Source organism: Paucisalibacillus globulus, from assembly GCF_900184735.1.
Classification (GTDB): domain Bacteria; phylum Bacillota; class Bacilli; order Bacillales; family Amphibacillaceae; genus Ornithinibacillus; species Ornithinibacillus globulus_B.
In genome coordinates, this window is sequence record NZ_LT855389.1 from 1 (window position 1) to 41,561 (window position 41,561).

General features: G+C 36.7%; 39 protein-coding genes, 1 rRNA gene, 2 riboswitches and 1 other annotated feature. Of the genes, 16 read left to right on the forward strand and 24 right to left on the reverse strand.

Annotated features, from left to right (window positions below):
* Nucleotides 1-1,473: ribosomal RNA gene (locus tag BN999_RS08595) — 16S ribosomal RNA — on the reverse strand; the annotation flags it as partial.
* Nucleotides 1,474-2,000: 527 nt separating this feature from the next.
* On the opposite strand from BN999_RS08595, the gene BN999_RS08600 reads away from it, so the two are divergent.
* Entirely contained in the window at nt 2,001-2,759 is a 759-nt protein-coding gene (locus BN999_RS08600) for a hypothetical protein (protein ID WP_255247425.1), read from the forward strand.
* A 40-nt stretch (nt 2,760-2,799) separates the two neighbouring features.
* Here the strand turns inward: BN999_RS08600 and leuS are convergent, their stop codons facing one another.
* Complete coding sequence (gene leuS / locus BN999_RS08605) at nt 2,800-5,211, reverse strand: leucine--tRNA ligase (RefSeq protein ID WP_096270978.1); 2,412 nt, start codon at nt 5,209-5,211, stop codon at nt 2,800-2,802.
* A gap of 53 nt (nt 5,212-5,264) precedes the next feature.
* Nucleotides 5,265-5,478: a binding site (T-box leader), on the reverse strand.
* Nucleotides 5,479-5,643: 165 nt separating this feature from the next.
* On the opposite strand from leuS, the gene BN999_RS08610 reads away from it, so the two are divergent.
* Nucleotides 5,644-6,207 carry a class I SAM-dependent methyltransferase gene (locus BN999_RS08610; protein WP_096270979.1) on the forward strand — a complete coding sequence of 188 codons (564 nt, stop codon included), beginning with the start codon at nt 5,644-5,646 and terminating at the stop codon, nt 6,205-6,207.
* A 14-nt stretch (nt 6,208-6,221) separates the two neighbouring features.
* Nucleotides 6,222-6,749 (forward strand): gamma carbonic anhydrase, encoded by a 528-nt coding sequence (locus tag BN999_RS08615; protein WP_096270980.1) that lies wholly within the window; start codon nt 6,222-6,224, stop codon nt 6,747-6,749.
* Nucleotides 6,750-6,815: 66 nt separating this feature from the next.
* Here BN999_RS08615 and metK read toward each other — a convergent pair whose 3' ends face one another.
* Nucleotides 6,816-8,012, reverse strand: coding sequence for a methionine adenosyltransferase (gene metK / locus BN999_RS08620; protein ID WP_096270981.1), 1,197 nt, complete (start codon nt 8,010-8,012; stop codon nt 6,816-6,818).
* A gap of 120 nt (nt 8,013-8,132) precedes the next feature.
* A riboswitch (SAM riboswitch) is annotated at nt 8,133-8,240 on the reverse strand.
* Between the two features lie 214 nt (nt 8,241-8,454).
* Between metK and pckA the strand changes: the two genes are divergently transcribed.
* The 4 genes from pckA to BN999_RS08640 all read left to right on the forward strand — a co-directional run bounded on the left by pckA (nt 8,455) and on the right by BN999_RS08640 (nt 13,103).
* Nucleotides 8,455-10,041 carry a phosphoenolpyruvate carboxykinase (ATP) gene (gene pckA / locus BN999_RS08625; protein WP_096270982.1) on the forward strand — a complete coding sequence of 529 codons (1,587 nt, stop codon included), beginning with the start codon at nt 8,455-8,457 and terminating at the stop codon, nt 10,039-10,041.
* 444 nt (nt 10,042-10,485) lie between these two features.
* Nucleotides 10,486-11,481, forward strand: coding sequence for an ABC transporter substrate-binding protein (locus tag BN999_RS08630; RefSeq protein ID WP_096270983.1), 996 nt, complete (start codon nt 10,486-10,488; stop codon nt 11,479-11,481).
* Between the two features lie 11 nt (nt 11,482-11,492).
* Nucleotides 11,493-12,269, forward strand: a complete 777-nt coding sequence (locus tag BN999_RS08635; RefSeq protein WP_096270984.1) for an ABC transporter ATP-binding protein — start codon at nt 11,493-11,495, stop codon at nt 12,267-12,269.
* A 27-nt stretch (nt 12,270-12,296) separates the two neighbouring features.
* Complete coding sequence (locus BN999_RS08640) at nt 12,297-13,103, forward strand: ABC transporter permease (RefSeq protein ID WP_096270985.1); 807 nt, start codon at nt 12,297-12,299, stop codon at nt 13,101-13,103.
* 70 nt (nt 13,104-13,173) lie between these two features.
* Here BN999_RS08640 and BN999_RS08645 read toward each other — a convergent pair whose 3' ends face one another.
* The 12 genes from BN999_RS08645 to BN999_RS08700 form a co-directional block, all read right to left on the reverse strand.
* Nucleotides 13,174-13,926, reverse strand: a complete 753-nt coding sequence (locus BN999_RS08645; protein ID WP_096270986.1) for a phosphotransferase family protein — start codon at nt 13,924-13,926, stop codon at nt 13,174-13,176.
* A 30-nt stretch (nt 13,927-13,956) separates the two neighbouring features.
* The gene (gene dnaN, locus BN999_RS08650) at nt 13,957-15,072 is read right to left on the reverse strand and encodes a DNA polymerase III subunit beta (RefSeq protein WP_096270987.1); all 1,116 of its coding nucleotides are present in this window, start codon (nt 15,070-15,072) and stop codon (nt 13,957-13,959) included.
* Nucleotides 15,073-15,089: 17 nt separating this feature from the next.
* Entirely contained in the window at nt 15,090-15,569 is a 480-nt protein-coding gene (locus BN999_RS08655) for a hypothetical protein (protein WP_255247426.1), read from the reverse strand.
* A 13-nt stretch (nt 15,570-15,582) separates the two neighbouring features.
* Nucleotides 15,583-16,137 (reverse strand): DinB family protein, encoded by a 555-nt coding sequence (locus BN999_RS08660; protein ID WP_096270988.1) that lies wholly within the window; start codon nt 16,135-16,137, stop codon nt 15,583-15,585.
* A gap of 683 nt (nt 16,138-16,820) precedes the next feature.
* Complete coding sequence (gene ytkD / locus BN999_RS08665) at nt 16,821-17,291, reverse strand: RNA deprotection pyrophosphohydrolase (protein ID WP_096270989.1); 471 nt, start codon at nt 17,289-17,291, stop codon at nt 16,821-16,823.
* Nucleotides 17,292-17,308: 17 nt separating this feature from the next.
* Nucleotides 17,309-17,815, reverse strand: coding sequence for a hypothetical protein (locus BN999_RS08670; RefSeq protein WP_096270990.1), 507 nt, complete (start codon nt 17,813-17,815; stop codon nt 17,309-17,311).
* A 98-nt stretch (nt 17,816-17,913) separates the two neighbouring features.
* Nucleotides 17,914-18,234, reverse strand: coding sequence for a hydrolase (locus BN999_RS08675; protein ID WP_096270991.1), 321 nt, complete (start codon nt 18,232-18,234; stop codon nt 17,914-17,916).
* Between the two features lie 62 nt (nt 18,235-18,296).
* Nucleotides 18,297-19,748, reverse strand: coding sequence for an o-succinylbenzoate--CoA ligase (locus BN999_RS08680; protein ID WP_096270992.1), 1,452 nt, complete (start codon nt 19,746-19,748; stop codon nt 18,297-18,299).
* A gap of 72 nt (nt 19,749-19,820) precedes the next feature.
* Nucleotides 19,821-20,639 carry a 1,4-dihydroxy-2-naphthoyl-CoA synthase gene (gene menB / locus BN999_RS08685; protein ID WP_042143031.1) on the reverse strand — a complete coding sequence of 273 codons (819 nt, stop codon included), beginning with the start codon at nt 20,637-20,639 and terminating at the stop codon, nt 19,821-19,823.
* A 101-nt stretch (nt 20,640-20,740) separates the two neighbouring features.
* Complete coding sequence (gene menH, locus BN999_RS08690; protein ID WP_096270993.1) at nt 20,741-21,544, reverse strand: 2-succinyl-6-hydroxy-2,4-cyclohexadiene-1-carboxylate synthase; 804 nt, start codon at nt 21,542-21,544, stop codon at nt 20,741-20,743.
* Entirely contained in the window at nt 21,541-23,286 is a 1,746-nt protein-coding gene (menD, locus tag BN999_RS08695) for a 2-succinyl-5-enolpyruvyl-6-hydroxy-3-cyclohexene-1-carboxylic-acid synthase (RefSeq protein ID WP_096270994.1), read from the reverse strand. Before menD ends, menH begins: the two co-directional genes overlap by 4 nt.
* Nucleotides 23,287-23,289: 3 nt before the next feature.
* On the reverse strand, nt 23,290-24,669 hold the full coding sequence (locus tag BN999_RS08700) for an isochorismate synthase (RefSeq protein ID WP_096270995.1): 1,380 nt from the start codon (nt 24,667-24,669) through the stop codon (nt 23,290-23,292).
* A gap of 180 nt (nt 24,670-24,849) precedes the next feature.
* Here BN999_RS08700 and BN999_RS08705 point away from each other — a divergent pair, with 180 nt between their 5' ends.
* Nucleotides 24,850-25,788 (forward strand): 1,4-dihydroxy-2-naphthoate polyprenyltransferase, encoded by a 939-nt coding sequence (locus BN999_RS08705; RefSeq protein WP_096270996.1) that lies wholly within the window; start codon nt 24,850-24,852, stop codon nt 25,786-25,788.
* A gap of 35 nt (nt 25,789-25,823) precedes the next feature.
* Entirely contained in the window at nt 25,824-26,210 is a 387-nt protein-coding gene (locus BN999_RS08710) for a hotdog fold thioesterase (protein ID WP_096270997.1), read from the forward strand.
* A 35-nt stretch (nt 26,211-26,245) separates the two neighbouring features.
* Here the strand turns inward: BN999_RS08710 and BN999_RS08715 are convergent, their stop codons facing one another.
* The 3 genes from BN999_RS08715 to BN999_RS08725 all read right to left on the reverse strand — a co-directional run bounded on the left by BN999_RS08715 (nt 26,246) and on the right by BN999_RS08725 (nt 28,572).
* The gene (locus BN999_RS08715) at nt 26,246-26,830 is read right to left on the reverse strand and encodes an ECF transporter S component (protein ID WP_096270998.1); all 585 of its coding nucleotides are present in this window, start codon (nt 26,828-26,830) and stop codon (nt 26,246-26,248) included.
* A 162-nt stretch (nt 26,831-26,992) separates the two neighbouring features.
* Nucleotides 26,993-27,137: riboswitch (FMN riboswitch) on the reverse strand.
* 24 nt (nt 27,138-27,161) lie between these two features.
* Nucleotides 27,162-27,314: a hypothetical protein gene (locus tag BN999_RS20855; protein WP_217988468.1), complete on the reverse strand. Its 153-nt coding sequence runs from the start codon at nt 27,312-27,314 to the stop codon at nt 27,162-27,164.
* 202 nt (nt 27,315-27,516) lie between these two features.
* Nucleotides 27,517-28,572 (reverse strand): M20/M25/M40 family metallo-hydrolase, encoded by a 1,056-nt coding sequence (locus tag BN999_RS08725; protein WP_096271000.1) that lies wholly within the window; start codon nt 28,570-28,572, stop codon nt 27,517-27,519.
* 132 nt (nt 28,573-28,704) lie between these two features.
* Between BN999_RS08725 and BN999_RS08730 the strand changes: the two genes are divergently transcribed.
* The 4 genes from BN999_RS08730 to BN999_RS08745 all read left to right on the forward strand — a co-directional run bounded on the left by BN999_RS08730 (nt 28,705) and on the right by BN999_RS08745 (nt 32,329).
* A complete protein-coding gene (locus BN999_RS08730; protein WP_096271001.1) occupies nt 28,705-29,259 on the forward strand; it encodes a thioredoxin family protein in 555 nt (184 codons plus the stop codon).
* Nucleotides 29,260-29,387: 128 nt separating this feature from the next.
* The gene (locus tag BN999_RS08735; RefSeq protein WP_096271002.1) at nt 29,388-30,389 is read left to right on the forward strand and encodes a potassium channel family protein; all 1,002 of its coding nucleotides are present in this window, start codon (nt 29,388-29,390) and stop codon (nt 30,387-30,389) included.
* Nucleotides 30,390-30,468: 79 nt separating this feature from the next.
* Nucleotides 30,469-30,837 (forward strand): S1 domain-containing post-transcriptional regulator GSP13, encoded by a 369-nt coding sequence (gene yugI / locus BN999_RS08740; protein ID WP_096271003.1) that lies wholly within the window; start codon nt 30,469-30,471, stop codon nt 30,835-30,837.
* A gap of 142 nt (nt 30,838-30,979) precedes the next feature.
* Nucleotides 30,980-32,329, forward strand: a complete 1,350-nt coding sequence (locus BN999_RS08745) for a glucose-6-phosphate isomerase (protein ID WP_096271004.1) — start codon at nt 30,980-30,982, stop codon at nt 32,327-32,329.
* A 39-nt stretch (nt 32,330-32,368) separates the two neighbouring features.
* Here the strand turns inward: BN999_RS08745 and BN999_RS08750 are convergent, their stop codons facing one another.
* Together BN999_RS08750 and BN999_RS08755 are read right to left on the reverse strand one after the other, a co-directional pair.
* Nucleotides 32,369-34,477, reverse strand: a complete 2,109-nt coding sequence (locus BN999_RS08750) for an RNA polymerase sigma factor (RefSeq protein WP_096271005.1) — start codon at nt 34,475-34,477, stop codon at nt 32,369-32,371.
* Between the two features lie 179 nt (nt 34,478-34,656).
* Nucleotides 34,657-36,810, reverse strand: a complete 2,154-nt coding sequence (locus BN999_RS08755; protein ID WP_217988469.1) for an RNA polymerase sigma factor — start codon at nt 36,808-36,810, stop codon at nt 34,657-34,659.
* 227 nt (nt 36,811-37,037) lie between these two features.
* Here BN999_RS08755 and BN999_RS08760 point away from each other — a divergent pair, with 227 nt between their 5' ends.
* Nucleotides 37,038-38,204, forward strand: coding sequence for a MalY/PatB family protein (locus BN999_RS08760; protein ID WP_096271007.1), 1,167 nt, complete (start codon nt 37,038-37,040; stop codon nt 38,202-38,204).
* Nucleotides 38,205-38,238: 34 nt separating this feature from the next.
* Here BN999_RS08760 and BN999_RS08765 read toward each other — a convergent pair whose 3' ends face one another.
* Together BN999_RS08765 and BN999_RS08770 are read right to left on the reverse strand one after the other, a co-directional pair.
* Nucleotides 38,239-38,817, reverse strand: a complete 579-nt coding sequence (locus BN999_RS08765) for a superoxide dismutase family protein (protein ID WP_096271008.1) — start codon at nt 38,815-38,817, stop codon at nt 38,239-38,241.
* A gap of 126 nt (nt 38,818-38,943) precedes the next feature.
* On the reverse strand, nt 38,944-39,129 hold the full coding sequence (locus BN999_RS08770; RefSeq protein ID WP_096271009.1) for a hypothetical protein: 186 nt from the start codon (nt 39,127-39,129) through the stop codon (nt 38,944-38,946).
* 140 nt (nt 39,130-39,269) lie between these two features.
* On the opposite strand from BN999_RS08770, the gene kapB reads away from it, so the two are divergent.
* Nucleotides 39,270-39,662, forward strand: coding sequence for a sporulation phosphorelay system protein KapB (gene kapB / locus BN999_RS08775; protein ID WP_096271010.1), 393 nt, complete (start codon nt 39,270-39,272; stop codon nt 39,660-39,662).
* Between the two features lie 40 nt (nt 39,663-39,702).
* On the opposite strand, the gene BN999_RS08780 is transcribed toward kapB, so the two are convergent.
* Nucleotides 39,703-39,966, reverse strand: coding sequence for a phosphocarrier protein HPr (locus BN999_RS08780; RefSeq protein WP_096271102.1), 264 nt, complete (start codon nt 39,964-39,966; stop codon nt 39,703-39,705).
* Nucleotides 39,967-40,180: 214 nt separating this feature from the next.
* On the opposite strand from BN999_RS08780, the gene deoD reads away from it, so the two are divergent.
* Nucleotides 40,181-40,888 carry a purine-nucleoside phosphorylase gene (deoD, locus tag BN999_RS08785; RefSeq protein WP_096271011.1) on the forward strand — a complete coding sequence of 236 codons (708 nt, stop codon included), beginning with the start codon at nt 40,181-40,183 and terminating at the stop codon, nt 40,886-40,888.
* Nucleotides 40,889-41,212: 324 nt separating this feature from the next.
* Here deoD and BN999_RS20995 read toward each other — a convergent pair whose 3' ends face one another.
* A complete protein-coding gene (locus tag BN999_RS20995; protein ID WP_255247427.1) occupies nt 41,213-41,335 on the reverse strand; it encodes a hypothetical protein in 123 nt (40 codons plus the stop codon).
* Between the last annotated feature and the right edge of the window lie 226 nt (nt 41,336-41,561).

The following is a 41,561-nucleotide window of genomic DNA, read 5'->3' on the forward strand; positions in this document are numbered from 1 at the left end:
AAAAGGTTACCTCACCGACTTCGGGTGTTACCAACTCTCGTGGTGTGACGGGCGGTGTGTACAAGGCCCGGGAACGTATTCACCGCGGCATGCTGATCCGCGATTACTAGCGATTCCGGCTTCATGCAGGCGAGTTGCAGCCTGCAATCCGAACTGAGAATGGTTTTATGGGATTTGCTTCACCTCGCGGCTTCGCTGCCCTTTGTACCATCCATTGTAGCACGTGTGTAGCCCAGGTCATAAGGGGCATGATGATTTGACGTCATCCCCACCTTCCTCCGGTTTGTCACCGGCAGTCACCTTAGAGTGCCCAACTTAATGCTGGCAACTAAGATCAAGGGTTGCGCTCGTTGCGGGACTTAACCCAACATCTCACGACACGAGCTGACGACAACCATGCACCACCTGTCACTCTGTCCCCGAAGGGAAAGCCCTATCTCTAGGGGTGTCAGAGGATGTCAAGACCTGGTAAGGTTCTTCGCGTTGCTTCGAATTAAACCACATGCTCCACCGCTTGTGCGGGCCCCCGTCAATTCTTTTGAGTTTCAGCCTTGCGGCCGTACTCCCCAGGCGGAGTGCTTAATGCGTTAACTTCAGCACTAAGGGGCGGAAACCCCCTAACACCTAGCACTCATCGTTTACGGCGTGGACTACCAGGGTATCTAATCCTGTTCGCTACCCACGCTTTCGCGCCTCAGCGTCAGTTACAGACCAGAGAGTCGCCTTCGCCACTGGTGTTCCTCCACATCTCTACGCATTTCACCGCTACACGTGGAATTCCACTCTCCTCTTCTGTACTCAAGTCCTCCAGTTTCCAATGACCCTCCACGGTTAAGCCGTGGGCTTTCACATCAGACTTAAAAGACCGCCTGCGCGCGCTTTACGCCCAATAATTCCGGACAACGCTTGCCACCTACGTATTACCGCGGCTGCTGGCACGTAGTTAGCCGTGGCTTTCTGGTTAGGTACCGTCAAGGTACAAGCAGTTACTCTTGTACTTGTTCTTCCCTAACAACAGAGCTTTACAATCCGAAGACCTTCATCGCTCACGCGGCGTTGCTCCGTCAGACTTTCGTCCATTGCGGAAGATTCCCTACTGCTGCCTCCCGTAGGAGTCTGGGCCGTGTCTCAGTCCCAGTGTGGCCGATCACCCTCTCAGGTCGGCTACGCATCGTGGCCTTGGTGAGCCGTTACCTCACCAACTAGCTAATGCGCCGCGGGCCCATCTACAAGTGACAGCTTACGCCGCCTTTCATTTTCTCTTCATGCGAAGAAAAATATCATCCGGTATTAGCCCCGGTTTCCCGGAGTTATCCCAATCTTGTAGGTAGGTTGCCCACGTGTTACTCACCCGTCCGCCGCTAGATCCACTAACATCACCCCGAAGGGTTCAGTTAGTTTCACTCGCTCGACTTGCATGTATTAGGCACGCCGCCAGCGTTCGTCCTGAGCCAAGATCAAACTCTCCAAAAATAATTGAAAGAATCAATTAAGTTCTTAGCACTAAAAGCACGCTAGCTTTTAGAATTTCTTTTTAATAGAAAAAACAGGGTTGTTTTTTCTTACATACTGGTTGTTTTGTTCAGTTTTCAAGGAGCAAACACTTTAGCGTCGCTTTAAGAAGCAACTTTCAAAGTATATCATTTCGTCAAGATTATGTCAACAAGTTTTTAATATAAAATAACTTGTTTCTCTAATCCTCTAACGATTAGCGACATAAACTAATATATCACTTAGAATAGATTATGTCAACTAGTGTCATCTATTTTCTATTGTCTTTCATTGATTACTCTCTAAAATAATCAACAACAATAGAATACATATTACACCTCTTTGGAATACTAGTCAATACAATAAAATCAGTACTAACTACCATTTTTCCCATAATAATCCATTAACACCGTTTTATTATATTCATATCGACTACAAATGTTCCACTGAATATCAACATTCAACTTACAAATGATAACAACACTATTTAAAGAAAACGAGGAGATATGATGAAAAGAATAGCTTGCACTACTCTACTAATATTATTTATATGCCTGGATATTTATTCCATTCATGCTATAGAAGAAAATACTAATAGTGAATTGCAGATTATTAAAACTTACGAAGAAGATGTTACTGGAAATGGATTGAAAGAGATTATAGAGTTAAAAGGAGTATTATTTTCTCCAGATTCAAACTATTACCGTGACATTGAAGCAGTAATCACTTCATCTGAAAATAAAGTATGGGAAATTCCATATATGGGTGGATACGATCCTTCTATATCATTTATTGATTTAAACCATGATAAAGTAAATGATATTTTCTTTCAAAGTGCAACCGGGGGTAGTGGCGGTTTATATCAATATTATCTTCATACACTTGTTAAAAATAAGCTTTCAGAAATACCGTTACCTGAACAACCTTTTGTAAAAGGGAAATTCTTAGATGACTTTAAAATAGAAGTAAAAATCTCACCAGATATGGAACCGAATATTGTGGACCTACAAACTAGAAGAGACGAATATATTCGTTTAGGCCTTTATAGTAAAGATGGAAAGTTAATAAAAGAAACTTCTGCAATGGTAGACCCAATCGCTTTCTTTGAGCCAAAATTCATCAGTAAAAGTAAAGGATATGGATTAAAAAGTTACCAACAAGTCAGTGGTGCATATCATGCTGATCAAATAGGTACGGTTGAAACTTTGTGGTATTACGATAGAGATAAGTGGATTATCCTTCAAACAAAATGGATGCCTAATTATTAATTGAAAGAGGCACTCTCATAATTGAGAGTGCCTCTTAATATTAGTTCGCAACTATATTTACTAATTTACCAGGTACTACAACCACTTTTCGAATTGTTTTACCCTCGATCCAATCCTGGATCGACTCATCTTCTAATGCTTTCTTTTCCAGTTCCTCTTTAGAAATATCTTTTGCTACTTTCAACTTAGAACGAACTTTCCCCATAACTTGAATCACGATTTCCACTTCATCTTCAATCAATTTAGATTCATCATATGTTGGCCATTCAGAATAACTGATTGTATGTTGATGACCAAGTCGATCCCAGAGTTCCTCTGCAATATGAGGAGCAATAGGTGATAGTAGTTTTACAAAACCTTCTACATATTCTTTTGATATTGAATCTGCTTTGTACCCTTCATTAATGAAAACCATCATTTGAGAAATACCCGTATTAAAGTGTAGATTCTCAAAATCCTCTGAGACCTTTTTAACAGTCTCGTGGTAAACCTTTTCAAGTTCAGTACTAGCTCCATCTACAATTTTATTAGATAGGCTGCCATCTTCATTAATAAATAGTCTCCAAATACGGTCTAGGAAACGACGTGCTCCGTCTAACCCATTGGTAGACCATGCAACAGATGCATCTAATGGTCCCATAAACATTTCGTAAAGACGAAGTGTATCTGCACCATGGGATTCAATGATATCGTCTGGATTAACAACGTTACCTTTAGATTTACTCATTTTCTCATTACCTTCACCAAGAATCATTCCTTGATTGAAAAGCTTAGTAAAAGGTTCTTTTGTTGGTACCACACCAATATCATAAAGGAATTTATGCCAGAATCTAGCATATAGCAAATGTAGTACGGCATGTTCTGCTCCACCAATATAAATATCAATTGGAAGCCATATTTTAAGTAATTCTGGATCAGCTAACTTTTCACTATTATGTGGATCAATGTAACGCAAGAAATACCAACAGCTACCTGCCCATTGAGGCATTGTATTTGTTTCACGACGACCTTTCATACCTGTCTTTGGATCTATTACATTCACCCATTCACTATTAGCTAGCGGAGATTCACCAGTACCAGAAGGCTTTATTTCCGTCATAACTGGAAGTTCAAGTGGCAATTCTTCTTCAGGCACTGTTGTCATAGTACCATCTTCCCAATGGATAACTGGGATTGGTTCACCCCAATAACGTTGTCTTGAGAACAACCAGTCACGCAAACGATACGTTATTTTTTTGGTTCCAACACCTTTTTCTTCTAGCCAAGTAATCATGTTTGTAATTGCTTGTTCTTTATCTAGCCCATTTAGAAAGTCAGAGTTTACATGTTCCCCGTCTCCTGTATATGCTTCTTTCGTGACATCACCGCCAGCAACTACTTCCACTATTGGCAAATCAAATTTAGTTGCAAATTCATAGTCACGTTCATCATGAGCTGGTACCGCCATGATTGCGCCAGTACCATAGGTCATTAGAACATAATCAGCAATCCAAATTGGCATTTTCTCATTATTTACTGGATTAATCGCATAGGCTCCACTAAACACACCTGTTTTGTCTTTTGCAAGATCTGTTCTTTCAAGATCGGATTTAGTTTGCACGGCATCCAAATACTTTTGTACAGCATCTTTTTGTTCAGTGGTTGTGATTTTTTCAACTAAAGGATGCTCTGGCGCTAGTACTGCATACGTTGCCCCAAACAATGTATCAGGACGTGTAGTAAATACTGTAAACGACTCATCAAATCCCTCAATTGGGAATGTTACTTCAGCACCTTCTGAACGACCAATCCAATTACGTTGCATATCTTTTATGCTCTCTGGCCAATCTAGTTCTTCTAAATCATCTAGCAGTCTGTCTGCATAAGCAGTAATTTTCAACATCCATTGTTTCATTGGCTTACGAACAACTGGATGTCCACCTCGTTCACTTTTACCATCAATTACTTCTTCATTAGCCAGTACTGTTCCAAGTGCTGGGCACCAGTTAACAGCCACTTCATCTATATAAGCTAGGCCTTTTTCATAAAGTTTTGTAAAAATCCACTGGGTCCATTTATAGTAGTTTGGATCTGTTGTATTTAGTTCCCGGTCCCAGTCATAGGAGAACCCAAGTTCTTGAATTTGTCTTTTAAACGTGTTGATATTTTTTTGGGTAAACTCTGCAGGACTATTTCCTGTGTCTAGTGCATATTGCTCTGCTGGTAGTCCAAATGCATCCCACCCCATAGGATGAAGTACCTCATATCCCTGCATACGCTTCATACGTGACAGTATGTCAGTTGCCGTATAGCCTTCGGGATGTCCAACGTGAAGCCCTGCCCCAGATGGATATGGGAACATGTCTAGCGCGTAGAATTTTTTCTTATCAGATGTTGCATCAGTCTTGAAGGTTTTATTTTCAAGCCAATACTTTTGCCATTTCTTTTCAATATCATGATGGTTAAAACTCATCTATAACTCCTCCTTTATAATTTCAATACAAATAAAAAAGCCTCTCATCCCAAAGAAGGGACGAGAAGCTATTACTCCCGCGGTACCACCCAAATTAACGTTTAATACGTTCACTTGTATCCATAACGTGGATTAACGTCACAAGCTACTTTAGTTCACTCGTGCAGCCTTGAAGGCGAGTTCGTAACTTGTCAGGGGCAATTCACACCAACCATTGCCTCTCTTTACCTGAGCAATTTTACTACTACTCCTTCGCATCGCATTTTAATATTTAAATTGAATTTTAATGAATACTACTAGCTTTGTCAAGATATTCCTTTTTTAATCTATTATAATATGAAATAAATCGAAAAGGGTGTATACACTTTTGTTTCCGATAAATTATCATAAATGCTATTCTTAATACACAGATTGATTTTTAAGGAGAACACAATGAAAACTATTTTAAATTATTCCCATCATTTATTAGAAGAAATTATCGAACCTGGAGAAACAGTGATTGATGCAACTTGTGGAAATGGTAATGATACCTTATTTTTAAGTAAGCTTGTTGGAGAATTCGGCGAAGTAATCGCTCTTGACATTCAAGAACAGGCAATTGATAATACCGATCAGTTACTAATGGAACATAACTGCAGCAATGTTTCACTAGTGTTAGATAGCCATGCTAATATTGAAAATTACTTAATCAAAGAATTAGAAGGAAACATTGGCGGTGCCATATTCAACCTAGGATATTTACCAAAAAGCGACAAATCTGTTGTCACAGAAGGAGAATCGACAGTTAAAGCCATTGACACTATTTTACAGTACCTAAAAAAGGGTGGTCGAATTATTCTAGTAGTTTACTACGGCCATGAAGGTGGAGAAGAAGAAAAAAATATTATTCTAAAACATGTCATGTCCCTAGACCAGAAAAACTATAGTGTCCTACGCTATGGATTTATTAATCAAAAAAATAATCCACCCTTTATCATCGCTATACAGAAAAAGTAAAAGGAGGAACATAAGTGATCCATCATTATAAAAATATTTCACCCACCATCCATCCTTCTGTCTTTGTAGCAAAGGATGCAGTAATTATCGGTGATGTCAAAATTGACGAAGAATCTAGTATTTGGTTTAAAACGGTTATTCGTGGAGATGTTGCACCGACTCGAATAGGAAAAAGGGTTAGTATTCAGGATTTATCCATGCTACACCAAAGCCCAAATCATACATTAGTTATTGAAGATGACGTAACAGTTGGTCATCAAGTTACATTACACTCATCTATCATTAGAAAGAACGCTTTAGTCGGAATGGGTTCCATCATACTAGATGGAGCTGAGATTGGAGAGAGTGCATTTATTGCAGCAGGGAGTCTCGTACCACCAGGCAAAAAAATACCACCACATACTTTAGCTATGGGAAGCCCAGCAAAAGTAGTACGACAATTAACGGAAGAAGATTATAAAGAAATGGAACGAGTTCGTAAATCCTATGTAGAAAAAGGTCAGTATTATAAGGAACATACCAATTTGGGCTTAGAATTATAGATTTCATTGTCGGAATATAAACAAACCGCTTGATGCACATGAACAGCACCAAGCGGTTTTTCTTTGTTATTTTGTTAATTCTACTAAATCCCCAACCTTATCGGTCTTTTCCCAAGGGAATTCAATATCTGTCCGACCAAAGTGGCCATAAGCAGCAGAGTCTTTATATATTGGTCTTTGTAAGTCCAACATGCGAATGATTCCAGCAGGTCGTAAATCAAATACGTCACGAACAGCTTTGACTAATGATTCTTCCGTAACTTTACCAGTACCAAATGTATTAATAGCAATGGAAACCGGTTCAGCAACTCCAATAGCATAAGCTAATTGGACTTCACAAGAATCCGCTAATTTGGCAGCAACAATGTTTTTTGCAACATAGCGAGCAGCATATGCGGCAGAACGATCAACTTTTGTTGGATCCTTTCCACTAAATGCACCACCACCATGACGAGCATAACCACCATACGTATCTACAATAATTTTTCTTCCTGTTAATCCAGCATCTCCTTGTGGACCACCAATCACAAAGCGTCCTGTAGGATTAATAAAATACTTCGTTATATCATCTAATAACTCCCCAGGAACAACTGGCTTGATAACATGCTCCATTAAATCTTTCTCAATTTGTTCTAATGTTGCATGCTGAGAATGCTGTGTCGAAATGACAATAGTATCAACACGTATTGGTTGATCCTTTTCATCATATTCCACGGTCACTTGTGTTTTACCATCTGGTCGTAAATATGCAAGTGTACCATCTTTTCTGACATCACTTAACCTTTTCGCTAATTTATGTGCCAAAGAGATTGGTAATGGCATTAATTCTTCCGTTTCATTACAAGCGAAACCAAACATTAATCCTTGGTCACCTGCACCAATTGCTGCGATTTCACCTTCTGTCATTTTACCTTGACGTGCTTCTAGTGCTTGGTTTACACCGCTAGCAATATCAGGTGATTGCTCATCAATTGCTGTTAAGACAGCACAAGTATCAGCATCAAAACCATATTTCGCTCGTGTATACCCAATATCCTTAATAGTTTGTCGAACAACAGCTGGAATGTCTACATAGGTTGAAGTGGTAATCTCACCGGCAACTAGAACTAAACCAGTTGTAACGGTTGTTTCACATGCTACCCGAGCTGCAGGGTCTTTTTTTAATATTTCATCTAAAATGGCATCTGAAATCTGATCACAAATTTTATCAGGATGACCTTCTGTTACAGATTCAGAAGTAAATAAACGACGATTATTAGCCATGTGGCTAAATCCTCCCTCTAATTTCTTGGTACGGAACTCTTATTTATATCAGTATTATTCCCAATTAACGTAAAAAAGCCTTTCCTTCAAGACATGAGGAAAGGAATAACCAGCCTTTCGCTCTTATTGTTCAAGGAAGTTTTCCTTGCATCAGGTTAGCACCTTTTCACCTACGTGATGGTTGCTGGGCTTCATCGGGTCTGTCCCTCCGCCTGCTCTGAATAAGAGAGTATCCGCTCATTGTTAAGGTTAACTGAATCTATTGTCCCATGTCAACTGGTTATTTTATTGTCACGTAATTTTAATAAAATAATACAATAAAAAATAATAAATAGTATGGACTATTTATTCTAATGTGTTATACTATTAATTAATTTCAGGAAAATAATGTATCGAAGGAATCTTTCTTCAGATAATCTCTTTTAAAAGGAAGGTAATTTTAATGAATACGGTAATCAAATCTTCACTATTGGAAGAACTTCTATCACAAGAAAATGTAAAGAAAAATCTGTCCGTTGCAACTTTAGTAGAAAAAGTACTTTCACGTAAAGAAGGTGTTTTATCAAACACAGGGGCAGTTCTTGCGACAACTGGTAAATACACTGGACGTTCTCCAGAGGATAAATTCATTGTAAAGGATTCCATATCTGAAAGTAAAGTAGATTGGGGTACTGTAAACCAACCTATTGAGGAAGAAGTTTTTGAAAAGCTGTATGAGAAAGTAATCGCACATTTAAAGAATAATGATGAAATATATGTTTTTAATGGTTTTGCTGGAGCAGATCAGAATTACCAATTACCTATTCAAGTAATTAATGAATTCGCATGGCATAACCTGTTTGCAAAACAATTATTTATTAGACCAACTGAGGATCAACTAGCAACTCACGAACCTTCCTTTACAGTAATTTCTGCACCAACATTTAAAGCAGATCCCACTATCGATGGAACCAATTCGGAAGCGTTTATCCTTGTATCATTTAAACATAGAGTTATTTTAATTGGCGGTACAGAATATGCAGGAGAAATTAAGAAATCCATATTCTCCATTATGAACTACTTATTACCTGAACAAAATATTTTATCCATGCACTGCTCAGCAAACGTTGGTAAAGAAGGCGATGTTGCTTTGTTCTTTGGTTTATCTGGTACTGGTAAAACCACCTTATCAGCGGACCCTTATCGCAAATTAATCGGAGATGATGAGCATGCTTGGAGTTCAAGCGGTGTATTCAATATTGAAGGTGGATGCTATGCAAAATGTATCAATCTTTCAGAAGAGAAGGAACCACAAATTTACAATGCTATTAAATTTGGTTCTGTTCTAGAAAATGTTGTATTGGATGAAGATTCACGCAGACCAGACTTTGATAACACAACCCTAACAGAAAACACGCGAGCTGCTTATCCATTAGAACATATTGATAATATTGTTAACCCTAGTATTGCCGGGCACCCAAATACAATTATTTTCTTAACAGCTGATGCTTCTGGCACATTACCACCTATTAGTAAACTAACAAAAGAACAAGCAATGTATCACTTTTTAAGTGGTTATACTAGTAAACTAGCAGGTACGGAAAGAGGAGTTACAGAACCACAAGCGACTTTTTCTGCTTGTTTTGGTGCACCATTCCTACCACTAGCACCAGCGAAATATGCGAGTATGCTTGGTGAAAAAATTGATCAGTATAACACAAATGTATTCTTAATTAATACAGGTTGGACTGGTGGTTCATATGGCGTTGGTAGCCGTATTAGATTGTCTTATACCAGAGCAATGGTACATGCAGCGCTTGAGGGTGAGTTGAACAATGTTGAAACTACTAAAGATGAAATCTTCGGTTTAGAAATCCCGACTCATGTTGCCGGTGTACCGGATGAAGTATTAGTACCAAAGAACACATGGGAAAACCAAGATGATTATGTAGCAGCTGCTAAAGACCTTGCACAGAAGTTTCATGAGAACTTCACGAAATTCACACATGTAAGTACTGAAATCGCTGAAGCTGGACCAATTTATAAGTAATATTTTTTTAGTCTTGTCCTCATCCCAAGAGGGTTTATATATTTACTATTATTTATGCCGATCTATTCTTTTAGATCGGTTTTTCTTTATGCATTAGTGTTCTGAGATTACTCATTTGATAATTTCTGCTTCAGTTCTTACTCCTTGTAACCACACTCCATTACCTTGTGCTCGTTCTTTTATTCCTTATGACCGTATTCCAACACCTTATGCCCTATCTCCTCACCTTGTAACTGTATTACATTACCTTGTTCCCACATCCGAGAAACTTGTGCTCCTCTCCTCTCCCCTATCCTTATAACCGCAATCATTAATTTCACTCCCTAAACTAAACCCTTTAATCATTTTCTAAACAAATTCATCCTTATAGGCATTCACACATTTTTTTAACTACGCATAAACTGTCTTGACGAAAAATTCTCGATGTTGAAAGGGTCGGTTAGAATGAAAAAAATAAAATTAATCGCAGTGCTCTCCGTGCTTGCGCTTTTACTCCTTTCCGCATGTGGTTCCAATAGCGATACTACAACCATAAAAATTGGAGAGGTAACTCGCTCTCTTTTCTATGCACCACAATATGTAGCAATTGAAAAGGGATTCTTTGAGGAAGAAGGTTTGAATGTAGAATTACAAACTACCTGGGGTGGAGACAAAACAATGACCGCTTTACTATCAGATGGTATTGATGTTGCCCTTGTAGGTTCTGAGACTTCTATTTACGTTTATGCTCAAGATTCAAAAGATTTTGCTGTTAACTTTGCACAATTAACACAAACGGATGGAACTTTTCTTGTTGCAAAAGAAGACAAACCAGATTTTAATTGGGAAGACTTAACAGACTCCAATTTCCTCGGGCAACGTAAAGGTGGTATGCCACAGATGGTTGGAGAATTTGTTCTAAAGAATCACGGAATTGATCCACATAATGATTTATCACTGCATCAAAATATTGATTTTGCAAATATTCCAGGTGCATTCTTGTCAGGTGACTACGAATATGTACAGTTATTCGAACCAACTGCAAGTGTCTTTGAAAAAGAAGGCAATGGATATGTGGTTGCCTCATTTGGAGAGGAATCTGGTCATGTACCATACACCGTCTTCATGGCAAAACAAAGTTATATTGACGATAACCCTGAAAATGTTGAGAAATTCACAAGAGCAATCTATAAAGCACAACAATGGGTACAAGAAACAGACTCTAAAGAAATAGCAGAGACAATCCAAGAATACTTCGAGGATGTTGATTTAGATATTCTAACTTCATCAATTGAACGTTATAAAAACCAAGATTCCTTTGCAACAGACCCAATCCTAGATGAAGAGGAATGGAATAATTTAAAGGATATTATGAATGAAGCTGGGGAATTACCAGAAGTTGATATACCTTACGAAGAGCTAGTAAATACAGAGATAGCAGAGGACGTCATTAATAACTAAGGAGGGAAAACATGTCCTTTCTAACCTTAGAACATGTAACACATCATTACTTTAGCAAAGATGACTTTAAGAAGGCATTAGATGATATATCTTTCTCGGTTAAAGAGGGTGAATTCGTCTCACTTCTTGGACCAAGTGGCTGTGGTAAGTCTACCATTCTCTCCATTGTTTCAGGGATTATGAATCAGACCTCGGGAAGAGTTCTTTTAGATAATAAACCAATGATAGAATCTGAATTAGCAATTGGGTATATGCTTCAACAAGATTACCTATTTCCATGGAAAACTATTCTAGATAATGTGCTACTTGGTCCAACAATTCAAGATAATGTAAATGAGGAGCTAAAAGAAAAAGCATTAGAGTTATTACGAGAAGTGGGTTTGCAAAATGTAGAAAAACAATACCCTTCCTCCTTATCAGGTGGGATGCGGCAGCGTGTTGCCTTAGTGAGAACCTTAATAACTGACCCTAAAATACTATTATTGGATGAACCATTTTCAGCTCTAGATTACCAAACTAAATTAAAATTAGAAGACCTTGTATATAAACTATTACACGCTTACCACAAGACTGCTATTTTAGTTACCCACGATATTGGAGAAGCAATTGCCATGAGTGATCGAATAATTGTCATGAGTGCCAACCCTGGTAGAATTTCCAAAACGTTTGAAGTTCCCCTCGAACTCCGAAACGAGATGCCATTTCTAGTTCGCAAGCATCCTAAATATCAATCTATTTTTGACAAAGTTTGGGAGGAGTTAAACAAAAGTGAAACTCAAACCGTTTAATTCTTCCCTAGAAAGGGGGATGTAGCAATGTCAGATAAAGGAGACCACTTACTATTTGAGAAACATCTACAGGGTTTGAAACGAGAAAAAAGAATTGTATTCATTTGGCAAGCATGTATTCTAGTTGGATTCTTTGGTTTATGGGAACTTGCTAGTAGAATGAACTGGATTGATCCATTACTGTTTAGTTCTCCAACTAAAGTCTATAATTTATTAACGGTAAAGTTAACGGATGGATCCATGATATCTCATACGCTCATTACGTTATTTGAAACATTAGCTGGGTTTATTATTGGAACATTACTTGGAATAGTAATAGCATCCTTACTCTGGTCATCCCCAAGGTTTTCCAATATCTCTGACCCTTATCTTGTTATTTTGAATGCAATGCCTAAGGTTGCTTTGGGGCCAATTATCATTGTAGCTTTAGGACCTGGATATGTCGCTATTATCGCTATGGGAGCGATCATATCCATCATTATAACGACCATAGTTGTCTATACCGGATTTCGCGAAGTAGATCCAAACTATGAAAAAGTTCTAAAAAGCTTTGGTGCAACTCGATGGCAATGCTTTAAGTCAGCTATATTTCCAGCAAACTTACCAGTTATGATTTCGACCTTGAAGGTAAATGTAGGATTATCTTGGGTCGGTGTAATCGTTGGAGAATTCCTAGTTTCTTCAGAGGGATTAGGATACTTGATTGTTTACGGATTCCAAGTGTTTGATTTCACATTAGTAATGGCAGCCTTAATTCTTATCGCTATCTTTGCTGCTCTTATGTATAAGGTCGTTGAAAGAATTGAAGGTTGGTTGATTAAGCATACAACTTAGTGAAAAACATAAGGATCACAGGCATTATCTGTGATCCTTTCTATATCTAGAACAGTTCCTAAAAGTAAATTTACCTTTTAGATTCTTCACCCCTAACAATTTTTAGCAATCTGTTAGCATCTTCGTTTGGTACAATTTCCGATAGTCTAGCTCCAGCTATGATAGATGCCCATTCCATTATTTCTTGCTTTTGAATACCACTTTTTTCACTATACAGATTCAAATAAATTTCAGCTAAATCTTTGTCGAATTGAGAGTATAAAAGGTATGTTCGACAAACATCCGCACGTATATCGCCCATACTCGAATCAACCCAATCAATAACATATATGTTGTCACCTGACAAAATAAGATTGAATAAATGATAATCACCATGACAAAGCCTTTCATCAAAATTCATCTTATTTAACTTACTTATTTGGTGCGTTTTCTCACTCTCACTTAATAGTTGAGCTGACTGTATTTGACGCTCCAATTTGGTAACCATTGATTCAGTTGAATTGAGTTTAATGTTATGAATACTTAGCTGGTTATCAACTGAAATATTCATATAGTGTTCTGCCATTTGCATGTTCTCCATTACCATGTTACCTAATGTTTGGCCCTTTATATATTCCATTATTATGGCTGGGTTTTCATTTATTCTGGTTACATTTATGACACGAGGAACACGAAGGCCACTTGTTCTAGCAGCTTCTTGTTTTGCCGCTTCTTTTACAGCTTCCCCTTGAGGAAAATAGTCATGAAACACTTTAACTATTTGGTTACCATGGAGATAGATTTTTGCAGTATTTCCAACTGCAATCGGGTTTTGTAGATCCATCACTCCACTCCTTTACCAAAGATAATAACCTTATGTTCTAACAGGTGATACAAGCTGAATATGTGACTCATCCCCAACAGGTGATAACAAAATCGGTCTCAATGAACCGTTTAAACAGATTCTCACCTCATCTTCACTAATTGCTTGCAGCGCCTCCATCATAAAATTCCCATCAAAAGTTATGGTGGTTTCCTTAACATCTGACTTGGTCTTAATTCGTTGCTTCTCTTCAATTTGACCATGTTCAGATGTACCTGAAGAGATCGAGATTGTGTACTCATCCCTCATTTGAAGTGTGATATTGTTATTTTTCATTTCACTTACAAAAATACTGGCTCTTTCTATACCTTGTAATAACTGCTTGGTCTTTAAGGAAAATTCTGTCTTGAAATTCTGAGAGAGTAAGCCAAATACATTTGGATAGTTTCCATCTATTAACTTAGAATACAAGGAAGTCGTATTTGTTTTGAATACGATATAAGAATTGGTTGTAGTGATTAATACCTCTGTTCTTTGTCCCCCTAATAACTTTAGAAGCTCTGTCAATGCATAACTAGGTACGATAAAAGAACCAAAAACATCAGAACTTATACTTATTTTTCTTAGTGATAATCTTTGTGAATTTGTTGCGATACAAGTAAGGAAATTATCATGAAATAAAAAGTTCACACCTGTAAGGACTGGCTTAGTTCCAGTTTTTGAAGCAGCAAATACCGTTTGCCTAATAGCAGAAGATAACTCTTCCGAAGAAATACTTATCTCTCCCCCACTCTTAATTTCCGGTAATGAGGGATATTCTTCAACATGGAACCCATTTATTCTCATTTTGATATCTTCCGATTGCATCTTAACAGCGTTTTTATCAGCTACTTCAAAATGGATTGGACTTGGTAATTTTTTTATGATATCCCCAAGATATTTTGCTGAAACTACGATACTCCCACTTTGTACTATAGATAGATCCTCTGATACCGGAATTGTTTTTACGATTGTAATTTCAGTATTACTTCCAATGAGGATTAATTGATCTAACTTTGCCTCGATTTTTATTCCCGTTAGAATAGGCAAAGAATTTTTGTAAGATATTGCTCTACTCACTTCTGATACAGCTTTTTTAAATACATGGTTATTTATTTTGAATTCCATTTTTGTCCCTCTCCCGTTTACGGTCCAATCTTCATTAATTTATCTATGTAATCATAAGGAAGGATACTATCAACAGACTGATAGTAAAAGCCCTTGTACCTAATCGTATCGTCTGAATTGATGATTAATTCCTTTAGCAATTCTCCTTCTTGATCAAATATTTTAGTGTTAAATCGATATCCCAAATAGCCATATGAGGCTTTCCCTTTTTGAAAAGTAACGTCATTAAGATTATTAATAATATGATTAATATCTGTTCTAGCTGTTACTTCAAAAAAATCTCCTGAGTTCCCATCAAAGATAGCTATTTTCGATACCTTAGTAGGTTCAATATTAACTATTTTATGTGGTATATAAGTACATGCAAATCCGATAATTAAAAGTATTGGGATACCAATTAGTAATATCCTAAACTTCTTTCTCTTAATTAACCAAAAAAGCAATAGTGCCATGACTATAACAACGAAAACATAACCTATTAATAGTTGAATTGCCATATGCTATCCCCTATCACATAACTCTCTGTTGTTCGTATTTAATTACTAAATTGAAATGGTGTTGTTCATGGATAGCTAATAAATGAACACTTTGAATGACATTTGGGAAGTATGCAATTGGATCTGGATAGTGAATTTGTCCAGCCACTTTTTCATCGATTTTGGATAGTTTGTTCTTTAACATATTCGTTTCACTAATAAGTAACGTTTGAAGATCCCTGAGGTCATATCTTTGATGAATGTTTTTCTTTGGGGTTAATAAAAAAGGAGCTCTCATTGCTCGCTTCTTGACTTGGTTGTATTCTTCATAAATGTTGTATGTTTCTTTTTTATATGTCCTATTTTTCCGCAAATACCCATACGGAAGCATCAATGGAAGATAAAGGGTTGAGAATCGTCTAACCAGTCTTACCATAAGAATTAAATGGTAGATGGTTTCCATTACTGACCACTTTTCGGGCATTGGTCTTTCAGAAGGATTTATTTCTAATTCGATTACCTTTTTATAAAAGTCATTTCTTTGGTTTTCTAGTAATTGAAAGTAACTCCTCATTTCTTTACTCTTCAAAATTAAGATCCCCTTTGGAATACTAGTTTACTATTATTTTATTTTACCATGGATGGCTTGAACTTTTTATACTATTTAAATATTTATATTGAATGTTTTCAAAAGATTGTTGTTTTTGAGTTTAAACTAGCAAATAATAGATAGGAACTGTGCGGTAGCTAAGGATTATGGTAGCGCATCATACCCGCTACGGAAATACACTCCGCTTTCCGCGGGCGGCTGGTGAGCCTCCTCAGAGCTAAAGCTCTTGCGGGGTCTCACCGATGCCTATCCTCCCGCAGGAGTCTCCGTGTATTTCCTTCGCTAGTAATAAGTGATTAAGGGCAATAAACCACTTAAATCCAAAAATATGATCAATAACTAACAATAATTAGAATACTAAACCAGCGCAGGCAGAATACGGAGACTCCTCGAAAATAAAGAACAATTTTCTTCGTGCGATGATTAACCTGCCATAGCCTTCCTTGTCCTACGGGAATAGCACGTGTCCGAAGACCCCTAGAGAGGCGAACTTTCCTCGAGGAGGCTGAGGCCGTGCCCGTGGAAAGCGGAGTATTCTGCCGGAGCGGAATCATACCACTATACCCATTTATTTTTTGAGAGATTAGCAGTGGTTACCGCACAGTTTCTATCAATAGCAACATACAAAAACAACCTCTAATAGTTCCAAATAAAAAACCACCTCAATTTGAGGTGGTTTCCAGTTTTTCCATACAATACTTCAGAACGTCATCTTTCATGATAAAACTATAGTTAGGATTAAATTTAACATTCCTAGGGATAGCTTCTAGTAAGACAGGGCCTTCTGTTTCATAATATGTTTCCTGTTCTTCTAGCTTTTCTACTTCTGCATAATAAACATTTTTTACAACATGTCCTGCTTTGCCTGCCACGTGATATTGGCCAATATAATGAATATCTCTTATGACTCCACCAGTCTCTTCCATTACCTCACGTACTGCCGCTTCTTCTGCGTTTTCGCCTTGCTCTACTTTTCCTCCTGGGAACTCCAAACCACGGTCCCTATGTTTCGTTAATAACCATTTATTATCGTACCGGCATATGACCCAGACATGCCTTGGATCATTGGAGAAAGGATGCTTGCTAAAAGAGAGAGAAACTTCATTTTGATAATAATCTCGAAATGTAAACATATATCAGCTACCTAACTTCATCGATGTGTTATTTTTGTGATTTTCCACTCTTGGTTTGCAAAAGTCATTTCGATATCAATACCATATTCTCCGTACAGTTCGGATTGATTCTTTTGCTTCACCAAGATTTTATCCTGAGATAATTGTACCACATCATACTCATTCTGTTCATCAAACCAAGGTGGCGTTTCCGTAGGGATAATATATAATTCGTTATTCTCTTCTTTATAATAATAATCGAGATATGGTTGTACAACTTCAACTGTCGCAATGTTTCTAAACTCTTTTAACAATGAGTCCTTGTTATTGTATTTCTTCACCTTATCTAGATTATCTGCTTCCTGAACAAGTTTCTCCATAAAACCATCCGTTAAATTTACAATCTCAGCATGTGTAATAGAATTGGTGTTGTCTTGTTCTTGACTCATATCTTGTACCGTATATGTACTGTTCATAGAGTTTTCTATTGGTAATAGATAACCAATCCCTATTCCAATAGTCATTAATGCGATTATTTTTCTCAAAACTGTCCACCTACCCTCTACTATACTATTCCCTAGAAACTATCTTAGTTAAACAACAAAAAAAGGAATAAGATAATTCATCCTATTCCTCTTCAAGCCTATATATGATTTTCTCCCAGGATTCCTATACTTTTTATATGATTTTTAGCTGTTTCGTCCCCTAAATCATAGAGCATTTGATAGACATCTACCATGCTTGCATCATAGCTATCATTAGGCTTGTCATTATGATAAGGCATTATTGGAACATGTGCCCTCCAAAAACTATTGTAAGCAGCGCCGTCCATATTATTTAGCTTCGCCCTTAACATAGCAACCTCTTCATTGGTTGCATTGATTATAAAGCTATCGTTATTTTGGTACTTTGTTTGTGAAATTTCACCACTACCAATATCAACGTAATATGTCTTTTTTTCCATACACACACCTCCTAACCTTAATTTGTCTAAAATCAGGAAAAGAATGTATGGAGAAAAAATAGCTACTTTAAAAGATCCAATAATTTGTTGCGTACCAATTTATTGGATGCGTTTCTCGGGAGACTATCAACAAAGTGTATTTCTTTTGGTAGTTTGTATTTTGCTATCTTACCTTTCGCATAGTTCAGAACATCTTCTATATGGATTTGTTCATGAGCAGGAACAATAAAAGCAATTGGTACTTGTCCCCAATAATCATCTGGCTTTCCAGTTACTCCTACTTCCTTAACTCCTTGAAAGCCAGTTAAAACACTTTCTATTTCGGATGGATAAATATTTTCTCCTCCTGAAATGATTAAATCCTTTCTTCGGTCTACAACAAATAAGAAACCTTCCTCATCCAAATAGCCGAGATCACCAGTAGATAGCCATCCATCATCGAAATTGCTATCATTTGCTTTTTTATTATTGTAATATCCGTTTGTTACCATTGGTCCTTTTACCAGTATCTCTCCAATTTCGTTTGGCTCTGAATCTTTAATCTTTATTTGGGCTGGAAATAGAGCTTTACCAGCTGAACCAATCTTTTGTAATGCATCACGTGAACTAAGGGTAACAATTTGTGATGTTGTTTCCGTCATACCAAATGATTGAAATACTGGAATGTTTCTTTCACTTGCCTTTTCTAATAAGGGAACTGGTGCTGGACCACCACCTAGTAACATACAACGAAAATGACTTGGGAATTGGTTATCGCCTAAAGTAGCCAGAATACGTTGAACCATAACTGTTACAACAGAAGCAATGGTTACACCACGATTCACAATGGCATCTAGAACAATTTGTTCATTGAACTTTTCTACTAGATATACAGGCATCCCATAGATCGCACTTTTTATAAAGATGGACAACCCACCAACATGAAAATATGGTAAGACCGCAAGCCATTTGTCTGATTCTACTAATCCAAGGTTAAGTGCTGAACCAATCGCACTCCACCAGTGATTTCCATAGGTGTGAACCACTCCTTTTGGGAATCCTGTGGTCCCTGATGTGTATATAATCGTAAATGGTTCACTTAGATCAATCTCATCGATTAGCTCTACTTTTTCTTTAATCCTCTTCTCTACTTCTGAGAAACTCATTGCTATATCCACATCTAATTCCTTCGCTTGGTAGAGTAGTTCATCTTGAGAAATAACCACCGTAACATTTGCATCTCTAATTTGATAATTTAGTTCTTCATTGGTTAACCTTGTATTCAATAACACCGCAACCGCACCAAGATAACTTAATGCATGTATTGCAATAATCATGGTTACATTATTATTCGACAATACCCCGACATGGCTACCTTTTGTTATCTTTAATTTAGCTAACTTCCTGGCAAACTCCTGACTTTTCTCCTTCAATTCAATAAACGTAATCGTACTACCGTCTACCATCTCAATTGCAGGTTGGTTCGGAGAAAGAAAAGCCTGTTTTGTTAACCAATGTGGAATTACTTCTGCCATAAAACATCACCTCATTGTTGAAAGAAAAACCTTTGCCCGAAAGCAAAGGTTTTTATCTAGAAATCATACTGATCACGGGAAACGTGGGAATTGACCAAAGTCTGGTTTTCTTTTCTCCTTGAACGCGTCTCTTCCTTCTTTTGCCTCATCCGTTGTATAGTAAAGAAGTGTTGCATCTCCACCCATTTGTTGCAGACCAGCCAAACCATCGGTTGCAGCATTAAATGAAGCTTTTAGGAAACGTAGTGCAGTTGGTGATTTTTCTAAAATTTCTTCACACCATTGTAATGTTTCTTCCTCTAGTTTTTCTAACGGTACCACTTTATTTACCATACCCATCTCATATGCTTCTTCTGCATTGTATTGACGGCATAGGTACCAGATCTCACGTGCTCGTTTTTGACCAACCATTTCAGCAAGTAATCCAGCTCCATATCCAGCATCAAAGCTTCCTACTTTTGGTCCAGTTTGTCCAAATTTCGCGTTATCAGCAGCGATAGTTAAGTCACAAACAACATGTAGCACGTGTCCGCCACCAATAGCATATCCAGCAACCATTGCAATTACTGGCTTTGGAATAGTACGGATTAAACGTTGTAAATCTAACACATTAAGACGTGGAATGTGATCAGATCCTACATATCCACCATGTCCTCGAACAGATTGATCTCCTCCAGAACAAAATGCTAAATCCCCTGCACCCGTTAAGATAATAACTCCCACTGATGAATCATCACGAGCATCTGCAAATGCATCGATCATTTCATTTACAGTTAGTGGTGTAAAAGCATTACGCTTTTCAGGACGGTTAATCGTTACTTTTGCAACACCGTTGTATTTTTCATAAATTATTTCTTCGTATTCACGAACTTTCTCCCATTGTACAGTCATGGAAATCCTCCTTCATTACTATGTATTTATAAAGCTTTTGGAAAGACTCACATCCAATATTCCGTTATGAATGTGGCTGTTTTTTATGCAACCGGAATATTTTACCTAATTGCTAAAATAAACTCCTCTACTAGTTTACCAAAAAACCTCGGTTGTTCCACATGAATTGCATGCCCAGTTTTCTCTACAATTAATAATTCGCTATTTTCAATGGAATTCTGCATCCTTTTATTAATGCCTATAAATTTCAGATCCCATTCTCCTACCACTAGTAACACAGGAATCTTTAGGTTTGGTAGGTCATTCCAGTAACTAGGTTGACTTCCGGTACCCATAGACCTCAACGATAAGGCGAGACCTTCTTTTGAGTGTGATAATCGTTCCTTTCGAATAGCATTACGAACTTCAATAGGTAATTGTTTTTGTGATTCAAACATGGGAATATTCTCCCAAAAATCAATAAATGATTCTAACCCTTCCTGTTCTATTTTTTGGGCTAGCATTTCATCATTTGCCTTACGTGTAATTCTTTCCTCTTCCACTTCAAGACCGGGGGAAGCACTCTCTAAGATTAAGGATTTCAACTGTCTTCCATATTTAATTGCAAAGGACAGAGCAGTTCTCCCACCCATAGAGTAACCAACTAAATGAAACGTTTTAATATCATGTTTATCTAGTAGGTCATGGATATCTTGGCAACATTGCTCCATCGTTATGGTTGTTGGTGCAATTGTCTTTCCATGCCCAGGTAGATCCACCACAAATAGTTTATATTTTTGCTTATAATTATCGATAAATGATGACCAGGTCTTCGTACTTCCAGTAAATCCATGAAATAGTACTATTACCTCGCCTTCCCCATGTATCTCATACCAATAACTAGTGCCCCGAATAACATGCCTCAATCTATCACCGACTTCAAGATTTCTTCCTCAATGTCACGCCAAATATCTCGGTGCCAATGAAGATTTTCCGTTCGATCCGTTTTCACTTCAACTATGGATAAACCTTTTTCCTCGTAACTCTTTAGGAGAGCCTCTTTTAACTCATCAATATTCATCGGATTATGATAGAATCCACCATACATGTTAATCGCCTGTTCAAATTCAATGTTTAATGGAGTTCCAAATAAAGCTTCAAAATGTTTCTCCTGTTTAGCTTGTGGTAAGAAAGAAAAGATTCCTCCACCATTATTATTTACCACTAAAATCGTGATATTAAGCTTGTAATGCTTAGCTGCAAGTAACCCGTTCATATCATGGAAAAAGGATAAATCTCCTAATAACAAGGTAACAGGTTGACCAGATGCAGCTGCACCAATTCCACTTGAAACCATTCCATCAATCCCATTTGCGCCACGATTAGCTAATAGTCTGAGATTCTTTGGACCAGTTAGCAGGAAAGTATCGACATCACGAATAGCCATACTATTCCCTACATATAAGCTACTATTATTAGGGATTACCTCCATCAACTGTTTTACTGTTTCACCTTCTGTTAGTATTTCATCAGAGGCCTTTACTAGATGAGTTTTAGCAATAGCATTTAATTTTTTCCAAAGTGCTAGCCATTCAGATTCTTCACGTTGTAAATGTGCACCAAACTCTAATAGTCCAGAGCATAATGATATTGGATCAGCAAATATAAATTCTGTTGGATTTCCAACTGGTTCTCGATAACCCGCACTAGACTCTACAACATATTGAGTAACATCTGGATTTTCTTTCACATAAAAAAGATATGCTTTTGATACAGGCATAGCGCCAAAGCGGAGAATATAATCTGGTTTTAATGTAGAACGAATCTTTCCACCTCGTAAAAAAGCATCATAACTTTCGATTATATTCTCGGTGGAATGAGCACCTGTTCTAATCTGTGATAGTGGGTCCGCAAGTACTGGAACTCCCCAAGCATTCGCAAGTAATGTCACTGCTTCTGCTAAATCTTCATCTACTTGGGGGCCACAAACAATAATCCCTTTCTTGGTAGAAGTTAATTTATCAGCTAAGAGCTTTACGAACTCTTCAGACAGTTTCTTTTTCCCTTCATGCCAAATTGTATATGGTTCCCGTAATGGCTCTCCCCAAAGATTCTCCAATGAAAAGTCTGGAATTAATGGTTCTCGGAATGGGAAGTTTAAATGAACTGGCCCTGCGTTTCCGGATAATGCTTGGTTAATTGCACGAGCTGCCCGAGTTCTAACATAGGACAATGAAGTTTCACTTGAATCTGGCAAAGCCATCTCGTGAAAGCTTTTTACATAATCCCCAAAAAGCTTAATCTGATCAATTGCTTGTGGTGCACCAACATCTCTAAGCTCATGTGGCCTGTCCGCAGTCAATGCGATTAATGGCACCCTGCTTTGATGAGCTTCTACAATCGCAGGAAAATAGTTTGCTGCAGCTGTTCCAGATGAGCAAAGAAGTGCCACTGGCCGCTTTGTTTGTTTAGCCAATCCTAAACCAAAAAATGCAGCAGAGCGCTCATCTAACACGATCCACTCTCCTATATCAGGATGTTCAGCAAATAATAGTGCAAGTGGTGTGGAACGAGAGCCAGGGGATATAACAACATCGGTTAAACCACTTTTTGATAGCTCATCTACAAAATTTGCAATATATCTTGTTAAGTGTTCGGTATGATTCATCTATTATCCCCCTAGGATGTTTAACATCGGTAAAAATTTAATTCTCGTTTCTTCAAATTCTGCTTGCGGATCTGAATCCTTTACCACTCCACAACCAGCAAATAAGGAGGCCTTATTCCCCTGGATTAGACCTGAGCGAATTGCTACTGCAAATTCTCCATTTTGATAACTATCTACCCAACCAAAAGGAGCTCCGTACCAACCACGATCCAATAGTTCATATTCCCTTATATAGGTTATAGCTTCTTCCGTCGGCTCTCCGCCTAAAGCTGGTGTCGGATGAAGTTTCTTGATTACATCAAAAATGCTGTAACCTTCTTGGAACAAACCTCGAACCGGTGTATACAAGTGTTGTAAATTCCTCAGTTTATACAGAACAGGTTTGTCTGGAATCTGCATATCCACACAAAACTCCTCAATTGATTTCCTTATCATTTGAACAACAAAATTATGTTCTTCCAAGTTTTTCTGATCGTGTAGTAATTGATATCCTAATTCGCTATCCTCATTCTCTGTTTTACCTCTTGGTGCGGTACCTGCTAAACAAGTAGATAACAGTTCATTATGCTCAACCTTTACAAGACGTTCAGGTGTAGCCCCAATAAAACAGTTCTGATCTTTTTCATAAGCAAAAATATAACTGGTTGGTTGTGATTCCATTAAATCTTTTAAAGCTTTCGTTATTCCAATCTTCTCAGAGAATGTTAATCGTAATTCTCTAGCTAACACCACTTTTTCGAGACTACTTTCGGAAATATATGATGTGGTTTGTTGAACTAATTTTCTCCATTGTTCAGGTTCAATTTCTTTCTTATCAATAATAGTTGGCTTCTGTTGTTTCTTTGCTTGATAGGATACTAACCATTCCTCTTGTTCGGTTAGGATTTGGTCTATTCTATCGGGGTCATCTTTTCCAGTTACGAGAACTGTCACCGTTAAATAACTTGCTTCCTCATTAACTAATAACATAAAGATAGGAATCCGTAACTCATTTTTAGAAAAAGCATCCCATAAATCAGAACGGGGTTTTTCTGGATCAAAGTCCATTCCTCCAATTGCTGATATACCAGTTCCAGGTACCTTATACGGATTATGGATAACTGCATTTGTTAGGACTGTGTTCCAATTCTTGTCTAATCCTGAAACCCCAGACTCCGCTGTGATAGTATATGCATTCCCTAATCCTACTAGAGTGAAATCATCTAACGTACTCATCCAAAAAGACCGTTCCATATGTAAATGTAAACCCGCTTCAAAAAAATGAAGAGGATTAATTGATTCCATTTTCTTCGTAAAACTTACCAGTTTTGATTCAGAGGATTGTAAATTACGAATCACTTTATCCAAAGTGGAGCGTATTGTTTCCTCTTTAACCTCTACCATTCCTTACCCTCCAAAAAAACACATAATAGTCCAACTCTTATTCTATTCCCTTTTTCTTAGTTTCTCAAGAAAACAACTATCTAACCACTAAAACTATCAACTCGAATACTGCTACATCGTTGACACCCCCATCCTTTTTGCCTAAACTGAATATGATATTACGATAAGGAGATTCAGGATATGGCAACAACAACAGATAAAGACCAAATCAAAGAAGCCTTAAACGAAAAAAGCGGCTTTCACGTATGGTGGCGTTTACTAAGACCACATACCCTTACAGCTTCCTTTGTTCCAGTTTTTGTAGGAACCATGATTGCATTAAACACAGACGGCATTCATATATTTGTATTTCTAGCAATGTTAATAGCATCCATGCTAATTCAATCTGCTACCAATATGTTTAATGAATACTATGACTACGTTAGAGGCCTTGACTCAGATGAATCTGTTGGAATAGGTGGAACTATCGTTCGTGATGGTATCCAACCAAAAACCGTACTACGTCTTGCGCTAATTTTTTATGGCATAGCTCTCCTACTCGGACTATACATTTGTATGGTTTCTAGTTGGTGGATTGCTGTAGTTGGACTAATCTGTATGTTATTTGGTTATCTCTATACAGGTGGCCCTCTACCAATTTCCTCTACACCATTTGGAGAGGTATTCTCGGGGTTATTAATGGGGACGGTTATTATTGGGATCAGTTACTTTATTCAAACAGGAACTATTAATAGCTTTGTTATCTTCATATCGATACCCGTAGCAATTTTCATCGGATGTATCATGCTCTCTAATAACATCCGTGATTTAGACGGGGATGAAAAAGGTGGACGCAAAACACTCGCTATCCTGATTGGAAGGGAGAATGCTGTTCGATTTCTAGGACTATTATTCTTTGTAGCATTCTTCTTCACCCTATATTTAATTCTGGTTGATGTATTACCATTATGGTCATTCATCACCTTTATTGCAGTAATTCCAGCAATAAAAGTAGTAAAAGGTTTCAAAGGAAAAACAGAACCTTTAGAGATGATGCCTGCTATGGTGTTAACAGGAAAAACAAACACAATTTATGGGTTCTTGTTAGGATTATCATTGTTAATTTATTATTTCATCTAAGAACTACTGAATGACACTTATTAGGGGGAATTTAGATGGAATCAAAAGACACGCTTTTAGAATCGCTTGGAATTGAGACAGTATCGTTGGAAAAAGATCTAGTTGTGATGACAATGCCTGTAGATAAACGTACACACCAACCATTAGGTTATTTACATGGTGGCGCTAATGTTGCACTAGCCGAATCGGCTGCTAGTGTTGGTGCTTGTTTACATGTTGACTTAGACAAATTCCATGTGTTTGGTATTGAAATTAATGCCAATCATATTAAGAGTAAAAAAGACGGAATCGTTACAGCAAAAGCAAAGCCTATCCATGTTGGAAAGTCTTCTATGGTATGGGAGATTAATATTGTGGACGAGGAAGAAAACTTAATCTGTATCTCCAGGTGTACTGTTGCAGTAGTACCTAAAAAAAGCTAATCCATTTATATGGATTAGCTTTTTTTTGATAACTTTTATGCAAATTTAGCTTGTTGTTGTTCAATCCAGCGACGCATTTTAATATAGATTGGGACAAATAACAAGGTAACAATTATTCCTTTAATCACATTAAACGGAAGAATGGCAGCTAATATCGTTCCTAGCTTAGCAGCATGAGTCATTTCTCCCCATCCCATCATTAATCCATATACCGGTAATAAGATGAAATAATTAAATACACCTAGACCGATAGCCATGATTATTGTTCCAGTAACTAAGCCTGAGACAATACTCTTAACACTCTTATACTTGTGATAAAGAATCCCGATTGGGAGCACAAGTAAAGCACCTGCTAAAAAGTTTGCTGTTACTCCGACAATTTCTCCCCCACCTATTGCTAAATAGAGAACATTTTTAATTGCTACTACAACAATACCTGCTACTGGAGAAAAAATAAGTGAAGCCATTATGGCAGGGACATCACTAAAGTCAATCTTTAAGTAGCTTGGTAATAATGGAAGCGGAAAATTGATAAAGAACAATAATAGAGACACCGCTCCTAATAAAGATAAAATAATAAGTCTTGATAAATTCGATGATTGCATGTTAGTTTTTTGCATCATCATACCTCCTTCATCTAGTTATCGATTCACATCTCGTGATGAAGGAGAGCCTATTCCTTAAAAACTAAAAAACCCTAAAGCCAGACCTAATTCGGGGCTTTAGGGTTAAATCATCATAGGAAATAAAGGCACACATATAAATGTACCAATGGTTCAGCTCGACATCTTCTCCCATCCAGACTTTAACTGTCGGTCCTGGACTCACACCAGGTCAACCGTTTGATGATGTTCAAACAGTTCACGGACTTAGAACGTAATGTTCATTACCGCCGGTCGGGAATTGCACCCTGCCCCGAAGATGGAATCGATATTTAATTGTCAATTATTATTATACATAGGATACGGTAATTTGAAAAGGGTTTTGTTTGAATTCGAGATAAATTATTTCAATAAACCACGTCGGATCGGAGTTCTCATAGACATTTTTAACTAAATTCCTCCTAATTTGTCTAAGTGGAAGTGTCTCATGAACATTTTTCATGGAATTACTCCCATTCTGTCTTTGAGGAACAGTCTCATGGACATTTTTTATGAAATTTCTCCCAATCTGTCTTTGAGAACTAGTCTCATGGACATTTTCAGCCATTAACAACGTAAATTGTCTTAGAGAAAAATAAACCATTATATCATAATTAAAAAAGGCGTCAGAACTCACTTCTGCCACCTTTTTTCTCGGAACATTATTAATCTAAAGGATTCAAACTCTCTTCCCCTGTTAACCCACTGATCATTTCAACTAGCAGTTCAATTTCTTGGTCAATATCAGTAAAGCTCGCTGTTTCTACCGGGGAGTGCATATAACGCAGTGGTAAAGAAACTAATGAAACAGGAACACCTTTACCAGTATAACGCATTTTATCTGCATCTGTTCCAGTATGTCTTGGTGTTAGTTCATATTGAACATCCATTTGTATTCTTTTAGCTGTCTTCTCTAATAACTCATTTATTTTACGATTAATTGGAGCACCCTTTGCTAGGACAGGACCTTTCTCAAGTCGCACATCACCATGCTTATTTTTATTTACTCCAGGGTAATCCGTTGCAAATGTAACATCACATGCAATTGCCATAGTTGGATTTATTCCGGCAGCAGCAAAATATGCCCCACCCATATTGGTCTCTTCATTTACAGTACTTGCTGCATAAACTCCAACTCTACACCCTTTTTCTTTTAACTGGCGAAGAACTTCTGCCACAATAAATGCTCCCGTTCGGTTATCCAATCCGCGTCCAGAAACATAACGGTCCATTAGAATTTCCGGTTCTGTTTTATAGACGACTAGATCACCAATTTGCACATATTGTTCTGCTTCCCCTTTCGTCTTAAAACCACAATCGATAAATAAGTCCTCTAGGTCAAAATCGTTTTTCAAACCACCGTGATGTTGTGCATTAACACCAATTACACCCGTGACCGTTCCTCCAAAACCTAATACAATTGTTTTCATACCAACTGCAGCCTTAGGATTAATTCCACCCATTTTATCAAAATGCAAAAATCCATTTTCATCAATGCGATTCACAACAAGAGCAATCTCATCGCAATGTCCGGCAAGTAATACTTTAAATTCCGCTTCCGGATTTAAAACTCCTATAACATTACCAGCGTTATCTGTTAATACATCATCCGCAAAGCCTTTGTAATAATCACGCATTTTACGTTGAATCGCTACCTCATCACTAGATGGTGATGGAGTTCGCAGTATTTCTAATAAAAAATCTCGGTTCGTTTTTTTCAAGTCCAGGCAACTCCTTCTTATGTATAAAATTCCTTTTTTATCATATCAAAATTTTCTGTATCAAGCACTTTTATTTACCCAAATTTAAATAATGATTACAATCAAATTAACATATCAATAGGAGGAATTAACATGAAATTAAATGATTGGTTTGCAAAAGGAATACCTAGTCAAGAATACGTAGATTCGATGCAAAAGCATAAGGAAGACCTTTTACATATTTATGATTCTTATTCACTCCCAGAGGATGAGGAATTTTTCTCTAAACTAAAAGAAAAGAATTTACGTGTTATTGTCATTACAGAAGATTGGTGTGGCGATGCCATGATGAATACTCCGGTACTTCTTCACTTAGCTGAAAAAACTGATATGGAAGTTCGCATGATTCTTCGTGATTCAAACCTAGAATTAATGGATCAATATTTAACAAATGGAAAATCACGCTCCATTCCGATCTTTATTTTCATCGATGATGCAGGAAATGAAGTAGCGAAATGGGGACCACGTGCTGAACCAGTCCAAAAATATGTAGATGAAATAAGAGCAGACCTACCAGACAAAGATGCGGAAGACTATAAAGAAAAATTTGATGACATGATCAAAGTAATGTACGGTGAATACAAATCAAACTCAACGTTTTGGAACCATGTATACCAAAGTATTAAAACAACATTAACAAGTAACTAGTATTGGAACCCTATGCCAATTGGTGTAGGGTTTTTCTATGGGCAAACTCTCCAATCCGAAGTAATATTCAATAGTTTTTACAAAAAACGTGCATACTAATTTAACACGACTAATAATTAGGTGAGAAAATGAATATTGAGCAGTTCAAACACATCTATTTCCGTCTCCCAATCCTAATCCGATTATTTCTAACAATCTTACTAGTCATGATGTTTTTTGGAACGGTTATTCATTTTATTGAACCAAAACAATTCCCTACCATTTTTGACGGTATATGGTGGGCTGTTGTTACGGGAGCAACGGTTGGTTATGGTGATTATGTCCCGCTTACAAAAATTGGTCGGATATTAGGGATCATACTAATACTTACCGGTGGAGGTTTACTCACGTTCTACATTACCCAATTCGCAGCTGCAACCGTACAACATGAAAATGACTTATCGCGAGGTAAAGTAGCATATAAGGGATCTGAGCATATTGTTTTAGTCGGGTGGAATGAACGGACAAGAATTTTAATGGATCGAATCTTAAAGTATGATTCTAAAGCAGAAATAGTCCTAATAGACCAAACTGTTTCCCAGATATCCTACCAACACTACCCTGTCCATTTTATTCATGGAGATCCTACAGATGATTACTTTCTACAAAAAGCTAATATTAAAGAAGCGTCTAAAGTAGTTATCAGTGCAGACAATCATAAGAGTGAGAAACAAGCAGATAATCAATCTATACTGACTGTAGTTGCCATTCGTGGTAATAACAAAGATATTCCTATTATTGTAGAAATTATGACCAAAGGACAAATTGACAATGCCGTTCGAGCTGGTGCTAGTACCATTCTTAGACCTAATGATTTCATGAGTGCCCTCCTTTATCAGGAAGTGTTAAAAGAAAAAGCAAAACCATTTGAAACAGTCATCCACCTGCTAAAGGAACAACAATTTCATCACTTTAAGCTACCTAAAGAATTTGAGAATAAACCATTTATAGAAGTGTTATATAGCTTAAAATTAGACGATCATCTATTATTAGGCATATTACGAGAGGAAAAATGGATTTTTAATCCTAGTAAAGATTTTTTGTTGAAAAATGAGGATATATTAATCACATCCATACCATGGAAACCTTAATATACTTTGCCCCAATCCAAAATGTATGATAGAATTATTTATTGTGTGAAAAGAAACGAAGGTATAGGAGATGTTCAGCATGACAGAGAAATTAGAAGTAGGTCAAATTATTACTGGAAAAGTAACTGGAATTCAACCATATGGTGCATTTGTAGCGCTTAATGATGAAGTTCAAGGTTTAGTGCATATTTCAGAAGTAACTCACGGTTTTGTAAAGGATATTAACGAGCACTTAACAGTAGGTGATGAAGTTTCTGTTAAAGTATTAAGCATTGATGAAGCAAAGAATAAAGTTTCTTTATCAATTCGTGCGACTGAAGAGCCACCTAAAAAACAAGCAAAACCCCAAGCAAAGAAATCTGTAAAATTAGAAGAAAACACTTCTGGATTTAATACGCTAAAAGAAAAGCTAGAAGAGTGGATTGAACAATCAGATCTAAAAAAATAGTATTTCAGTGAGGGGCTTTCCCATCATTATTAGTATCCGATTGCTAATATTGATAGGGGAAGCCTCTTCTTTGTTGTAAATTAACTGTCGAATTGATTACAATAAGACAAGTACAACAATTCTTACATACAAGGAGGACAATATGACACATATCAATTTTTCCTATCAACACGCATTATATTTCCTAAATAAAGAAGAACTAGACAACCTTTCAGAATTCGTATCAGTTGCTCATCAAGCTATACATAATAAGACTGGTCCTGGAAGTGACTTTTTGGGTTGGGTAGAACTACCAGAAAACTACGACAAAGAAGAATATAGCCGTATCAAGGCTGCTTCTGAAAAAATAAAAAAAGACTCGGATATACTACTAGTCATTGGGATTGGCGGCTCATATTTAGGTGCAAAAGCAGCATTAGAAATGTTAAATCATTCATTTCAACAGATGCTATCAAAAGAGCAGCGCAATGTTCCGCAAATCATCTTTGTAGGCCATCACATGAGCTCTACTTACATGAAAGAGTTATTTGATGTACTAGAAGGAAAAGATTTCTCTATCAACATTATTTCAAAGAGTGGAACTACTACAGAGCCTGCAATTGCCTTCCGCATCTTCAAGAAATATTTAGAAGAGAAATACGGTAAGGAAGAAGCTAAAACGCGTATTTTCGCCACTACTGATAAAGCTAAAGGTGCACTTAAAGGTGTAGCAGATGAGGCTGGTTATGAAACGTTTGTTATCCCAGATGATGTTGGTGGTCGTTTCTCTGTATTAACAGCTGTCGGATTACTACCAATTGCTGTAAGTGGAATTAATATAGACGATATGATGCAAGGTGCTCTTGATGCAATGAATGACTTCAACGATCCGAATCTTGACAATAACATTGCCTATCAATATGCGGCTGTACGGAATGTCTTGTATAACAAAGGAAAAACAATTGAAATGCTTGTGAATTATGAACCTAGTCTTCAATATTTCTCTGAATGGTGGAAGCAATTATATGGGGAGAGTGAAGGAAAAGATCAAAAAGGAATTTATCCAACTTCGGCAAACTTCTCTACTGACCTTCATTCATTAGGACAATATATTCAAGATGGCCGCCGTGATTTATTTGAAACTGTCATTCATGTAAACCAATCTAAATGGGAACTGACTTTGGAAGAAGAAGATAATAATTCAGATGGCCTTAACTATTTAGCTGGTAAAACCATTCATGAAATTAATGACAAAGCATATCAAGGTACATTACTAGCACATATGGATGGTGGCGTACCAAACCTAATTATTGATGTACCTGCACTTGATGCATATACATTTGGTTATCTGGTATACTTCTTTGAAAAAGCATGTGCATTAAGCGGATACCTACTAGGAGTGAACCCTTTTAACCAACCTGGAGTAGAAGCATATAAGAAAAATATGTTTGCGTTGTTAGGCAAGCCAGGATTTGAAGCAGAAAAAGCAGAATTAGAAAAACGCTTGAAATAAAAATAAGACAGCTCTTAATGATAGAGCTGTCTTATTGTTTCACTTCATTATTTTCCAAATACCATCCTCTTTCATCAGCTCAACAGATGCAAGTACATTTCTATCCCATTCAGCAAAGTAAACCGTAGCGGTGTTTTCTGATGTGTAATCTGTTAATCCATAACTACCTATATTCCTCATGTTGAACCAATCCACTTCCAAATTCTGTTCCATATTCATCGAATGATATAGCATACTATACGTATTACTATCCTCTTTCTCATAAGCATAGGCATATAAGGAGACCACTTCTAATGGATTTAATTCATTTAGTAGGTTAGTATCTAAATTACTGCTATAATCACGGTAGAGTCCTCCAGTATTTACTGTAAACGGCCAGCGGTTTAGTTCGACAATATCATCGAGTTTAACATTTTTGAATTGTTCATCCAGTTGAAACCAAAGCTTTTCAACTGAGAAATAATCCTCCTCTGTTCTTTTCCATTCGTTTTCTTCCCAATCTTTCAAAGTACTGCGGATAATATTCGAATAAATGGAATCTGGATTATTCTCTAGGAACTGATAATATTCTTCTCTCTCTGTTTCATAAACTGTTGTTTGGCCATCCCATATTTTTAGATATTGATTTAGATAGTTAACCATATCATGATATAAGTACTCCTGAAATTCTTCAGTATAGTCATCACCATATTGATTAATAAGGGATTCAATTTCCAGTAAGGTATCAGCTACAACTTCCCAATCCGTCCAATCTAGCGAATATTGATTGACCGTATAATCCACATAACTTAAATAAGCTTCACTATAACCTTTTTCTGCTAATTTCTCCTTAAATTCCTTCATATCTAGTTTGACCATTAAATAGCTATAACCAGGATCGAAACTTACTACGTAGCCTTGTTCATTTATTAATCGTAAAAAGTTTTTAATTTCTTCAGATCCAGTATATTCTACAGGATTATCCTGCGATGCTACGATTTGCTCATATTCATCTACTGGGATTGAAGTCACTAGTTTTTGTAAATAACCCTCAAATTCCCTCTCATACATAAAAGACACGCCTAATACTTCCATAAAAGAATAAGGTTCTGCAGCGGATGGGGATTCTAGTTTCTCAACGATGTCTGAAGGTAATGTTAACATCATATCAATATAATTTTTTGTGTCGTCTACCCCACCAAACATATCAGGAGAGCGTTTCAACTCATCTATGATGGATCTTACACTCTGAACAACAGGAAAGCTATTCACATCGTCCAATCCAATCTCTGCTCCAAAGTTTTCGATTGCTTGTTCCATATATTCTACAATTTCCGGATTTAATTCTTCAATATATTCATCAGGTTCTGTAGTAGCTATCGCTTCTGCAGCTTCTCTCTTTGCTGCTTTCTCTTCCTCTTGCGCTGCTTTTAATTCAGCCTTTTGTTCTTGAATATAGTTTAGACCAAGTAATGCGAATAAGAACAAACCAAGCACAGCACCAACTGTCGGCACTAGCTTTTTCCATTTTTGAGACTTTCTAGCCTGGTCAATGCTGACCATCACTTCTTGTTTATCCGTAAACTCCGGAAGCCTTTGAAAGGCATATCGCATTTCCATTAAGCTATCATGAAGAGTTCTTTCTTGTTGTGAGGTTGCTATTTTATTAAACTTATCCGATAGTAACTTTTCACCCTGTTGTAACATTTTATTCATGCTTACTTCATTTGTTTTAAGAATGGTTGCAATTTCGTCTTTTGATTTATCAAAGAAATAGTTTAGAATTAGTGGAACCTTATACTTGCTACTCATTTCTCGTAAATTCATTTGATTAGAGATATGTTCTACTCGTTCAAAGTAATACCCGTATTGAGTGGAGTCGTTTAAATTTCCAGCAACCTTTCGGACTTTTTTCTGTCTACGCTCATCTTCCTTTAATGTTTGAATCATTATCTGATGAATAATAGGATGTATGGTATCTTGTTCAAATTTATCTGTTTTACGGCCAATATTCACAAAGACTTCTTTGACAACTTCTGAAATTCTGTTAGGCTCAATCCCATATTGAAACACGAACTTCTCTATCTTAGGTTTATAATAATCAATTAAATATTCGAAAGCCGCTTGTTCTCTATCTTTTAGTCGTTTTGCAAGCTCTTGCTCGTGCATTAATATCCCCCTTTTACCACGCCTACTCATATATGTAACGTATCTATCTGTATAAAAGTTTCAAGAAGTAAGACTATTTTTAATTAAAACAAGTTTATAACTATTGTAACAGTATTTGTAAAATTAATTAAGACTTAATGCTTAGATAGCTATGGAAAAAACGCAAAACAACTCCCCCATTAATTGGAGGAGTTGTTTTTATAAATCCAAGCAACTTGCCATATATTATTATCTTTTATCAATTCAACACTGGTAACATGCTCAAGATTCCAGTCAGCTAAATGTACTATTGCATTATTTTCACTTGGATATTCCGTAAAGACATATTCACTTGAATGTCGCCTTAACTCAATTAAATTCAAATCTGTATCTTCCGGAAAGGTTTTTAATGCCTTTAACGAATTGTAAACTTTACCCTCATCTTTCCCACTTGCATAATCATATAATGAGACCACTTCTAATGGACTTAAGTCTACTAATTGTGATGGATCAAAGTTTTCTTGTAATTCTTTATATATAACAATGGAATTCATTTCTTTTGGCCAACGCCGATTAAGTTCAAAGTTTGCTAATTTAATAGTACCGAACCTCTCATCAAACAATGCTTTGATATAAGTAAAATCAGGAGGGTAAATGGTCTCCATCCACTCACTCGCTTCATATTCCTGTACAGCTGTATGAAAAACATCCCAAAATACTGAATCAGGATTTTCTTCAAGGAATTGATAAAATACTTGTCTATCTTCCTCAGGCAACGGCTTAGGTCTAGTATTACCCCAAATTAGATAATGAAGATTAGTATTAATATCCGAAATAATGTATTCCTTAATTGTTTCAGAATAGAAATGTCCATAATCCACTAGAATAGATTCTAGTTCTAGTAATATTTCATCATGTTCATCCCAAGCCTTTGTGTGAAACTGATCCCCATAATCAATAGTGAAATCCAAGTATTTTAAGTAGCCTGGGTTGAAACCGGCTTGTTCTACATTTTCTTTAACCTGGACAAAATCAATCTGAACGGTGACTTTATCATATTCAGAATTTCTTGTTAAGTAATATCCCTGTTTTTGTAAGGTTTGTATAAGTTCTTTCAACTTTTCAGGCCCATCATAATTGGTTAGATGGTCCTGAGAGGAAACTATTGAATCATATTCTTCAATAGGAATATTTAATTCTAACAGAAGATTATCCAAGTAATCTTGAAAATTACCTTCATATTTCGAAAGGGTATACAAGTAGGTCATAAATTTCTCATCACGTTTGTCTGGATTTAATAAATTCTCTTTTGTAATTGACGGGGGTGTTAATTCCATGTCAATAAACTCTTTCTGGTGATTATGGACAAATTCTCTATTATCAGGATCAGGATTATTCAGCAACATATCCTTTAATACCATTTCGATCATTTGGGTTGAGATTAATCCATTAACATCTTCCATTTCAAGTTCTGTTGCTAGTTGTTCTATTGCTTGATTCAAATACGCAACAAGTTCTGGGTCTAATTCAACCTGCTGAACCTCCGGATTACTATCAGCTTCTGATTGATTCTCTCTTTCTTCTGTTTCCTGTTGTTCTCGAAATGCTTGTTTATCAGATTCATCCTGAATATACTTAACCGTAAAAGTGGAAAAAAGAAGCAAGCCAATAATCCCTACCGCAGTTGGAAGTAATTTTTTCCATTTATGCGATGCTTTTACTTTCTCTATCCTCATAAGTATATCCTGTTTGTTTACCAATGAAGGTAAACGTTCATAGTAGTAATTTATCTCACCTAATAATTCTCTTAGATCTTTCTCATACGAATTTACTTGTAGCACTTCATGAAGAATCTTTTCATATTTTTCTTTTAACAATTCTCCCCCACGTTGCAAACTAGATCTGACAGTATCCACTTTTATCTTCAGTATGACAGAGATTTCCTCAAAAGTTTGATTGTGAAAGTAGTGTAAGATTATAGGTTGCTTCCATTTATTATCTAGCTCTCTAAGACAATATTGCAACAGCATTTCTCGTTTATTCTCTATGTAATAACCATATCGTCTTTCTATCGATGATAAATCTTCCTTTTTACTTACATCTTTATTATGATAATCTTTCAGGCTATGAAAACTTTGTTGGAAAACCCATACTGATAATTGCCCAGGTTCCAATTGTTCCATTTTCCGGTAAAAGTTACAGAAGACCTCTTGAACTACATCAGTGATCTCATTTGGTTCGATCCCATATTGAAAAGCGATTTTTTCCACCAATCTTTTATATTTATCAATTAGTTGTTCGAAAGCTTCTAGATCTTTATCTTTTAGTAATTGTACTAACTGTTCTACGTGCACTGCCATCCCCCTTATTCCAACTGGTTTCGTACATCATCCATCTAAAAAAATTCAAGAAATGAAAAAAAGTTTTAATAAACATGTTTATATTTATTGTATCAGGGTATAACTAATATCGTAAGACTTTCTCGTATTCCCCCTGTAGGCAAGGCGTATTTAACGCTTTGCTCTTTTTTTTGCCTTTTTTAAGGTATACTAGAAGTGGAAAAATAATAGGAGGTTATACTATGGAAATTTTTGAAACAGTACATGACAGAAAAAATACTCGCTCTGTGAAGTGGGATATGGTTAAAGATCTTTTCCAATCGGAAGATGTCCTACCTATGTGGGTTGCAGATATGGATTTTCAAGCTCCAGATGCAGTAAACCAAGCATTGATAGACAGAGCTAAACACGGTATTTATGGATATACCATTGTGGATGACAGTGTTAAATCCTCCATTGTTAATTGGATTTCTAAAAGACATCATTGGAATATTAAATCCGAATGGTTATCCTTTAGTCCTGGTGTTGTCACTACTCTACATATGGCTATCCAGGCTTTAACAGAACCTGAAGACACCATTCTAATTCAAACTCCTGTTTACACACCATTCTATAAAGTTATTGAAGCCCACAACCGGACTATAGTGAAGAATCCTTTAGTATTAGAGGAAAACAGATACACCATTGATTTTGATGATTTTGAAGAAAAATTAAAGCAAGGTGTGAAAGCTTTTATTCTTTGTAGCCCACATAATCCAGTCGGACGAGTTTGGACAAGCGATGAATTAAAGAAAATGGCAGAACTATGTCTCGAACATAATGTACTAATTATCTCTGATGAAATTCATAGTGACTTATCATTTCCTAATAAGCAACATATTTCTATCGCTTCCTTATCCGATGATATTGCGAATAACAGTATTACATGTATGTCCCCGTCTAAGACCTTTAATCTAGCGGGACTTCAGGCCTCATATGCCATTACACCAAACCAAGAAATGCGTAAAAAACTCGAACATTATTTTCTTATACAAGGATTCCACGGGTTGAACACCATGGGGAATACAGCATTAGAAGCAGCATATACCTACGGGGAAGAGTGGCTTGATGGATTACGTAATATCTTATACAGCCATTATACCTATGTTAAAGAAAAACTAGAAAAACATACCGACTTACGCGTTACGGATGCAGATGGTACATATCTAGTTTGGATAGATTGTAGTTCTTTAAAATTAGACGCGAAGAACTTGAATAAATTCTTTAGTGAAAAAGCAAAAGTTGGACTGAACGCTGGAGTAGATTATGGTGAAGAAGGCAAACAATATATGCGAATGAATATTGCTTGCCCAAGAGAAACACTTGAAGAAGGTGTTAATCGTATTATTCAAGCGGTACACAATAATTAGACAAAGAAAGCGCGAGAATGCTCGCGCTTTTTCATTATTCTTCTTGCTTTTTATTAAATTCGGTTGGATCGGTTGGTGATTCAGTAGCTTCATTACCCTTACCCGATTTTATTTCACCACAAATAATTCTTGCGCCTGAGTTTCCACTAGGTTGTGAGACACCATCATCTTGCGTTTCCGTAACAATTAATGCAGTCCCTTCTCCTCTTAGAAGCGACATTTTTCCTTCTTTCAATGTTGCACCAGGAATCATTAAATCTGCATCTACAAGTCCACCAGCATCTGCTTCTAAATTTGGCATATCACCTAAATGAGGACCCATAGGATGCATTAATCCATGCTCTTTTCCTTCAGGATCTAAATGATTACCAGCACTTTTAAAATCAGGTCCCTCACATTTGGCATACTCATGCACATGTAGACCATGAAATCCGGGGGTCAATCCTTCTAACTTCAATTGAACTTGTACACCATCAGGACCTTCTAACAATTGTGCAGTTCCAACCATATCACCTGTTGTATTATACATTTCCACACTTTTGGAAGTTTCTTCTTTACTTTGACAAGCTGTCAACAATAATAATGGTAAAAGGAATACAAATACGAATCGCATTTCCACTACTCCTTTTTTACGTAATACGAATAGTATTTGCAAAAATCATGACGGTAAACATGATTTATATCCATACTCCCGAGTGCATTCAAAAATCACAAAAAAAATGACAGGTCTCCCTGTCACCTAATTGGGTTTATTTTGTTTTTCCAATTGATTTTTATATTCCAGGTCAAATTTCTTTTCCTGTTTTTTGGAGTTCTTGTAAAAAAAATAAAGTGCTACACCTGCTGCAATGATAATAATTGCTAACATGAAAATGGCTGGTATATATTCAGATTTATCTTCTGGAAAATATAAAAACGGCATCATTCTTATCACGTCCTTCTTTTAAACAGTATACCAAATTTAAACCCTTCAATTAAAGTAAGAAGTTAATAGTTCGCGATTTTGTGATAAATTTGGCAGAATAAATAGTGGATCGATACATTACATATTAGGGAGGTTTATATATGAGTGAGCTAACAATTGGAGATATAGTACAAGCACCAAATAAGTCTGGTATCTATGTAGGAGAACTAGTCGAAGATAGACATGATAAATACTTGGTTAAAGTTCTAGCAGTATTAAAACACCCAATGCAAGGTGATTTACATCATCCTAAACAAGTTGAAAATGTCGTATTTCATGAACGAAAAGCTTTGGCTCAGTTCGAAAAAGTAAATGTATTAAAAAGTGTTGTTAAACTTTTTGAAGATGAACTGCCTGAGTATGGTGAATCACTTCAATCTGCTGTTGAAATTTATCGAAAACAACTAGAGAGTAAAGACACTCCATATAATCAAGAGGCATTAAAAGCACTTAAAGTTGTGGAAGAAAGTTATTATCTTGGCAAATATTATTAAACAAAAAGGCTGTCAACAAATACCGTAGACAGCCTTTACATTATTCACCTAGGTTTTCTTTAATTACTTCAGAAATTCCTTGGATAGCTTCTTCTTCATCACTACCATTAGCTGTGATTTTGATATCAGCACCTTTAGGAATACCAAGTGACATTACACCCATGATAGACTTAAGATTAACTGTCTTATCATTATAAGTTAACTCAATTTCAGATTGATATTGACCAGCTTTATTAACTAATAATGTAGCTGGGCGTGCATGTACACCTGTATCTGCAGTGATATTAAATGTTTGTTCTTTCATTTCCATTTCATCCTTCCAACAAGAGTTTACTTGTACAAATTTTATGTACTTTTACCTCAATTATACAGAAATAATTCGTGAATAACTGAACTAACTCTATTATAACTAATTTCTTAATGAATGAAAACTAAAATGCAGATGGATAATTGTTTGTTTTTAGAAGTCTGTTATGATAACTTTAGAAAAGAACTAGCTTACATTAGGAGGAAATCATATGAGTGTACATATTGGAGCTAAGCAAGGAGAAATTGCTGATAAAATACTACTACCAGGAGACCCGCTAAGAGCAAAATATATTGCTGAGACATTCCTAGAAGGAGTATCGCAATATAACCAAGTTCGCGGAATGTATGGCTATACTGGTACTTATAAAGGTGAAAAAATATCGGTTCAGGGAACAGGAATGGGTGTTCCATCTATCTCGATTTATGTAAATGAATTAATTCAGAGTTATGATGTACAAAAATTAATTCGAGTAGGTACATGTGGTGCCATTCAGAAAGATGTAAAAGTTCGTGATGTTATTTTAGCACAAGGTTCCACAACAGATTCTAGAATGAACCAGCTGATCTTTAATGGCATTGATTATGCACCACTTGCCGATTTCGATTTATTACGAAAAGCATATGAAGTAGGAACCGAAAAAGGAATGAATATCCGCGTAGGAAATGTATTTACTAGTGACACCTTCTATCGTGATAATGCGGAAGAAGTAAATGCCTTACTTGCTAAATATAAAGTACTAGCTATTGAAATGGAAACAACTGCATTATATACGCTTGCCGCTAAATTTGACCGCCAAGCACTATCTGTACTGACAGTTTCCGATCACATCATTACTGGCGAAGAAACAACTGCTGAAGAACGTCAGACAACATTTAATGAAATGATGGAAATTGCCTTAGAAGCAGCTATAAAGTAGATAATGAAATAGTGAAAGAGATTTTAGATTACGATCTAGAATCTTTTTTCTTTATCACTTTGAAAGCTGTATAACAGCAATTATGGGCAGATGACCTATTGGAATCGGGTGGATTATTTTTTGATTAGGGAGCATCCTTCTCGGTTTTGGGCACATGCTAGTCTGGGTTGGGTGCATCCTTCTCAATTTAGGCACATGCTAGCCTGGGCTGGGTGCATCCTTTTCGGTTTTGGGCGCATGCTGCATTGGATTGGGTGCATCCTTGTCAATTTTAGGCACATGCTAGCCTGGATTGGGATCATCCTTCTCGGTTTTGGGCACATGCTAGCCTGGATTGGGATCATCCTTCTTGGTTTTGGGCTCATACTGCATTGAATTGGGTGCATCCTTCTCAATTTTGGGCACATGCTGTCCTGGGCTGGGTGCATCCTTCTCAATTTTGGGCACATGCTAGCCTGGGTTGGGTGCATCCTTCTGAGCTTTGGGCTCATGCTGCATTGAATTGGGTGCATCCTTCTCAATTTTGGGCACATGCTAGTCTGGGTTGGATGACGTACAATAGTTTGTGTAAATAAGTATAAATAAAAAAGGTAAGGTAAATCCTCTAGTTAATAACCACAAAAACCAGAAAGGAAGTACCTTACCTATGTCTAATAGTATAACTAATAATATC

Coding starts and splice junctions, on each gene's coding strand:
- BN999_RS08675 (WP_096270991.1), bottom strand. CDS start 18,234: ATGGAAAAAAAGACATATTACGTTGATATTGGTAGTGGTGAAATTTCA.
- BN999_RS08765 (WP_096271008.1), bottom strand. CDS start 38,817: ATGCGATTCGTATTTGTATTCCTTTTACCATTATTATTGTTGACAGCT.
- dnaN (WP_096270987.1), bottom strand. CDS start 15,072: ATGGAATTCAAAATAAATAACCATGTATTTAAAAAAGCTGTATCAGAA.
- BN999_RS08780 (WP_096271102.1), bottom strand. CDS start 39,966: ATGAAAGAACAAACATTTAATATCACTGCAGATACAGGTGTACATGCA.
- BN999_RS08600 (WP_255247425.1), top strand. CDS start 2,001: ATGAAAAGAATAGCTTGCACTACTCTACTAATATTATTTATATGCCTG.
- yugI (WP_096271003.1), top strand. CDS start 30,469: ATGACAGAGAAATTAGAAGTAGGTCAAATTATTACTGGAAAAGTAACT.
- BN999_RS08680 (WP_096270992.1), bottom strand. CDS start 19,748: ATGGCAGAAGTAATTCCACATTGGTTAACAAAACAGGCTTTTCTTTCT.
- ytkD (WP_096270989.1), bottom strand. CDS start 17,291: ATGTTTACATTTCGAGATTATTATCAAAATGAAGTTTCTCTCTCTTTT.
- leuS (WP_096270978.1), bottom strand. CDS start 5,211: ATGAGTTTTAACCATCATGATATTGAAAAGAAATGGCAAAAGTATTGG.
- BN999_RS08635 (WP_096270984.1), top strand. CDS start 11,493: ATGTCCTTTCTAACCTTAGAACATGTAACACATCATTACTTTAGCAAA.
- BN999_RS08770 (WP_096271009.1), bottom strand. CDS start 39,129: ATGATGCCGTTTTTATATTTTCCAGAAGATAAATCTGAATATATACCA.
- BN999_RS08655 (WP_255247426.1), bottom strand. CDS start 15,569: ATGGCAATTCAACTATTAATAGGTTATGTTTTCGTTGTTATAGTCATG.
- BN999_RS08735 (WP_096271002.1), top strand. CDS start 29,388: ATGAATATTGAGCAGTTCAAACACATCTATTTCCGTCTCCCAATCCTA.
- kapB (WP_096271010.1), top strand. CDS start 39,270: ATGAGTGAGCTAACAATTGGAGATATAGTACAAGCACCAAATAAGTCT.
- BN999_RS08730 (WP_096271001.1), top strand. CDS start 28,705: ATGAAATTAAATGATTGGTTTGCAAAAGGAATACCTAGTCAAGAATAC.
- BN999_RS08705 (WP_096270996.1), top strand. CDS start 24,850: ATGGCAACAACAACAGATAAAGACCAAATCAAAGAAGCCTTAAACGAA.
- BN999_RS08750 (WP_096271005.1), bottom strand. CDS start 34,477: ATGCACGAGCAAGAGCTTGCAAAACGACTAAAAGATAGAGAACAAGCG.
- pckA (WP_096270982.1), top strand. CDS start 8,455: ATGAATACGGTAATCAAATCTTCACTATTGGAAGAACTTCTATCACAA.
- BN999_RS08745 (WP_096271004.1), top strand. CDS start 30,980: ATGACACATATCAATTTTTCCTATCAACACGCATTATATTTCCTAAAT.
- BN999_RS20855 (WP_217988468.1), bottom strand. CDS start 27,314: ATGAAAAATGTTCATGAGACACTTCCACTTAGACAAATTAGGAGGAAT.
- BN999_RS08610 (WP_096270979.1), top strand. CDS start 5,644: ATGAAAACTATTTTAAATTATTCCCATCATTTATTAGAAGAAATTATC.
- menB (WP_042143031.1), bottom strand. CDS start 20,639: ATGACTGTACAATGGGAGAAAGTTCGTGAATACGAAGAAATAATTTAT.
- BN999_RS08630 (WP_096270983.1), top strand. CDS start 10,486: ATGAAAAAAATAAAATTAATCGCAGTGCTCTCCGTGCTTGCGCTTTTA.
- BN999_RS08645 (WP_096270986.1), bottom strand. CDS start 13,926: ATGGATCTACAAAACCCGATTGCAGTTGGAAATACTGCAAAAATCTAT.
- BN999_RS08715 (WP_096270998.1), bottom strand. CDS start 26,830: ATGCAAAAAACTAACATGCAATCATCGAATTTATCAAGACTTATTATT.
- deoD (WP_096271011.1), top strand. CDS start 40,181: ATGAGTGTACATATTGGAGCTAAGCAAGGAGAAATTGCTGATAAAATA.
- BN999_RS08760 (WP_096271007.1), top strand. CDS start 37,038: ATGGAAATTTTTGAAACAGTACATGACAGAAAAAATACTCGCTCTGTG.
- metK (WP_096270981.1), bottom strand. CDS start 8,012: ATGGCTAATAATCGTCGTTTATTTACTTCTGAATCTGTAACAGAAGGT.
- menD (WP_096270994.1), bottom strand. CDS start 23,286: ATGAATCATACCGAACACTTAACAAGATATATTGCAAATTTTGTAGAT.
- BN999_RS08640 (WP_096270985.1), top strand. CDS start 12,297: ATGTCAGATAAAGGAGACCACTTACTATTTGAGAAACATCTACAGGGT.
- BN999_RS08710 (WP_096270997.1), top strand. CDS start 25,824: ATGGAATCAAAAGACACGCTTTTAGAATCGCTTGGAATTGAGACAGTA.
- BN999_RS08700 (WP_096270995.1), bottom strand. CDS start 24,669: ATGGTAGAGGTTAAAGAGGAAACAATACGCTCCACTTTGGATAAAGTG.